Origin of the sequence: Pseudomonas sp. SWRI51, from assembly GCF_014268825.1 — a bacterium.
GTDB classification, from domain to species: Bacteria; Pseudomonadota; Gammaproteobacteria; order Pseudomonadales; family Pseudomonadaceae; genus Aquipseudomonas; species Aquipseudomonas farsensis.
Map to the genome: position 1 here is coordinate 1 of NZ_JABWRG010000017.1, position 52,512 is coordinate 52,512.

General features: G+C 59.6%; 70 protein-coding genes and 1 tRNA gene. 23 read left to right on the plus strand and 48 right to left on the minus strand.

The window, feature by feature from the left end; all coding sequences use genetic code 11:
• From HU720_RS08110 to HU720_RS08300, 39 genes are all read right to left on the minus strand, one after another.
• Positions 1 to 338: POTRA domain-containing protein (locus tag HU720_RS08110; protein WP_272969090.1), on the minus strand; the 338-nt coding region annotated here is incomplete at its 3' end.
• 268 nt (positions 339 to 606) lie between these two features.
• Positions 607 to 795, minus strand: a complete 189-nt coding sequence (locus tag HU720_RS08115) for a hypothetical protein (RefSeq protein ID WP_186519102.1) — start codon at positions 793 to 795, stop codon at positions 607 to 609.
• Positions 796 to 896: 101 nt separating this feature from the next.
• On the minus strand, positions 897 to 1,691 hold the full coding sequence (locus HU720_RS08120; RefSeq protein ID WP_186518945.1) for a DNA adenine methylase: 795 nt from the start codon (positions 1,689 to 1,691) through the stop codon (positions 897 to 899).
• A 106-nt stretch (positions 1,692 to 1,797) separates the two neighbouring features.
• Positions 1,798 to 2,304 (minus strand): DUF2514 family protein, encoded by a 507-nt coding sequence (locus HU720_RS08125; protein WP_186518947.1) that lies wholly within the window; start codon positions 2,302 to 2,304, stop codon positions 1,798 to 1,800.
• Positions 2,301 to 2,930, minus strand: a complete 630-nt coding sequence (locus HU720_RS08130; RefSeq protein WP_186518949.1) for a glycoside hydrolase family 19 protein — start codon at positions 2,928 to 2,930, stop codon at positions 2,301 to 2,303. Before HU720_RS08130 ends, HU720_RS08125 begins: the two co-directional genes overlap by 4 nt.
• 59 nt (positions 2,931 to 2,989) lie before the next feature.
• Positions 2,990 to 3,358, minus strand: coding sequence for a hypothetical protein (locus tag HU720_RS08135; RefSeq protein ID WP_186518951.1), 369 nt, complete (start codon positions 3,356 to 3,358; stop codon positions 2,990 to 2,992).
• Positions 3,355 to 5,187 (minus strand): hypothetical protein, encoded by a 1,833-nt coding sequence (locus HU720_RS08140; protein ID WP_186518954.1) that lies wholly within the window; start codon positions 5,185 to 5,187, stop codon positions 3,355 to 3,357. Before HU720_RS08140 ends, HU720_RS08135 begins: the two co-directional genes overlap by 4 nt.
• 10 nt (positions 5,188 to 5,197) lie before the next feature.
• Positions 5,198 to 6,259: a hypothetical protein gene (locus HU720_RS08145; protein ID WP_186518956.1), complete on the minus strand. Its 1,062-nt coding sequence runs from the start codon at positions 6,257 to 6,259 to the stop codon at positions 5,198 to 5,200.
• On the minus strand, positions 6,259 to 9,192 hold the full coding sequence (locus HU720_RS08150) for a DUF1983 domain-containing protein (protein ID WP_186518958.1): 2,934 nt from the start codon (positions 9,190 to 9,192) through the stop codon (positions 6,259 to 6,261). Before HU720_RS08150 ends, HU720_RS08145 begins: the two co-directional genes overlap by 1 nt.
• Positions 9,189 to 9,587, minus strand: a complete 399-nt coding sequence (locus HU720_RS08155) for a hypothetical protein (protein ID WP_186518960.1) — start codon at positions 9,585 to 9,587, stop codon at positions 9,189 to 9,191. Before HU720_RS08155 ends, HU720_RS08150 begins: the two co-directional genes overlap by 4 nt.
• 3 nt (positions 9,588 to 9,590) lie before the next feature.
• Positions 9,591 to 10,190 carry a hypothetical protein gene (locus HU720_RS08160; protein ID WP_186518962.1) on the minus strand — a complete coding sequence of 200 codons (600 nt, stop codon included), beginning with the start codon at positions 10,188 to 10,190 and terminating at the stop codon, positions 9,591 to 9,593.
• Entirely contained in the window at positions 10,190 to 10,774 is a 585-nt protein-coding gene (locus HU720_RS08165) for a hypothetical protein (protein ID WP_186518964.1), read from the minus strand. Before HU720_RS08165 ends, HU720_RS08160 begins: the two co-directional genes overlap by 1 nt.
• A 20-nt stretch (positions 10,775 to 10,794) precedes the next feature.
• Entirely contained in the window at positions 10,795 to 14,799 is a 4,005-nt protein-coding gene (locus HU720_RS08170; protein WP_186518966.1) for a phage tail tape measure protein, read from the minus strand.
• 112 nt (positions 14,800 to 14,911) lie between these two features.
• Complete coding sequence (locus tag HU720_RS08175) at positions 14,912 to 15,166, minus strand: hypothetical protein (protein WP_186518968.1); 255 nt, start codon at positions 15,164 to 15,166, stop codon at positions 14,912 to 14,914.
• A 29-nt stretch (positions 15,167 to 15,195) separates the two neighbouring features.
• Positions 15,196 to 15,534: a phage tail assembly chaperone family protein, TAC gene (locus HU720_RS08180; RefSeq protein WP_186518970.1), complete on the minus strand. Its 339-nt coding sequence runs from the start codon at positions 15,532 to 15,534 to the stop codon at positions 15,196 to 15,198.
• Between the two features lie 9 nt (positions 15,535 to 15,543).
• Entirely contained in the window at positions 15,544 to 16,035 is a 492-nt protein-coding gene (locus tag HU720_RS08185; RefSeq protein WP_186518972.1) for a phage tail tube protein, read from the minus strand.
• A 52-nt stretch (positions 16,036 to 16,087) separates the two neighbouring features.
• The gene (locus HU720_RS08190; RefSeq protein ID WP_186518974.1) at positions 16,088 to 16,456 is read right to left on the minus strand and encodes a DUF3168 domain-containing protein; all 369 of its coding nucleotides are present in this window, start codon (positions 16,454 to 16,456) and stop codon (positions 16,088 to 16,090) included.
• On the minus strand, positions 16,456 to 16,929 hold the full coding sequence (locus HU720_RS08195; RefSeq protein ID WP_186518976.1) for an HK97-gp10 family putative phage morphogenesis protein: 474 nt from the start codon (positions 16,927 to 16,929) through the stop codon (positions 16,456 to 16,458). Before HU720_RS08195 ends, HU720_RS08190 begins: the two co-directional genes overlap by 1 nt.
• Complete coding sequence (locus HU720_RS08200; protein WP_186518978.1) at positions 16,922 to 17,263, minus strand: phage head closure protein; 342 nt, start codon at positions 17,261 to 17,263, stop codon at positions 16,922 to 16,924. The genes HU720_RS08195 and HU720_RS08200 overlap by 8 nt, the downstream gene beginning before the upstream one ends.
• On the minus strand, positions 17,263 to 17,739 hold the full coding sequence (locus HU720_RS08205; protein ID WP_186518980.1) for a head-tail connector protein: 477 nt from the start codon (positions 17,737 to 17,739) through the stop codon (positions 17,263 to 17,265). Before HU720_RS08205 ends, HU720_RS08200 begins: the two co-directional genes overlap by 1 nt.
• A 4-nt stretch (positions 17,740 to 17,743) precedes the next feature.
• On the minus strand, positions 17,744 to 18,268 hold the full coding sequence (locus tag HU720_RS08210; RefSeq protein ID WP_186518982.1) for a hypothetical protein: 525 nt from the start codon (positions 18,266 to 18,268) through the stop codon (positions 17,744 to 17,746).
• Between the two features lie 48 nt (positions 18,269 to 18,316).
• Positions 18,317 to 19,501 (minus strand): phage major capsid protein, encoded by a 1,185-nt coding sequence (locus HU720_RS08215; RefSeq protein ID WP_186518984.1) that lies wholly within the window; start codon positions 19,499 to 19,501, stop codon positions 18,317 to 18,319.
• 2 nt (positions 19,502 to 19,503) lie between these two features.
• Entirely contained in the window at positions 19,504 to 20,361 is an 858-nt protein-coding gene (locus HU720_RS08220) for a head maturation protease, ClpP-related (RefSeq protein WP_186518986.1), read from the minus strand.
• 3 nt (positions 20,362 to 20,364) lie between these two features.
• On the minus strand, positions 20,365 to 21,675 hold the full coding sequence (locus HU720_RS08225; protein WP_186518988.1) for a phage portal protein: 1,311 nt from the start codon (positions 21,673 to 21,675) through the stop codon (positions 20,365 to 20,367).
• 150 nt (positions 21,676 to 21,825) lie between these two features.
• Complete coding sequence (locus HU720_RS08230; protein ID WP_186518990.1) at positions 21,826 to 23,505, minus strand: terminase large subunit; 1,680 nt, start codon at positions 23,503 to 23,505, stop codon at positions 21,826 to 21,828.
• A gap of 3 nt (positions 23,506 to 23,508) precedes the next feature.
• A complete protein-coding gene (locus tag HU720_RS08235; protein ID WP_186518992.1) occupies positions 23,509 to 24,009 on the minus strand; it encodes a terminase small subunit in 501 nt (166 codons plus the stop codon).
• Between the two features lie 177 nt (positions 24,010 to 24,186).
• Positions 24,187 to 24,522, minus strand: coding sequence for an HNH endonuclease signature motif containing protein (locus HU720_RS08240; protein ID WP_186518994.1), 336 nt, complete (start codon positions 24,520 to 24,522; stop codon positions 24,187 to 24,189).
• The gene (locus HU720_RS08245) at positions 24,522 to 24,710 is read right to left on the minus strand and encodes a hypothetical protein (RefSeq protein WP_186518996.1); all 189 of its coding nucleotides are present in this window, start codon (positions 24,708 to 24,710) and stop codon (positions 24,522 to 24,524) included. Before HU720_RS08245 ends, HU720_RS08240 begins: the two co-directional genes overlap by 1 nt.
• A gap of 60 nt (positions 24,711 to 24,770) precedes the next feature.
• On the minus strand, positions 24,771 to 24,989 hold the full coding sequence (locus HU720_RS08250; protein ID WP_186518998.1) for a hypothetical protein: 219 nt from the start codon (positions 24,987 to 24,989) through the stop codon (positions 24,771 to 24,773).
• A 2-nt stretch (positions 24,990 to 24,991) separates the two neighbouring features.
• On the minus strand, positions 24,992 to 25,315 hold the full coding sequence (locus HU720_RS08255) for a phage holin, lambda family (RefSeq protein WP_186519000.1): 324 nt from the start codon (positions 25,313 to 25,315) through the stop codon (positions 24,992 to 24,994).
• Between the two features lie 143 nt (positions 25,316 to 25,458).
• The gene (locus HU720_RS08260) at positions 25,459 to 25,800 is read right to left on the minus strand and encodes an antiterminator Q family protein (RefSeq protein ID WP_186519002.1); all 342 of its coding nucleotides are present in this window, start codon (positions 25,798 to 25,800) and stop codon (positions 25,459 to 25,461) included.
• A gap of 10 nt (positions 25,801 to 25,810) precedes the next feature.
• Entirely contained in the window at positions 25,811 to 26,131 is a 321-nt protein-coding gene (locus HU720_RS08265) for a hypothetical protein (protein WP_186519004.1), read from the minus strand.
• Positions 26,128 to 27,426 (minus strand): site-specific integrase, encoded by a 1,299-nt coding sequence (locus HU720_RS08270; protein WP_186519006.1) that lies wholly within the window; start codon positions 27,424 to 27,426, stop codon positions 26,128 to 26,130. The genes HU720_RS08265 and HU720_RS08270 overlap by 4 nt, the downstream gene beginning before the upstream one ends.
• Positions 27,423 to 27,848: a VRR-NUC domain-containing protein gene (locus HU720_RS08275; RefSeq protein ID WP_186519008.1), complete on the minus strand. Its 426-nt coding sequence runs from the start codon at positions 27,846 to 27,848 to the stop codon at positions 27,423 to 27,425. Before HU720_RS08275 ends, HU720_RS08270 begins: the two co-directional genes overlap by 4 nt.
• On the minus strand, positions 27,845 to 28,141 hold the full coding sequence (locus tag HU720_RS08280; protein WP_186519010.1) for a DUF1364 domain-containing protein: 297 nt from the start codon (positions 28,139 to 28,141) through the stop codon (positions 27,845 to 27,847). Before HU720_RS08280 ends, HU720_RS08275 begins: the two co-directional genes overlap by 4 nt.
• Complete coding sequence (locus HU720_RS08285) at positions 28,123 to 28,335, minus strand: hypothetical protein (protein WP_186519012.1); 213 nt, start codon at positions 28,333 to 28,335, stop codon at positions 28,123 to 28,125. The genes HU720_RS08280 and HU720_RS08285 overlap by 19 nt, the downstream gene beginning before the upstream one ends.
• Positions 28,332 to 28,658: a hypothetical protein gene (locus HU720_RS08290; protein ID WP_238337659.1), complete on the minus strand. Its 327-nt coding sequence runs from the start codon at positions 28,656 to 28,658 to the stop codon at positions 28,332 to 28,334. The genes HU720_RS08285 and HU720_RS08290 overlap by 4 nt, the downstream gene beginning before the upstream one ends.
• Positions 28,655 to 29,383, minus strand: a complete 729-nt coding sequence (locus HU720_RS08295; protein ID WP_186519014.1) for a DnaT-like ssDNA-binding domain-containing protein — start codon at positions 29,381 to 29,383, stop codon at positions 28,655 to 28,657. Before HU720_RS08295 ends, HU720_RS08290 begins: the two co-directional genes overlap by 4 nt.
• 221 nt (positions 29,384 to 29,604) lie before the next feature.
• Positions 29,605 to 29,877, minus strand: a complete 273-nt coding sequence (locus HU720_RS08300) for a hypothetical protein (RefSeq protein ID WP_186519016.1) — start codon at positions 29,875 to 29,877, stop codon at positions 29,605 to 29,607.
• Positions 29,878 to 29,990: 113 nt separating this feature from the next.
• On the opposite strand from HU720_RS08300, the gene HU720_RS08305 reads away from it, so the two are divergent.
• The 4 genes from HU720_RS08305 (at position 29,991) to HU720_RS08320 (ending at position 33,373) form a co-directional block, all read left to right on the plus strand.
• Positions 29,991 to 30,815, plus strand: coding sequence for a S24 family peptidase (locus HU720_RS08305; RefSeq protein ID WP_186519104.1), 825 nt, complete (start codon positions 29,991 to 29,993; stop codon positions 30,813 to 30,815).
• Between the two features lie 266 nt (positions 30,816 to 31,081).
• Positions 31,082 to 32,266: an XRE family transcriptional regulator gene (locus HU720_RS08310; protein WP_186519018.1), complete on the plus strand. Its 1,185-nt coding sequence runs from the start codon at positions 31,082 to 31,084 to the stop codon at positions 32,264 to 32,266.
• Positions 32,256 to 32,771: a DUF4411 family protein gene (locus tag HU720_RS08315; protein WP_186519020.1), complete on the plus strand. Its 516-nt coding sequence runs from the start codon at positions 32,256 to 32,258 to the stop codon at positions 32,769 to 32,771. Before HU720_RS08310 ends, HU720_RS08315 begins: the two co-directional genes overlap by 11 nt.
• A gap of 164 nt (positions 32,772 to 32,935) precedes the next feature.
• Positions 32,936 to 33,373, plus strand: coding sequence for a DUF2846 domain-containing protein (locus HU720_RS08320; RefSeq protein WP_186519022.1), 438 nt, complete (start codon positions 32,936 to 32,938; stop codon positions 33,371 to 33,373).
• A 52-nt stretch (positions 33,374 to 33,425) separates the two neighbouring features.
• On the opposite strand, the gene HU720_RS08325 is transcribed toward HU720_RS08320, so the two are convergent.
• Positions 33,426 to 33,749: a DUF1654 domain-containing protein gene (locus HU720_RS08325; RefSeq protein WP_186519025.1), complete on the minus strand. Its 324-nt coding sequence runs from the start codon at positions 33,747 to 33,749 to the stop codon at positions 33,426 to 33,428.
• Positions 33,750 to 34,412: 663 nt separating this feature from the next.
• On the opposite strand from HU720_RS08325, the gene HU720_RS08330 reads away from it, so the two are divergent.
• From HU720_RS08330 to yejK, 8 genes are all read left to right on the plus strand, one after another.
• Positions 34,413 to 34,739 carry a hypothetical protein gene (locus HU720_RS08330; protein ID WP_238337660.1) on the plus strand — a complete coding sequence of 109 codons (327 nt, stop codon included), beginning with the start codon at positions 34,413 to 34,415 and terminating at the stop codon, positions 34,737 to 34,739.
• A gap of 47 nt (positions 34,740 to 34,786) precedes the next feature.
• Positions 34,787 to 35,059, plus strand: a complete 273-nt coding sequence (locus HU720_RS08335) for a hypothetical protein (RefSeq protein ID WP_186519027.1) — start codon at positions 34,787 to 34,789, stop codon at positions 35,057 to 35,059.
• Between the two features lie 158 nt (positions 35,060 to 35,217).
• The gene (locus tag HU720_RS08340; RefSeq protein ID WP_186519029.1) at positions 35,218 to 36,069 is read left to right on the plus strand and encodes a ParB N-terminal domain-containing protein; all 852 of its coding nucleotides are present in this window, start codon (positions 35,218 to 35,220) and stop codon (positions 36,067 to 36,069) included.
• A gap of 6 nt (positions 36,070 to 36,075) precedes the next feature.
• Entirely contained in the window at positions 36,076 to 36,459 is a 384-nt protein-coding gene (locus HU720_RS08345) for a helix-turn-helix transcriptional regulator (protein ID WP_186519031.1), read from the plus strand.
• A gap of 19 nt (positions 36,460 to 36,478) precedes the next feature.
• Positions 36,479 to 36,748, plus strand: a complete 270-nt coding sequence (locus HU720_RS08350) for a hypothetical protein (protein ID WP_186519033.1) — start codon at positions 36,479 to 36,481, stop codon at positions 36,746 to 36,748.
• Positions 36,745 to 37,272: a hypothetical protein gene (locus tag HU720_RS08355; protein ID WP_186519035.1), complete on the plus strand. Its 528-nt coding sequence runs from the start codon at positions 36,745 to 36,747 to the stop codon at positions 37,270 to 37,272. The genes HU720_RS08350 and HU720_RS08355 overlap by 4 nt, the downstream gene beginning before the upstream one ends.
• A gap of 81 nt (positions 37,273 to 37,353) precedes the next feature.
• Entirely contained in the window at positions 37,354 to 37,905 is a 552-nt protein-coding gene (locus HU720_RS08360) for a hypothetical protein (RefSeq protein ID WP_186519037.1), read from the plus strand.
• 348 nt (positions 37,906 to 38,253) lie between these two features.
• Positions 38,254 to 39,264: a nucleoid-associated protein YejK gene (yejK, locus tag HU720_RS08365; protein ID WP_186519039.1), complete on the plus strand. Its 1,011-nt coding sequence runs from the start codon at positions 38,254 to 38,256 to the stop codon at positions 39,262 to 39,264.
• A 107-nt stretch (positions 39,265 to 39,371) separates the two neighbouring features.
• Here the strand turns inward: yejK and HU720_RS08370 are convergent, their stop codons facing one another.
• Entirely contained in the window at positions 39,372 to 40,244 is an 873-nt protein-coding gene (locus HU720_RS08370; RefSeq protein ID WP_186519041.1) for a hypothetical protein, read from the minus strand.
• A gap of 102 nt (positions 40,245 to 40,346) precedes the next feature.
• Here HU720_RS08370 and HU720_RS08375 point away from each other — a divergent pair, with 102 nt between their 5' ends.
• Together HU720_RS08375 and HU720_RS08380 are read left to right on the plus strand one after the other, a co-directional pair.
• Positions 40,347 to 41,108: a hypothetical protein gene (locus HU720_RS08375; protein WP_186519043.1), complete on the plus strand. Its 762-nt coding sequence runs from the start codon at positions 40,347 to 40,349 to the stop codon at positions 41,106 to 41,108.
• A 14-nt stretch (positions 41,109 to 41,122) separates the two neighbouring features.
• Positions 41,123 to 41,536 (plus strand): hypothetical protein, encoded by a 414-nt coding sequence (locus HU720_RS08380; RefSeq protein WP_186519046.1) that lies wholly within the window; start codon positions 41,123 to 41,125, stop codon positions 41,534 to 41,536.
• Between the two features lie 243 nt (positions 41,537 to 41,779).
• Here HU720_RS08380 and HU720_RS08385 read toward each other — a convergent pair whose 3' ends face one another.
• The gene (locus HU720_RS08385; RefSeq protein ID WP_186519048.1) at positions 41,780 to 41,965 is read right to left on the minus strand and encodes a hypothetical protein; all 186 of its coding nucleotides are present in this window, start codon (positions 41,963 to 41,965) and stop codon (positions 41,780 to 41,782) included.
• A gap of 79 nt (positions 41,966 to 42,044) precedes the next feature.
• Between HU720_RS08385 and HU720_RS08390 the strand changes: the two genes are divergently transcribed.
• From HU720_RS08390 to HU720_RS08425, 9 genes are all read left to right on the plus strand, one after another.
• On the plus strand, positions 42,045 to 43,862 hold the full coding sequence (locus HU720_RS08390) for a DNA cytosine methyltransferase (protein ID WP_186519108.1): 1,818 nt from the start codon (positions 42,045 to 42,047) through the stop codon (positions 43,860 to 43,862).
• An 85-nt stretch (positions 43,863 to 43,947) separates the two neighbouring features.
• Positions 43,948 to 44,538, plus strand: coding sequence for a hypothetical protein (locus HU720_RS08395; protein ID WP_186519050.1), 591 nt, complete (start codon positions 43,948 to 43,950; stop codon positions 44,536 to 44,538).
• Positions 44,535 to 44,807 (plus strand): hypothetical protein, encoded by a 273-nt coding sequence (locus HU720_RS08400; protein ID WP_186519052.1) that lies wholly within the window; start codon positions 44,535 to 44,537, stop codon positions 44,805 to 44,807. Before HU720_RS08395 ends, HU720_RS08400 begins: the two co-directional genes overlap by 4 nt.
• Complete coding sequence (locus HU720_RS08405; protein WP_186519054.1) at positions 44,804 to 45,160, plus strand: hypothetical protein; 357 nt, start codon at positions 44,804 to 44,806, stop codon at positions 45,158 to 45,160. The genes HU720_RS08400 and HU720_RS08405 overlap by 4 nt, the downstream gene beginning before the upstream one ends.
• Positions 45,157 to 45,561: a phage protein NinX family protein gene (locus tag HU720_RS08410; RefSeq protein ID WP_186519056.1), complete on the plus strand. Its 405-nt coding sequence runs from the start codon at positions 45,157 to 45,159 to the stop codon at positions 45,559 to 45,561. Before HU720_RS08405 ends, HU720_RS08410 begins: the two co-directional genes overlap by 4 nt.
• A 43-nt stretch (positions 45,562 to 45,604) precedes the next feature.
• Positions 45,605 to 45,835, plus strand: a complete 231-nt coding sequence (locus HU720_RS08415; protein ID WP_186519058.1) for a hypothetical protein — start codon at positions 45,605 to 45,607, stop codon at positions 45,833 to 45,835.
• Positions 45,836 to 45,892: 57 nt separating this feature from the next.
• Positions 45,893 to 46,216 carry a hypothetical protein gene (locus tag HU720_RS08420; RefSeq protein ID WP_186519060.1) on the plus strand — a complete coding sequence of 108 codons (324 nt, stop codon included), beginning with the start codon at positions 45,893 to 45,895 and terminating at the stop codon, positions 46,214 to 46,216.
• 37 nt (positions 46,217 to 46,253) lie between these two features.
• Entirely contained in the window at positions 46,254 to 46,658 is a 405-nt protein-coding gene (locus HU720_RS24605; RefSeq protein WP_346656566.1) for a hypothetical protein, read from the plus strand.
• Entirely contained in the window at positions 46,544 to 47,707 is a 1,164-nt protein-coding gene (locus HU720_RS08425; RefSeq protein WP_346656567.1) for a tyrosine-type recombinase/integrase, read from the plus strand. Before HU720_RS24605 ends, HU720_RS08425 begins: the two co-directional genes overlap by 115 nt.
• A gap of 79 nt (positions 47,708 to 47,786) precedes the next feature.
• Here HU720_RS08425 and HU720_RS08430 read toward each other — a convergent pair.
• The 6 genes from HU720_RS08430 to rplT all read right to left on the minus strand — a co-directional run bounded on the left by HU720_RS08430 (position 47,787) and on the right by rplT (position 52,501).
• Positions 47,787 to 47,863 (minus strand) — tRNA-Pro (locus tag HU720_RS08430).
• A 99-nt stretch (positions 47,864 to 47,962) separates the two neighbouring features.
• A complete protein-coding gene (locus tag HU720_RS08435; protein ID WP_186519064.1) occupies positions 47,963 to 48,319 on the minus strand; it encodes a MerR family transcriptional regulator in 357 nt (118 codons plus the stop codon).
• Positions 48,300 to 48,602 carry an integration host factor subunit alpha gene (ihfA, locus tag HU720_RS08440; RefSeq protein WP_009394049.1) on the minus strand — a complete coding sequence of 101 codons (303 nt, stop codon included), beginning with the start codon at positions 48,600 to 48,602 and terminating at the stop codon, positions 48,300 to 48,302. The genes HU720_RS08435 and ihfA overlap by 20 nt, the downstream gene beginning before the upstream one ends.
• Before the next feature lie 4 nt (positions 48,603 to 48,606).
• Positions 48,607 to 50,988, minus strand: a complete 2,382-nt coding sequence (pheT, locus tag HU720_RS08445; protein WP_186519066.1) for a phenylalanine--tRNA ligase subunit beta — start codon at positions 50,986 to 50,988, stop codon at positions 48,607 to 48,609.
• A gap of 30 nt (positions 50,989 to 51,018) precedes the next feature.
• The gene (gene pheS, locus HU720_RS08450) at positions 51,019 to 52,035 is read right to left on the minus strand and encodes a phenylalanine--tRNA ligase subunit alpha (RefSeq protein WP_186519068.1); all 1,017 of its coding nucleotides are present in this window, start codon (positions 52,033 to 52,035) and stop codon (positions 51,019 to 51,021) included.
• A gap of 109 nt (positions 52,036 to 52,144) precedes the next feature.
• Positions 52,145 to 52,501, minus strand: a complete 357-nt coding sequence (gene rplT / locus HU720_RS08455) for a 50S ribosomal protein L20 (protein ID WP_009394046.1) — start codon at positions 52,499 to 52,501, stop codon at positions 52,145 to 52,147.
• Positions 52,502 to 52,512 lie beyond the last annotated feature (11 nt).

The window sequence follows — 52,512 nt, forward strand, 5'->3', positions numbered from 1 at the left end:
AATGCGTTGAGTTGCGAAACACCGAGGCATTGATTGATGTATGGCCTCAACAGTCGGTCGCGCTCAGGCTCCGATAGGTTGTCGGCGCTTTTGATCTCAATTTCCTGAACAGGGAAACACCTGGCGTCAGCGGGAGCCTTGCGGTCTGGAGACTGAGACGGAGAACCCGGCAGTTCCTTGAGGTCTTCCAGGCGTCGGCGTTGGTCTTCAAGCAGACGCTCCTGGCGATCACGAATCAGATCCGTTTCACCGGGCGTTGGCGCACCGACTGCAATACGCAGTGGGGTGAGGCTCAACAGGATACCGAGCAACGACGCTTTGCAGAGAAAGGAGGACATTTACAGTAAAGAGACGAGTAGTGGCCAAATAGTGGCGCGCAATGTACATCGTCGTCATTCTGACGTCAAAAAACAAATACGAGTTAAGGATGGTCGCCGCTCTGGACGAAGGGGAAGCGTCCCGCCCGGATCGGTGCTCGGGCCGCAGCGTTGGTCAAAGCACATCAAGGCATTGAGCCAGATGATCTGGAACCGGTGACCGGTCAAGGCGGCTGCCGACATCTGCTTTAAGCAGGCAGCCAGCTTTCCAGGCCCGCAACAATAAACTTCAATGTTTGATAAGGGGTTGATGCCCAAGTGCATAGAGCTGATAGTCCGTCACCGCTTGGTAGGCCGATTCAGCGATCAGTCGCAGGCGTTCCACCTGGTCCGGCGCCTCGCCGGCGGCCTGGGCCTCGTGGTAACGGCGAAGCGCCGCTATCGCCTCTTGAATCAGGGGTTCGCCCGCCTCGATCATCCCTTCGATTGTCCGCTTCACAGCCCTTTCCTGGTGGTTTTCTCAACGCATTATAGGCAAAGGCAGCCTCACGCCTTCCACGCTTCCCGTACACCGTCAGATCAGAACAACTGACCCAGCTCGGCAGGCTCCCAGTTCATGATCACCAACTCGCCAGTTACCTCCGCTTTTCCAACTCGTTGGTTGGCCGTTGTGTAGCGAATATCCAGGCACTCGAAGTGGAAGCCATCGAACGCTCGCCGGATATCGGGGTGGTCATTGATGCTGACCATCACCCTGCCCTTACAGCGCCGCATGAACTTGGCCATGCGTTCGTACTCCTCGAACGGGAAGTCGACGCCATAGCCGGCAGTCTGCCAGTAGGGAGGATCCATGTAGAAGAACGTGTGCGCACGGTCGTAGCGTTCGGCGCAGTCGAGCCAGGATAGGTTCTCGACGTAGGTGCCCGCGAGCCGTTGCCAGGCGGCTGAAAGGTTCTCCTCGATGCGCAGCAGATTGATGGCAGGTCCGGTGGTTGCGGTGCCAAACGTCTGACCGCTGACCTTTCCGCCGAAGGCATGCTGCTGAAGGTAGAAGAAACGGGCGGCGCGCTGAATGTCCGTCAGCGTCTCGGGGCGGGTCATCTTCTGCCACTCGAAGATCTGGCGGGAGCTGAGTGCCCACTTGAACTGGCGAACAAACTCTTCCAAGTGGTTTTGCACCACCCGATAGAGATTCACCAAGTCGCCATTCAGGTCGTTCAACACCTCTACCTGCGCGGGCTGGGGCCGCATGAAATAGAGGGCGGCTCCGCCCGCGAAAACCTCTACATAGCATTCATGCGATGGGAACAGTGGAATCAAGCGGTCTGCCAGGCGGCGCTTGCCGCCCATCCAAGGAATAATAGGGGATGTCATCTGAGCTCTCGTTGCTTGGGGTCCGGGTCCTGTTGGCTATCGAGTCGCTCAAGGGTGGGCCATGTAATTTAATGGGTGTGGTTAACTACCAGGCTCGCTTGTGGGCTTACTGGCTCGTTTGACGCATCAGGTCGTATTCGCTGGAGCACTGTAGCCCGGCTATTCGGGCGCGGTCATACGCTGCCGCCAGCTCTCCCGCTCGAGCATCAGCCCGTGCGAGCAGGTCGGAGAGCACCATGGCGGCGCGGGTGGCTGCCTGGCTTCTGGCGATAGCGCCGGAATCCGTGCCGGAGCAACTGACGGTGGCGGCGAGTTTTCCGGCTTCGTCACGCAGCCGCTGGCCAGCAGCATCAGCGCCAACAGCGGCAGTATCAGCAATCGTGCGTTGTTCATGTGCATCTGCCCTCACCTCCTCCTGCGCCCTCGCGCGCCTCTTTTCTTCTTCTCGTGTGGCAGCCTCTTCAACTGCCCAAGCCTGTTTGTCAGCCGCATCTCGTACCGCCCAGCGCGTCTGCCACTCGGCATCCTTGACCGCACAGCCGTGGCTGTAGGCGCCCCAATAGGACGCCACGACGAGCAACAGCACGATCGCGCGCAGCCCCCAGCCGCTCACGCCAGCACCCGCAGTGCCAAGTCATACAACGCTTTGCGTTCAGCGGTGCCATGTGGCACGCGGCCGGGCCGCCCGGTGTTGATCACACTGCCGATATCCTGGATGTGGCCGGCATCGGCCAGTTCGTTCAGGCCGTGCTCCGCCCACCACCAGGCGGCGGACTGGGCAGCGTGCTCGGCCTGCTCGAGCAGCTCGGGTTGATCCTCCAGCGGCAAGCCCAGGGTCAGGCCGGCGGCGCGGTAGTTGTCGCGGCCGGTGAGCTGGATCAGCCCACGGCCCCGGAACCGCCAGCCGTCGCCCGAGGATTCGGGGCCATTGCCCATGCGGCCGCCGTACACGCGGTTCGCGATCTTTTCCGGCTGGCGGGCGTATGCGCCGGCGGTCTGCGAAGTGAACCGGCTTGGCCAGGTGCGCACCAGCGCATCGGCGCTGTAGTTCAGGTTCTCCCCCAGATTGCGCAGCTGGCCTGATTCGTGGCCGACCTGGGCCAGGAACGCGGCCATGCGCACCCGGCTATCGATCTTCCAGCGCAGGGCTGCGCGGTTGAGCGCGGGCAAAAAAATACCCGCAACGGGGCGGGCTTTCGGGAGGATCTGCAGCAACTGCTGCTCAGTAATGGGCGTCATGCGTTTCTCCAGGCAAAAAAATACCGGCTCATGGCCGGCTGGGAGTTCGTTGGTGCTGATCAAGCGGGCCGCGCGGGGCGCAGCTCAATCTGCGGATAGCCGGCGGCGCCGTCCTTCCAAGCGCGCAAAGCAATTCGATAATCGCGCCACTGCCGGGCGGTACCAGGCAGCGCAGCGGGGTCTTCGTCTTCGAGCATGATCAACTGCTCAGCGGCCACTGGCATTTCCTCCTCCACCCAAGCCACCTCACGTTCTGCGCCGATGCGAGCCAGGGTTTCGTCGGAGATCACCCACTCGCCGGCCTGGGTGGCTGTATACAGCAGTGTGTCTTCATCATCTGGCCGCTGGCCGGACATTTCGACCCATCCATCTGGACACGTGCCACCAACCTGCTGGAAATTTCCACCAATCTCGGCGTAAACACTCATGCTCTTGCTCTCCATACTTTCACCCGGCACGGAGCTGAAGTGAGGGTGGTGTTTGTCTGCCCAAACGGATCTCCTATCAAGTTCGAGTTGTAACCCAAACGTGCATTGCCCGTTTGCACAACGATAGTGTTCAAGTCGAGTTGAGAACCCCTTGTGCCGTAGCCGCTCGGTGAAGAGTAGAACCAGCCGGCATCGCCCCATTTCCCGCCGATCTGGATTTCCGCCAAGACGATTACTTCATGCCCTGGAAACGGATTCGCCATTTCGTAGCGTGAGTTCACTGCGACGTTTGCCGGCGTAGCTTCGGTACCGCCATTGGGATATAGGTAAGCGAAACCGAATGAGCTCTCCAGCGCAGTCAATCCAGCGGAGAGGTTCGCATAGCTGGTGGCCAGCGCAGCGGCGTCAGCGGCGCCTGGATTGCTCACTTCACCAAAAAGAACTACACCCCAGACGCCCGCCACATGAGTGGGAAATGTGCTGTTACCGGTTCGCGGGGCACCATTCAAGCCGTTGTCCGACGGCGTGGCCTTCGTGCGCAATCGGGTTGCACCGTTCCCTGCGGCGGCGATTGTCACCATCGGGCCGTTACCCGCAGGCCCTGTGCCAAGCGTTGCATGACCCAGCGTTCCATCGGTACCGGTGCCGCCAGCCAGATCGAATAGGTGGCCCTGGAACTGGTCCTGTCTGATCTTGCCCGGCGCGATCCAGCCCTGCGCCAACCTGCCATCGTCACCCCGGAAGAACACGGGGCCGGCTGAATCGCCGCGAACCCCGTTAAGGTCGGGAATGTAAAGGGTGTCAGTTGCAGCATCGTAAGCCCATGCACCTCGAGCGTACTTATCTGCGAGCCAAGCGGCGGCTGGAACAACCGGCACACTCGGCGTCGAACTCTGAAGGTTCGAAACGGCAATCGGATACTGCGCGGCGGCATTACTGATTGCCTGTCCATCGGCGTATATCACGCCGTTCGGCTGGCTCATACGCCCCGGAAGACTGACCAATTCACCAAAGAATCGCCCCGCTCCCCCTGGCCCCCACTCCCCGTTTGCCAGCAGCACACGGTTAGGCTCGCCAGGGCCTGGTGCCGGCGCCAACCCTTTTTCTCCCGCCGTCGTCTGCGTGGCCCCTTTCATGGTCGGTACACCGGTCTTATAGCCGGTACCGCCCTGCTCCAGCGACAGAGGGGTAGTAAGCCCAGACAGCGAGGTAATATCGCTGTTAGCCCCACTGTTCGCCTTGTGCGACACGTTGTGCTCCGATTGGGCGGCTGCCTCAGCAGATACGCGTGCAGCCTCTGCTGACTCCTCAGCGCGGTCGGCCAAAGCTCCAGTGGAGTCGCGATAGCTCAGCGCTTCTGCAGCGGCCTGCTCCGCTGCTTCCTCGTGCTGACTCGCCTTGATGCGAGAGGCCTGAGCGCCCTCTGCTGCGCTCTCAGCCGCAGCGCGGTCGTCACTGGCCTTGTCAGCCGAATCGCTTGCCGCAGCAGCTGACGCTTCTGCCGCCTCGGCCGACTTACTGGCAGCCTCCACGTCCTGAGTGATCTCACCCAAACCGTCCGTCACCGCTCGCAAGCGGTCGGCCGATTCTTTTACATAGCCCTGCACCGGGGTGATGGCGTAGGTGCCGCTGGCCACGTTCTCGCCCAGGTAGGCTGGAAGGATGCTCAGCACCGTGGAACTGGCGATGTTGGCCACCTCATACCAGCGCCCGTCAGGCCCAAGAAAGGCATCACCCACGCGGGCGTTAAGTGCGAAGTTGGTCCCGGTACCGGCGACCGTCGTCTGGCCGGCAGCAATCGCCACCGTGCCCTGTCTGTACCACGGCATGTGTTGTTCCTCAGAGTGGTTTCATTGGACGCGAAGCGAACAGCGTCCGGCCATTCGGGCTCAGGGGGTTCGCTCCTGAATTGTTCTCGCAGTAAATCTGCAGCACGGACCGATTGCCTGGCAGGAAGCCGCCGAAATTTGGCCTGATCGGGTTGGTGGTGCCGATCACGTCGGTACACGAGAACAGCGCATTGGCAAGCACGTAATCGTCATAACTGCCGGTCCAGGCCATCCGATTGCTGGATGCGTAATAACTCACCCCCTCAATGGGAGTGCCCGCACGATAGAAACCCGACGCAGACGGCTGACCGTTGAGCAAGGCCAAGTTCGCAGTGGTTACGAACGTCCGATTTCCCTCGGCATCACGCACCGAAGCACCGTATTCCCCAGCGGGAGAGTTCGGCGTCATGTAGCTCGCGCAGAACCAGCGGATCTGCATATAGTCGTTTGCTGCACCACCATGGTGCTTGCTGTTTGCAAACTGTTTGAGGCGGAAGCCCGTCCAGTTCCCAGGGCCGCCCGTTACATAGAATCTGCCGACCATCATGTAATTGACCGCATTCAGGAAAATCAGCGGCCTCTCGTATGTCTTGATCGGACTGGAGAAGGCCACAGTAGCCCAATCCCGGACGATTACCTCCATACCTGGACGCCAGTAAAGGCCGATCTGAAACGCACCGCTGTGACGGATCGTCAACACTCGGTTGACCGAGTCGATCTGCGTGCGGACATCGTTGTTCCGGGTCCGGATGCCGTAGGTTCCAGGCGCCTCAAATGGCTCTCCGCCCTGAGACAAGATCATCACCTGCCACGGCTCGGTTTGCGGCTGCCGCAGGTGCAGCCGGCCCGGCGAATACCAGGCCTGCGGTGAAGACGTGTACTCATTGCGATTGGTCAAGGCATCGACCACCACAAAAGATTCGGCCTTGATCTCCGGAATCGAGATGTACTGATCGAATGCCCCATTGCCTCTCACCGTCATCATTTTTATGGACCGGATCGGCGTGACTGTGGTGTCGAGCGTAATCCGGCTCAGTTCATCTCGTGTGCGCAATCCATAAAGGGCCGCCATCAGGTGAGCCTCCCGATAGCGGCGCGCTCAACGTCGTTCACGTCATAAACGTAGACGCCGCCATTGTTGAGCAACGTAGAGCCGTCGCCATCATGGCCGCGCACTGCAAAGGTGCCATTGACCATGTCGATCTCGATCAAGGGCCTGCCTTGTGGGTCAACGGCCTGGGACTTGAGCGACATGCTCAAGACCAGTTCCTGGATAAACGCCTTGTTGATGAGAGCGGTGTTAATGAACATCTGTCCGCCCTCAACCACGACCGGAGTGGTCATTACTCCCGACACCTCGTCCACAATTGCCCAGCGCTGAGCAAAGTTAAGGATTTGGCTGGTTTCCCCGTCGCTCCCGAGCAGCAGGCCGGCCTGGACCGTCTGCCCGCCCACTGTGGTCTCGGCCTTGATAGTCACCTGTGCCCCGACTTTGCCATCGAGCCGGACAACTGCCTCGCTAACTATTCCCACGGCGGCGCTGGTGTCCCCGATCGAGACATTTAGCTCCTCAGCCCTGCGAGCGAGCGCCTCCGTTTCGCTTGCCCTGACCCGTTCCTCAACCTTGATCCGGGCCTTCGTCTCCCAGCCGGCCAGCGCGTCGGCAAGGTCGCCGTCAGCGCTATCCGGGCGCCAGGCCGCTTGGAGGAGGCTAAGCTGATCAGCCGATGCAGTAACGCGACCGTCAACCTCTTCGGTTCGGGCGGTAATGAGCTGCACCTGCTGGGCCAGGCCGTTGGCAGTCTCCAGTGTCTGACCAACGTCCGCCCAAAGGCTGTTGTTGGGCGGCGTGTTCCCCCCCTCAGGATCGGCGGCCACCTCATGCAAGGCCTGATAGATCCGACCATCAACGACTACCAGTTGACCCTGCTCATATACCTGATCAGGGTCATACGCCTTCAGCCCGTCCAATGCAGCAATCTGGTCTTGGAGGTCGTCGATCTCCTTCCCAAGCTCAGGGCCGAGCTGGCTGCGCTCGATCTTGTCCTTGAGCGCCTCCAGCATGGTTGTCACGTTGGTGGATGTGGAGGCAGGCACTCGCAGGAAACTGCTTACCCCATAGGCGTTGCGCGAGCGTATGAAGTAGTAATAGTTAGTGAAAAATGCCAAGCCGGTGTGTGTCAGGCTTAAGCCCTGCCCGAGGTATTCAGCCTGTTCGACAGTCGCCTGAGGATCCAGGCTGTAGAAATACTCGTAGGTCCCACCATTGAGGCCGTGCTGCACATTACGCGGCAACAGGGTGATGCTCTCGACGGTCGACTGCACCGTGCACGTCTCGGGCGCCGCTGGCCCGTCGATGTTCACCGTGATGCTCGCCTCCCCGGAACGGGTGAGAGGACCGAGGGCAGCTACGGCAATGGTGTAGCGACCGGACGGAAGTCCGCCGATAGGTAACTGGAGCGTGGTGTCGGGAACTTGCTGCGCCTGAACCGCAGTGCCGCTCTGGCGCACCGTGACTGCGTATCCGGTGACGACCCCGAATGGTGGAACCCAGCTCAGCAGCCCCTGGACAACCTCAGCAGATTCGTCCCGAGCCCACACCAAATCTGTAGGTGACCCGAGCCCTCCCGATGGTAGATCGATGATACCGATAGGGTCGTACGGCTCACCCACCGCGTCGTCGAAAAGATCCTCGCTGTACTGGGTGACAGTCACCGTACATCCGTCGTCGGCAGCCATCCCCCAGTCAGTTACGATGAACTCGCCGACGATATTCAACGAAGGCAGGTTGACCCATACCACACGCCCGGGACGACAGTTGTAACCCATAAAGTTCATCGGGAACTGCAGGGAGCCGCCGGCCCGTGTGCGGCGTAACTTGATGTTGGCCAGACGCTGAGCCTGGTAGGCATTGGTGACGTAGCTCAGCGTCATGGAATCGGAGGACTCGCCTCCATCCTCGTCCACCCACTGCTGAATGCGCACCTCTGGGAAGTCAGTCTCGGCCCATGTCTGAGAGGGGTCGACAAAGGTGCCGGTCACGACGTTGATCGCGGCGTCATTGTTCACCTCGGTAGATCCAGACACCGTGCCGATAATCATGTCTTCGGTGATTTCAAAGTCATGCGGCCCATAGTAGGCGCCCGCTTGCAGCATCCATTTCCCGCCCACGCGGATCAGTTGCCCAGCGCAAGACTCCTCCAGCTTCTGCAGCACCTGGGTCCGCTGTTCGTCGGCGCCAATCACGCAGCCGGTTTGATAACGCACACCGGCAGTATCATCGGCGTTGGTGACCGCCTCGTCACACACGTTTGCCGCGCTAGCGAATGACTGAAACAAAATCTCGTCATCCGGCACCTTGCACCGCACGCGCAGGTACCACAGCAGGTGCAGGGCTGTGTTACCGCTGTAGCCGGTCAAGCCGCTGCGCGGGTCGTACATGTCCTTTCGGCCACGCACCACGAATCGGACATCTGGGATGCCCGACGGGAATTTCTCGGCACTGTGCTTTAGCGAAAGACGCACAAAGGACAGGCCGCGACCGATCTGCACGTCCCTCCAATCCCGGCAGTTGGCTTTGAGGAAGGCGTTCACCTTGGTCGGATCGACCACCAGCTCATAACTGGCATAGCCGCCGTAGGTCTTGATGTCCTCCTCGCCCAGGTAGATCGCCTCCAGCGCATCAACAGCGCCTTCGCTGAGCACATACACCAGATGCACCCACTCACCATCGGTCTGGCTTCCGGACTGCTCCTGCGCCCACACCAAGACGCCGCCAGTGCTGACCCGACCGAGGATGAACCGCACTGGTGCTTTTGATGACCGAACAGTTTGTGCCGACGGGCCGCTGCTGGACGCAACATCGCTTTTCAACGCCGCAGTTTGCTGCGACCCGATAAACAGCCCAACCGCCCCGCCGAGAATGGCAAAGCCGACACCGCCAGTGACAAATCCGAGCGCGGCACCGGCGGCCACCAATGCAATTTTCTTGACCGCCTTGCTCATTCGATCCTCCAGACAACCAGCGGCGCGCAATCGATACGCCCCACGCCCTCCTCCGACGCAGACCAGAAGTCACCGGCCCAGTACACGGCGACACCTCGGCCATTCGGGCCGTCATAGAGCGCCACGTCGCCACGCTGGGTAAAGGCCGGCTCAACCCGAGAAAAACACGCGTCCCACGCGCCTTCGAGTGACCCGTGGTTCCTCTTGAGCAGGCGCTTGGCCCCCGTCTCTGTGGTGTAGCGCCCCCGGTATGACGCCGCCGGGTCTACGCCGCAAATCGCCATTGAGCAATCAGCAGCGAACAGGCAGCAATCAAACTCGCCCCATGAAAAAGGCCGCTCAGTGGCGGCCTTGATCGTGTGAGCGAGCTGCGTGGTCCAGTTTCGATTTCTCATGGTCTACTCGTAGCTGAAGGAGGGGGCGTCCTTGCTCGCGCCCCAGTAGATCGGCCAATCCGCCATCTGGGCGACCGCGTAGAAGAATCGGTCATCCTGGTGCCGAGCGCGGTGATTCTCATCGGTCCAGCGCTCGGTCGCCGTGCGGCTCCACTCCGCCATCCGGTCGACGATAGGCACCTTGATGTGGTTGCCATTATCGCCGTTGCCGCTGTATGAGAACTGCGCCGCATCCATTCGACCGCTGAACAAGATGTCGGCGGCAGATTCGCCCGACTGGCTGAACACCACGAACATGAGCTTGGCGTTCCGCCCCCGACAGCCCTTGAGACTGGTTTCAGTGATGATGGTGGTGTCCAGCCCGCTGAGGGTAAGTTCGACACTCATCGGCGAGCTGGAGCTGCTGCTCTCCTGCGCCTGGCTGATTTCGCCGAAACTACCGACACCAAGGTAGGTGATTCCGTCGATTACCAAATCACCGGTGCCGGTATGCGCGAACACCATGCCGCCAGGGAAGTCCAGCTCGCATGCATAAACCGCCATGAAGTTGCCCTGAGTGATGATGTCGACTACTCGCTGACTAAATGGGAATGCCCCTGCCATTAGAACGCCTCCCGGAATTCAAGCGAGCCGTTCGACACCACCGGCCGGATAGTCACCGTGTGCGAATCGCTGGTACGCCGCATCTCCGCATACGGCGCTCGATACTCAATCGCGGCGCCGGCTCGAATGGTCTTTCGGATGGGCTTGTTGACGAGCACCTGCACCTGGCCCTCTGCGTCCGCAACAGCGTCATCAATGACCTCGAACATGACACCCTCGATGCTAATGTAATCGCCCATTGAGAACACTTTCGCGTCCGGCGTAACCCCTCCCAGTCTCATGGCAGAAGCCTGGGCGAGCGCACTAACCACGACCGGCGCCCCGATGGAGTCAGTGCGCGTGCGAGTGAACGCCGGAAGGTGGAAAGTACCAAACATGCCCTGTAAGCGCCCGATGAAGGACGTGAGAACACGCTCCTCGGCCCGCGACAGTGCGCCGAAGGTCACCTGGCACTGCCAATATGCCCCCGGATAGCCGACGATTTGCTGGGCGTTAGACAGCGTCGAGGTAAATGCCCGGTTGTTGTAAACGACGCCCCAGGTCATTTCAGTCGGGCACAACCCCTCCGGCCAAGCGATTGCCATGTGTCACTCCTGGTAGTCGATTAAGCCTTGCGCAGTTGCTGACGCGCAGGACCATTGGTGCGGAAGTCCCGAAGGACCATTTGATAGCCCATCTGAGCCCCCTGTTTGGCGGCCTCCTGGATGCGAGACAAGGTCGCCTCATCGGCAGACCCTTGCACGCTGATGTGCTGCTGTATGGGCGGCATGGAGTTCCATTGCCCCTTATCACCGCCCTGGGACTGGATGCTTTCGAGGGTCTTGTCGAGCTTCGCACTGGTACCGGCTGTGGTTACCCGTTCACCTTTTTGCAACAACCAGGTACCTTCTCGCGGAATGCTGTCGATACCATCATGCGCCATGCCCACCAGTGCCAGGCTCGAGGCCAAGCCTGTGGTAGTGGTCAGGGCGGCAGAGGCCGGCGCAGCGTTGGCACCAAACGACGCCAGAGACGCGAGCGCCGCAGCGGGGGCGTAGGCCGTGGCCATTGCTGTACCAGTCGCGACTGCAAGCGCCGAGGAAGCGGCGGCGGCTGTATTACCGATTGCCGCGTTAACAGCCATTTGCAGGCCGATTCTTACCAGCATGCGCAGTAGATCCTCGGCAATGCCTGCGGCGAATTCTTCGAAGTTGAATTTGCCGGTCTTCACGAAGTTGACCAGCTCGTCCTCCAGGCTACTCAAGGCATTGCTGGTCACGTCGTACATCTGCGAAGACAAGTCGCGAGCATGATCCGAATAGTCCTGCCAGGCATCCTTGGCACCATCGAGCCAGTTGCTCTGCATTTCATCTTTCTTGTCGTAGTAATCCTGCTGTATCGCCAGGCGCTCAGCCAAAGCCTCGTCCAACATCTGTGTTTCTTTTTTATAGTTGGCTTCAGCGTCTGGGTCGTTCGCGAGCACAGCCTCCTTGTATTCCTTGTACATCTCGCGACGTTGCTTGTTGAAATCCTGCTCAATGGATAGCTTCTCCCGAAGCTGCGCTCGGTATTTTTCACCCCTGCCGGCGCCGGCAAGTTCCTGCTCAAACCCATCCTGCGTGGTGCGGTTATCCTCGGCGAGGTTGAATTTCAGCGCAGCGAGCTTCTTGGCATCTTGGTCGGCCTTCAACAGCGCCTTTTTTGCATCGAGTTCGGCAGCGAGCCCCTCTAGCACTTTGCGCTGCTTGGCATTCACGCCTTCAAGCTTCCCGCTCGCCAGCTCGAAGGCCAGCTTCTCGACCTCGGTGGCATTCTTGCGCTTGTCGGTCGAGGTGTTGATCAGCTCGATCTGACGCTTGTACCCCTCCTCCATGGTCTCGAAGCGCTTTTTGAGCGCATTGGCGGCTTTGTCACCCGCGGTCTTGTTCCTGTCGGTGGTTGCCTCAATCTGCGCGAGACGCTCAGCCGCGAGCTGCTGGGGACTTTTGCGCGGCGGAACGCCAACAGACGGCGTTGGGGAGCCCGGTGCCACCATTGATCTTCCGGTAATGCTCTGCTGCTCAGGTGACGCCAGGAGCATGTTCCGCCCTGTGAGAAAGCTGGATTTGGCTGAGAAACCAGCAGCGGCGTTGAACACCTTGTTCGCCGCCTCCAGCACACGCTGCATTTCCGAAATCTTCTTGTTCGCTGACTCTTCTGCCGCCTTGTTCGCAGCGTCCTGCAGCTTTTTCTCGGCAGCAGCTGCATCAGCAAGCGCTTGCTGCCGGGCGTAAATGGCCTCCAGCTCTTTGCGCAGCGACTGCTGTTTCGCCTTATCACCAGCTTTTACAGCGTCTTTGTACTTGTCCATCACATCGATCTGCGACGCGACAAGCCTGGCCTCCTCACGCTGCTTATCGTTGAGCCCCATCTTGCTGGCTTCGAACTCTGCCTGAGCTTTCTTGTTCGCCCCGAACAGGTCACGGGTCTCGCGTAGCTTGCCGATGTACTCTTCCCATTTGGCCACCTGCCCCTTGGTCTGTTCCTGACTGGCATTCAGGGCAGCTCGCATCTGCTCAGAGCTTTGTGAAACCTTTTTCGTCTCGCCATCCAGCCCACGGAGCACAGCCTTGAGCTCGTCGGCCTTCTGCACGTTGTTGTCATAGTCCCTCGTCAGCCCCGCAATTTCCTTGCGGAACTCGGGATACAGGCTCGCCTGCGACTCGATCCAGGTCGTTACGCTATCGAGAGTCCTTTGCCCGCGCTCGACTTCTTCGATCATCGTGCGGAACTGTTTGGTCTGAGGCCCCAGGTCAATGCCGCGTTCAATCTTGAACGCGTAGTTATCCAGTGCGGAGCTGGCGGTGCTCAGTGCCTGTTGCTGCTCATCGATCCATTCCAGGCGCTTCACGCGCTGCTGGGCGCCGCTGAGCTTCTCGTACTTCTCCCGGACTTCATCAACTGTCGCCCCGTGAGCGCTCAGCGCCTGTGTCGCCTCGTCGGCACTGGTGCGCATCGAAAAGAAGCTGGCCGCAACGAGACCAGTTGCGACGATGAGGCCGACTGGGCCGGTGAGCAGCGCGAGCAGACCCCGGCCTGCCGCGGCGGTGAGCAGGATGGCCTTGCTGGCGTTAGATGCAGCAGCAGTTGCAGCATCGGAAGTGCGAACCGCAGCATTCACGGCGAGCGTTGTTTCCCCATACGCCGCAACCGCTGCGGTTCTGACGGCGTAAGCCGCCTGCATCTCAGCGGATGTTGCAGCTGTCGTTGCAGCAAGCTGCGCTTCGGCGGCCTGGATCTGCCTGATGATGGCCACTTCGTCCAGTCGGGCCGCAGCCATTCGCGCGATGGCCAGTGCCCGCCCCTGCTCGTTGATTTGCGCCTTGAGCCGCTGTCCTTCAAGGTTCCTTTCGGCGGCCAACGTGGCCTGAACCGACTTGAGATTGTTGATCTCCGACGTCTGCCGCATGCGATCAGCCGCGATCTTCTGTTCTGCCGTGACGACTTCAAGCCTGGCTCGCTCCATCAGCGCCAGTGCATCGGCCTGTCGAGATTTCGCTGTTTCCAGCGCCTGCCGAGAGGCCGCGGAATCAGCATTGACCGCGCCCCATTGGGCCGCTGTGGTCGCGACCAATGCAGCCGCCTGCTGGATCGAGGCTTTCGTTGCCAGCGCAAAGCTGCTGGCAGCCTGGGCGCCGGATAGCGCCAGTCGAGCCCCGAACACATAAGCCAGAGTTTCTGCCGCGCTCGAAAAACTCTGGATCGTCTTCGCGGTCGTTGTCGCATTGGATGTGAAGCCGTCAAGTGCCTTGGATGCGCTCACGATGCTCGAGGAGATCGTTGCGCTGACACCAGACGCCTGATCCAGCCTACCCACGACCTGAGTGAACGAGTTTTCCAGCGCCGTGAGGCTGTTGCCGATCGTGACGGCAGTTTTGCCGAAAAGCTCATCGACAGCCTGCTGCTGCGCCTGAAGTGCTTTTACCACTGCGTCGGCGGTAAGTAGGCCAGCGGCGCCGAGGGTGCGCAGCTCGCCGACAGTCTTGCCCATGCCTGCCGCAATAGCCTGCGCCAGGGCCGGCGCCTGCTCCATGACCGAGTTCAGTTCCTCGCCACGCAGCGTGCCAGAGGCAAATGCCTGACCCAGCTGGATCAAAGCGGCGTTTGCCGATGCCGCGTTAGCGCCAGAAATGGCCATCGTCTTACTGATGGTGCCCACGATGCCGGCGACGCCCTCACCAGAGAGCTTCAGTTCCTTTTGGTTGGTCGCAATGCGCTGATAAAGCTCCGCCGTAGCGGTCAGCGGCTGATACGAGCTCTGCGCGATCGAGAACACCGCTTTCTGGGCAGCAGCAAGCTGAGCAGAACCCTCGGTCACCAGCAACATGCGGCTGGTGAGCGTGGTGTAGGCCTCCGATGCCGCATAAACGGCCTGGAGGCTAAAGGCGGACGCCAATGACGCTGAAACCGTAGCCGCAACCCCGGAAAGGGACGTAAAACTGCCTTGCATCGCGGAGACCCGCGCCGCAGCAGAGTCTGCCGCACTGCCGGTTCGGGACAGGGACCGCGAAGCCTGGTCCATGCCCTGTTGAAACCCACCAATCCTGGCAATTAGGTCCAGAGTCAGGGTGCCAAGCGAGCGGCTCGCCATTGCTTTTCTCCATGTCGCAAAAGACCCGCCGAAGCGGGCCTTATGGTTTGTCTAGCAGTGCTAAGCCACTGGAAAATGGACGGTATCGCTGCTGACCAGGACAGCCTGCAGATCACGCCCACTCGGCCATCGCCTGCTCAAGCGCAGTCCCCGGCTGAACTCGATGTGGCATGAAATCTTGAACATCGGCCTTGCCGCCCGCGCCTCGATTGACCTGCTGCGCAACGATTGCTGCGGCCAGCTCCCCTCGATACGCCAAGTTGAGCGATCCATGCTTGTCGCGGTAAGCCACCCAAGCCAGCACCTCCACGTAGGAAAGTGCTGCTTTGGCCTCAGCAATTGATTTGCCGCCGATCCCGTTCAGCACCAGTTCATGCCACAGCTCGTCGGCCGAGGTTAGCTCTTTGCTTCGGGGTTATTCACTTCATTGACGGCTTTGAGCAACAGCAGGCCAAGCGCTTGGTCGAGGTTGACAGCGTCTTCATAGGGCAGCGGCTCGTCACCATCCTTACCCAGCATGATCGAATCAGCCAGGTAACGAGCGTTCCTGGACGCCTTCGACTCGTCGGCGGCATACATCTGCTCCATTGCGCCAAAGGAGTGTCGGCGGACGTGCACGGTGAACTCGTCGGTAACTTCCTTGCCCGCCACGTCGAGATGCTTCCACTCGATCTTTTTGGCCACCAGCGCATCAACGATGACGCCCCCTTTCTTTTTCAGTTGCGCGAGATTCATGGAGCCCCCTTAGGCGGTTTTCTTGATCCAGGCAGAACCGCCTGAGCGTTGGATGGATACCGCAGTGCTGACCACGGCGTTGGCGGCGAAGTCGAACGGGAAGTCAGCGACATAGCCCTCGAACACGAACCAGGTGCGGCTGTCCGGCAGTTCGAAGTCATCGCCTTCGGCGTTCAGCGTCGGCGCTGCGGTGCCATCGGACCAGCCCACAGCCCACTTAACCGTGGTATCGCCGTCGGCCTCTGACATCTGGTGCAAGCGAATGTGGCTCGCGTTGTTCGGGTCGGCGTTAATGGTCAGGGACGCCTGGCCCGGCGTGCGCAGCCCTGGTTTGTAGGTGCGTTCCTTGGAACTGAGGCAGGTGTCCTCGATCTGCTCCTTCGGAGAACCGCCAGGGTTGAACGCAGTAGCACATTCCACTTCCATCACGGAGCTTGGGCCTGTGCCAGTGGGAGGCGGAACCAGGGAATAGACCTGGGTGCCTTGGGTCAAAATCGACATGGTTGTCTCCTGTCGGACAAAGAAAAGCCCGCACTGGGCGGGCTGGGTTGTTTTATCGGCGGACTATCCAATCCACATCAAAGCTTCGGTGGCAGTCCTTCGTCTTGGGGTCGCGATCGGTCGCACCCCAGCGCACGACATAGGCGATCGGCTCAATGGCGTCACACAGCGCTTTGGTCACTGCCTGCACCGGGTCGGCAGTGGCCGCGTACACGTCGAGTTGCAAGGTGAACCTGTCTGAGTCGGGTCGCCCCGCCAGGTAGTTCTCAGGGCTGCCGTTGATTACGCTCCAGACGACGTACGGCTTCACGGATTTTTCCGGCGCTTCGCCGAACGAGTAGAGTCGGCAGTCGACACCGGCGCCGATCAGCGCCGCTACACCGGGAGCAGCAGAGCAGACTGCGAAAATTGGCGCTTCCATCAAGACCCTCTCAATGCCGCGTCGACTTCTTGACCGAGCACTTGAATGAAGCGATCGGTTACCGCTGTGAAGTTGTTCGAAAATGCCGGCCGCATGAACGGCGCTGGCGGCGTGTGCTGGGTACCGAACTCGAGGTAGCGCCAGTGCCGGGTGTCGCCACCAGGATTGCCGCCTGCATCCTTGCTGTGCTGGTTCGAGCCAGCGCCGCCGCGAATACCCACTTTCATCACCACCCCGCCCTCACTGCGGCCCTGCCGACCTGATTCTTGGGTGACGATGTTCTTCCAGATCTTCTCGGCGGTTTCAGGATCGTCGATTGCCTTCGCGCGGGCCCTGGCATCGTCCCGGACGACGTTCATTGCCTGGCGGGCAGCCTTACGCAACCCCTTTCTACGCAGCTTTGGCGCTAGACCGAGCATCGTCTCGATGATTGGTTTCGCGCCCTGCAGACGTGCTGAGATCTCATCAGCCATCCTTCACCCCCTTCGAGACGAGAATCGTCAGATACTCCAGGCCGGACTTCGGATCTTCGAGAGGTGGGCCTTCGAAGCTGTACACCTCGCCGCGGTAGATCGCCCGCATGGTCGGGAGCACTCCGGCGCGGTACCGTATGACCATTCGCGCGGTGGCCTCGGATTGCGCGGCCTGAGCCGCAACCAGATCGCGAGCTGAAAGCGGCTCTACGCGAGCGGGGCACTTGGGCCAGCGCACAGTCCATTGCGGCTCGCCGAACGCACCGGTTTTCGGGTCTCGAGGAGTGGTCTTCTCCTCGATGTCGATACGATGCCGGAGCTTGCCGGCCTGCATCACACACCCATCCGGATGCGATGCGGCATCAGCAGGTGCTGAGACGCCAACGGAAGCTCGACCGCAGTCGCTCCGGTGACAACCTCCTCGCGATTGGCGAACAGATGGCCAAGCTTGAGCAGACAGGCGGCCTGGATCGAAGGGTTAATAACCATGCCATAGGCGATGGCGTCGGCCTGGTCGTAGGCGGCGGCCAGCGCCTTTCTGGCGTGCTCAAGCAGACGGCAGCGTATGGTGTGATCCTGCTCCGCGTCAGCAGCATCTACAGCCGCAGCGTTCGCTTCCTTGGCTTCCTGCATCATTTCCTGCACGCCAGCGCGAGCAGCATCGAGGGCAACCTGATCCAGGTAGAAGCGGCGGTTTAGAAAATTCATCGCCGCATCCTCCGCAGCACCAAGCTGTGCTTCGACTAGTGCCTGATCTTCTGGCTCTGCCAACAGGTGATGCATGGCCAGGTCGATTGCAATTACTGGCATGCCGTCACTCCTTCAGAGGATGTAGGGACGCCAGCTTTCGCTCCATCAGCTCTTCAGCATGGCGACGAGGAACCGAATAGGCCGGACCACCGCGACGACGCAACTCACCTTCATCCATGTAGGACCGCATCGGGTAAATCTGGAGCGCCACAGGATTGAGGTTGTCCAGCACCCGCTCCTCGACTACCGACTCATCGAGGCCATCCCCGGCAATGCCCTCCACTGGTTCGTCCCGGACGGATTCAGCAGGATCGCCCGCTACCACGGCAGAAGGATTGGAGGAGGCGACCAGACCCTCTGCCCCAACATTTGGCTCACGCCCCGCAATTTCCTGCTGCTGCGGAGCTAAGTTCGCTGCAAGGGCTGGAGCCGCTACGGAAGCGCCGTCCTCGCCAGTGCCCGGTGAAAGCGCGACCTCAGTCAGAAGCGGCAAAACACCACCCTCAGACTTGCCGGTGACGGGTTGAGAGGCTGAAGCAGCGTCTTGCACCTCAACCGCGGCCTCTGGTTTTTCCTGTTTACGTGCCATAGGAATACTCCAGTCAGGCGCCATTGCTGACGCCGTTGTGCGTGAAAGTTAAGGCGTGCCGGTCAGTTGGCCGGTGACGAAGGCCTCGTCGCGGTAGATGGCGAAGGCAAGGCGCTCCTCGGCGCGGATAGTCGCCATGTTGTTCTCGAAATCCTTGTCGTTCTCGGTGGAGATCAACACTTCAATTTCCATGCGATCGAAGATCTGCGCGCCGAGCTTGAACGCACCGACAAGGAAGTCGTCTTGAGTCATGGCCTGAGTGGAAACCACCGGGCGATTCCAGAGCTTTGCACTGGTTCCTTCCTGAGGCTGGCCAATGATGTAACGCCCCTCCCCGTCTTTGGTCAGCTCGATGGCCGCCCAGTCGATTGGGTTGAGGACGATACCGTCCGAGGGGAACTCCGCCAGTTCGGCTTGCAAGAGCGCCAGGCGCAGTCGGTCGATACGCTGCTCACCCACAACGGATACGCCAGCGGGCTGGGCGTACAGCTGGGCAACAGTCATGAGGCCCTGCAAATTCGCACCGGCGCCGTTGCCGTAAAGCAGTTGAGCTTCTTCTGCCATGTTCAGGCCATAGCGGGCACGCGCGTCGATGTAGCTCTGCAGTGCTTTGGCGTCATCAAGCATCTGGCGGCTCGCCTTGAACAGGTGAGCAATAGTGCGGACGTTCGCGGTCGCCAGGGCGAAGGTGATGTCGGAGTAAGGCTTGGCGGTTCCTTCCGCGACCGTACGCGCATTGTTGGTGTAGCCAGTCTCACGGATGTACTCGATGGAGTTCGACTCCGTCTCGCCAGGCGCGACCAGGTCGCGAATCGTCAATCGACGCTGTGGCGGCGCCACGACACCGGCCAGGCGCTGGGCAGGAACCAGATCACCGCCGGTAGCAGTGGTGATGGCGGCGCGCGGCACGGAAACGCGTCGCGAACCACGGAATGAGGCGCTCATGTCCTTCATTTCTTCGCTTTCGATCACCAGAGCGCCGACCGACTTTTGGGGCTCCTCTTGGTGATTGCGGTCGCGATTGGCGTTGACGAGCTTTTGCTCGGCTTCGCCCAGGCGAGCGTTGAGTTCACCTTGTTTGGTCAGCAGCTCGTCGACCTTGGCGCGGGTTTCGGTGTTCATATCACCGGACGCCTTGATCTGCTTCTCGACCGCCTCGGCCTGGCTTTTGATCTGGTCGCCAATGCCCTTGAGGCTGGCGTTGAGTTCCTTGACTTGGGCTTCGAAGTCCATGGTCATTGTCCTTTCAGAGAATTGAGTAGATTGGTTGCCGCGCTCAGAGAGGCGGAGAGGTCTGGCGCGACAGCGCGGGGCTTATCGGTCGAGGCAGCGTTATGCGTGCCCCCGCCGGCAGCGCGAGGCATACCGGACTTGAAACTGGCGAACAGTTCACGGCGCTCAGAACGAGGCATGCCGCCCTTGGCCAAGGCAACATCCATGGCCTTGAGCGCATTGGCCTGGGCTGCGTCTTCGGTCTCACGCTCGGTGACTTCGCTGGACGACAGCAGCCCGGTGGCTAGGCCAAGCTCCACGGCACGCTTGCCGCGAATGTAGGTTTCGTCGTCCATCAGCTCGGCCATGTCTTCAGCCGGCTGCCCGCTGGCCTCGGCGTAGAGGTCGGCCATGGCGGCATCGAACTCTTCCATGTCATCGGCGATGTCGCGAATGTAGTGACGATTGCCGGCGAGCCAGGTCCAGCAGTTGTGGATCATCAGGAAGGCACTGCTGGCCACCTCTCGTTTCTTGCCTGCAAGGAAGACGATCGAAGCAGCGCTGGCCGCCATGCCGAGCACCTTGGTGGTGACCTGGTGACTGTGCTCCTGAAGGCGGTGGTAAATGGCGATGCCTTCAAACATGTCGCCGCCTGGCGAGTTGATATAGACGGTGACATCGCGCTCACCGATAGCGCGCAGCGCTGCATCGATCCGCTTGAGCGTGACGCCCTCGCCGTACCAGTCTTCGCCGATCACGCCATACACCGTGATGGTGTCTGAGGTGTTCTCAACGGCCGCTTGGATGGCGGGGTTCCATTTATCGAGCGCGCGCGGGCTCATCTCGCTGCGCAGGCCGCGAGACTGAATTTTGTGTTTCATGGGTTACTCCGGTGAGGTGCTGTCCGGCTCTTGCAGCCAGTTCATCAGTGCGGCCCGAACGGCCTGCCCATCGTTTTGCTTGCCCAGCTGCTCCAGCGGCACCAGGTTGGACTGAACCGTGAGCACGTCCCCTCCAGGCATATGGGGCATGTTGTCTTTGCGCCGCCCTTCGTTGCGAGTGATGAAACCGTTCTGAGCCATGGTACTGAGGTACGCCGCGCGTCCGGTGCTGTCTGCCCTCAAGAACGCCTCAAGCGAGAATTCCGAATAGAAGTTGATGCGGTCTACCGCCGTCATGCACCACTTGTTTACGCACTGCTCGATCGGCGATGTGAAAGACATGATGCAGTAGGTGAGGAACGCGATCTGCTGCTGTTCCAGGCCGGTTCCCCAGTTGCTGCCCTTGTCCGTCTTCATCACCATCCAGGGCGGAACACCGAACCAACGGCAGATTTCCTCGACACTGTGTCCTCTGGACTCCAGCAACTGGGCGTCAGCAGGATTGATGCCGATCATCTCAGGCTTTACGCCTTGCTCGAGCACGGGGCTTTTCCCGGCGTTGAGCGCCCCTGAGATGGTCTTGACATACTCGCGGAACTCGACGCGCTGAGCAGGATTCAGCGTCTTATCCACCGAAAACGCCACCGTTGGCATCATGCCGTTACGGAAGGTGCTATTCGCCGCGTCGTCGGCTGACATCGCCGAACCGAACACATCCGCGCCGTAACGAATGGCGGAAAGCCCTACCCGGCCATCCAGCGTGAATGCCGGGATGTGCAGCATGTTCTGCCGAACAATCTCTCGACGTGCGCCCCTTCTGGGCCTGAAGAAGTACCTCAGCCGACCATCATCATCGAACTCAAGGTCGACTCTGGACGGCATCAAAAAGTCCAGCGCGATGACGCGGCCTGCGGATCGGTGGATTTCGCAGTAGGCGTTGCCCCAAAGCAACATCGAGGCAACGACTGCCTGCCAGAAATGGAAGGCGGCCATGTCTTCGTTCGGGCTGGTGTGCACCACGTCATAAAGCGGGAAATCCCGCGCACTCTCCCGGCTACCATCTGGCATCCGCCTGTAAATACTCAACGGCAGGCCAGCCACCGAGGTCGAGATGATGCGGACACATGCCCAAACCGTGGAAAGACGCATCGCCTTGTCCACGCTGACCGATTTTCCACTGCTGGACTGAGCACCAGAGAAGGCGCTCCAGAACCCGCCATCCGACAGCTTGATGGTCCGGCCCAGCAACTCTCCCACACTGGCTGACGGCTTGGTGGCTGCAGCGCCCAATGCCTGGGATAAGGTTTTAATCACTAGTCAGCCCTCGGCGAAGGAAGCCGGCGATGCAGAAGAAACTCACCGACCCTGCCAGCAAGGCCCAGCCTGTACCGGCCAGTACCCATACCCCGGAACATGCCAGGCAGAAAGCCACCAGAGCGCAAGCGATGTAAATATGAAGTGCGTTCATGCGATCAGTGGGTCCCGAATGCCAGCCATGAAGTTGTCCATTCCTCCGCGACCTTCAGGATTGAGGCTGATCAGAGAAACGGCGTTGAAAGTAGCCATAAGCGGGTCGATCTTGGCTGTGCCGGAGGCCTGCTTGGTGATCAAGAAAGCGTTGGCCGATGGCACGCCTTTGGCGTTACCACATGACCAGGCCATAAGCGGCTGCCCGCAATGAAGCAGCGCGCCTTCCGCAAGCTTGCGCTCAGTGGTCTTGATTGCGCCGGTGAGCTTCCAGCCCTGAGAAATGCCAACGACCTTGTCCTCCTCTACACCGGCATCAGCCAGCGCATCGAGAACAGAGCCAATTCCCGCCGGGTCGAGGCCGACCTTGTCCAGCAAGCCCGTCTCGTTGATGCGTTTGACGATGGCAGCGAATTGCTCAACGTCGTCGCCAATCCGCTTGACGATGGTCAAGTCACCAATCGCTTCAAGGTCTTTAAGGCGTGGTGCCTCGGACTTGCGTCGTTCAAGTACTGATGGGTGTGCCCAAGCATGGGCCCAGTGGAACCAGCGGCGGGTTCCGGATTCACGGCCAATGACTGCAAGGCCAAGCAAATCGTCCAAGCCGCCGCCGTCACCACCAACATCAATGACCTCGCAGCGCACCAGAATCTCATCGAGATTGAGCCAGGTGGCCGCCTGGGCTTCCCAGAACTCGGCGCCGACCCAGGCATCCGACATGAGCGCCAAACCGATCTCGATATTGAGGTGCTTGGCCAGGAATCCTCGTAACTCTGCTTCCCCGTCGATTTCCGCCTGCATGAACAAGCGTTCAAGCGTCGGCCGATCGACCGAGAATCCCATGTTGGGGTTCACCAAGTGGAAGTTCTCGGGCTTGCGGGCATCGCCGCTGTCGATCATCTCCTTGGGGAACTCGTAGATGACCGGCAAGAAGCGATTGTCGTTGATGCGCCCATCGCGCACGCCGCGGGCATAGCTGAGCTTTGACCTGAACACACCAGCAGGTGGCTCGTTCGACTGCGTGGTGAGCCAAATGACAAAGCCTTCGGGCCTGGACAGCAAGCCGCCAGTGGCCTCCCTTATCATGTCAGCTGCTTTCGGGTTCTTACCGAACAGCCACGCCTCGTCGATCAGCACGCCGACTGCTTTCTTGCCGCCGACCACGTCGCTGTCTGCCGCGACAACCTTCAGCGTGGCCCCCGTTTCTCGGTGGGTGATCAGCCGAAGGTGCGGCTGCACATGCAGCAGATCTTTCAGCTCCTCGTCTTTGCTGACCATGTCCTTGGCTGGAACGAAGGCGTTGTCGGCAATCTCTTTGGTCGGTGCCAGGATGATGAACTCGGCCGACAGTCGCCAGTTGCGCACCAAAGCTGTCAGCATGATCGCGGCAGCGATGGTCGATTTACTGTTCTTCTTTGGGATGCACAGCATGAACTCCCGAATGAGTCGCTCACCGGTTTCGCTGTTGTAGCTGCCAAATACGGCCCCTGCGAAAGCGAGCACCCATGGGGCACATGCGGTTTCGATGGTTGGGCTGCCTGGGGCGTCAACGATGCGAAGCCCCTTGAACACCTCAAGGCTTTCTTCGGCTTCCTGGGGGAATAGCGGCTCAGGGATGATGGATCCACTGGCAGCCAAGCGCCGCCACCAGTCTGGGCAGGCAGTGGTCCAAAGCATTTGTTACCCCTTGACGACAGTGAGGGGCGGCTTGCTCTGGGAGTATTTGCCCTTGCCCGCCTCTTTCGCGGCCTCCGCCTTCTGCTCTTTCTTGCCCGCCTCGGCCTTCTTCCCATGGATGTAGGGCACGGCGGTCTGTGCGGCGTTACGCCGGTCGAACACCTTGGCTCTGGGCTCGTTCATCAGTGCGAGCAACCAAACGAGCGGATCATCGGTCGATGGCAGGCAACTGAGAAACTCGCCGTCCGCCTCGCTGATCTCTGCGGCGTCTTCAGTGGCCTCCTCAGCCTTAACATTTCCTCGGCGTTTTTTAGGCCCAGGGTTAACACTGAGTTCTGCTCTTCTAGCCAGGATCGCGGATGCGATCTTCGGGTCATTTGCCCAGCGCGAACCTGCGGCAGCAGCGGTCGAAGGCTTGCTGCCCGCGGCTTCGGCCGCTTCCTTGTTGGACGCTCCTCGGGCCTTAGCGTCAACAAACTGTCGCTGTTTGTCTGTTAACACCATTAACAAAAACCTTGAGGGGGGAGAAAAATGTCTGCGTGGGGTCGGTGGTGGTCTAGAAGCGCGGAGACTTCAGACTTTCACACCCCCTACCCTTGAGGCACGCTGATAGCGTGCTACTAACTAATTTGAAGCACGCAGTTGACGTGCTTGAGGCGAGAACCAGCCAGCCGGCAGCTATCACGACGCGCCTACCGCCTCCTCCGCCTGCTTCACAGAGCTATGGCATGGTCCGCATAGCGACTGCCAGTTGCCCTCATCCCAGAACAGAGCCTGATCACCGCGGTGAGGGATGATGTGGTCGACCACGCTGGCCGCAGCAGTCTTACCAACCTTGGCGCAGTAGACGCAAAGCGGGTTGGCTCGCAGATGTCGGTCGCGCGCCTTCTGCCATCGATAGTCGTAGCCCCGCTGGGTGCTGGTCATCCCGCTCCGCCAGCTTCCTGGTGTCACAACCTTCAGCCGCAACCCTGCGCCTTCTTTGATGCGAGGACTGAGCGTCTTGAGTCGAGCCATCACCGGCCACCGAGGACGGGCGCACCGCTCAGGTAGGTCCGAGGGGCTGCGTCAGGCTCCAGGCCCTGGTCATCCGCCAGCGCCTCGATCAGCGCCAGGTTCTGGGTTGCGATCTGCTCGAGCAGGTCGGTCTGTTTCTGTTGCTGTTCCAGGATCTGCTGGAGCAAAGAGATTGCTTGCTCGCTCACGGGCCACCTTCATCCATTTGTTGATCCATTCGCGCCGGGCGGCGCACCCACTGCAAGCCATCACTCACCATCCAGTCGGACATGAGTGCCATCGCAGTTGAACTCAACCACCAGTCGGGTCACCTGATTGGGCTCCTGGATCAGCTGGACCTTGGTCTGCCCAGCTAGAACCTCGCCGCTAAATGCGTCATGCAGGCAAACATGGATCCCGTTGCGCTTGACCACCAAGGGCCGCGAGGACACCAGGTAGCTCAGCCGGGATTGGTTTTCTTTCTTCATGGTCAGCCCTGTGCCTTGCGCGACAAAAACAGGTCGGAGTAGCCGCGCAGCTTCTCCACACCCATGAAGCCGACAGCGCCGCCGGCGAAGGTGGCCATGCCCTGCGGCAAGCCCATCCATTCAAGCAGCGGCACCAGGGCCAGAGTGATGAGACCGCAGAGCGCTCCCTCCAAGATCATCTGTCGACGCGTACCGCCGCCGTACACCACCCGCAGAGCAGCGATAGCAACCGACAAGCCAGCGGCATACAGCTGAGGCTGATGAGCGAGCACCCAGGCGAGCACAGCGGCCCAGAGGCCAGGATCCTTCTCGGGCATGTTTGCCATCTCGATTCCTCCCGTTCCGGGGAGCACAAACGAAAAAGCCCCGGCAAATGCCGAGGCTCAATGATGGTTTCCGGTGATGGCGAGTTTGCTCCCGCGCACCTACCGCAAAGTAACACGAAATATACGAGTGAGGACCGGGGATGTCAAGCGGCCTCACGCCGAACGTCCAGTGCACCATCAACCCATGCGACGCCAGCCTTCCACAACTGGCGGGTCTTCTCCTCGCCGAACCCCAGCTTCTTACCCACATCACGCAGAGAGGTATCCCGCGAGGTGTAGTACTTCATGATCACGGCCCCGCATTCGGCATAGCGCTGCAGCAGCCGGCCGACCAATCGATCAACAAACAGCGCCTCGTCGTCTGTGATTATCGGATCAAGAACCGCGTTCTCGCGCGATGCGCAGCACGAAACGCCCGATCCCAGAACTACCCACCTACCCCAATGTTCCAGCAGTTCTTCGGCACTTCTTTCCAAATGGCTCATGTCCTTCCCCTCAATCCCCGGTGTAGTTGGTGCCGCCAGCGCCGCGCTGGTTGCTTCCCTGATATCCCGCCTCAGGCCCGCCGGCATGAGGTCTTTTCAGTTGCTCGATCTGCCCGAGGGCGGCTCGCAAGTTCATGCCGAGCTGAGCCACCAACTCCCCCAACGGCATGGCCTGATTGGTCCAGCGATCAATCCAGCCGGAGGCGCTGCAGGCATCACAGGACAGCTCGTGAAATACACCTTGAACTACCCCACGGCCTTGGCACGTCGGGCACTCAGCGAGCTTGATCATGTGTTTCTTGAAGGACGGCCCATGGCTCTTCCCTGTCATTTCGAATCCTCGCTAGTAACAAATTCGGTAAGGTCGTTCGAAGCCACGCCATTAGCGGGCTGCGCGCGATTGTGTGAAATTTCGGATAAGGCCTCTGTAAGGCCGTGGATCGCACCAAAGCCGATGCCGTCGAGCCAGGCGTGCCACTTTTCCAGGGCCGCTCTGCGCTGCTGCATCGCTTGGGTGTGGATGTAGGTGCTGGCGATCTTGCCCAGCGAGTGGTTGAGCAGCATCTCGCCGATGTGCCCGTCGATACCGAGGTCGGTCCAGGTGCTGCGGGATACCTTGCGCAGATCGTGGCTGGTCCAGGCGCCCTGCCCCAATCGGGTGAATACCTTGCTGGCCTGCGCTTCGCTCAGTGGTAACCCGCGACGACTCGGGAACAGGTAGGCACCTTCGTAGCCCTGACCCTGCTGAATCGCTCGGTAGCGCACCAGCAGCGCCTTGAGCTGGTCGGTCAGCGGCAGGCGATGCTCGGTGCGGGTCTTGGCGTTCGCTGCCGGGATGAACCACTCGGCGCCGGCCAGCGAGATATCGGCCCACCGCGCCATGCGGGTCTCGCCGATCCGGGTGCCATGAGCCAACATCATCAGGGCCAGCATCCCGTCGCTCGGGGTCTCCGCGAAGGCCTTGGCCAGCTGCTGCATCAGGTCGGGCAGTTGCACACCACGCAGGCGCGCTGCCTTGGGCAGAATCTTGGCCTTGGTGAAGTCGTTGAAGCGCATCCCGGCCATGGGATTGCGGTCGATCAGGCCCAGCTGCAGGGCCTGGCGGAAAGCGGTCAGCAGCAGCGCGAACATCTGCCGCAGGTACGACAGCGACACCTCGGCCTGGCACGGCCACATCAGGTGCTTGTCCAGGGCGTCGGCCGTCACGTCGGCAACGGCCAGTTCATCCAGCCGCGGCTTGAGGTGCTGGGCGAAAGCCGAGCGGGCGCCGGCCTTGCGCTTGGCCGATAGCGAGCGGTCTCGCGCCATCCGGTCGCCGTACCAGTCGAGCAGCTGGCCCACGGAGACCATGCCGGACACCACGGGTGCTGTCGCCGGACTACGCAGCAGCCGCTGACGCAGCGCAGGAAGCTCAGCCAGCACAGCCGATACGCCCAGCTCCGGCCAGCGTGCGACCGGTACCCATTTCTTGCCGCGCACCAGGTGCCAGGTGGCGCGCTCGCGGTTGCTCCAGAAACGCAGGTACAGGCCAGGGTGGCGCGGGTCGCGCAGATCCCGCACGGACTTGTCGGCGGCCTGCCGGCGGACCTCGGCCTCGCTGAACTTCACCTCCCGCGTAGCGCTCATGCAGCCACCGTCGCTGGCAGCATCAGATAGGCCCGCAACTGCTCCATGGCGTCGAAGTGTCCCCGGCACACGATGGCCAGATAGCCCTGCTCGTTCAGGCGTCGCAGGCAGTCGCGCTGGCTGACCGAGACGGGCGCCGGCTCTACCGTTGCCTTGAATTCGATGTACAGCCCGAAGTAGCCGCCGCGCGCCATCGGCAGCACCAAGTCGGGAATGCCGGCCTTGACGCCCTGGGCCTTGAGCTTGGCGGCAACGGCTTTGACCCGGTGCCCGCCGTTCGGGACGTGGTAGATCAGTTCGTGCACATCGGGATGCTTCAGGCGGATTTCGGTCATCAGCGCGGCCTGCTCCTGGCCTTCGCGATCGACGGGCTTGGCGCGTGGCGCGCGCGGCTTAACTGAGCGAATACCGAGCGGCTTCATGCGACCAGCACCCCTTCGTTGAGCAGTGCGGTCTGGGTGCGCATCACGCCCTCGGCGTGGTACTGGCGGGCGGTGTCGCGGTCGATGACTCGGCTGCGGCCATCGCAAGCATCGTGGCAGGCGCTGCAGCACCAGGCACCTTGCATGTCGTGCGGTTTCTTACCGACACCGCATGTGCCAGCCAGGCGGTAATGCGCCAGCACGGTGGTTTCCGGGTTGCCGTTGCACACATCAGGAATGCGCACTTGGCACTCCCGACCGCGCGCGGCCTTGGTCAGCTTCGATTGCCGCATGGGCTGTCTTCTCCGTGAAGATCGATAACGGTGTAGGCGCTCGGCCACATGAGTTGGCCATGGGCGATGGCCGAAGCCTCATCCCGGTAAAGCGCGACGGGTGGGTGCTCCGCAACTGCGAGGCCGAACAGATCGCCACGGCAGTACAGGGCCCAGCGGTACTCGACGAAGTCGGGCGCTGGAAGCTTGATCATTGGCCTGCCATCCGGGCGCGGAGGGAGGCCAGGGCGGCGCGGCCAACTTCTGGCGTGCTTCGGGCGGCAGCCTCGGCCGGGAGTGCCAGCGGCATCTTTTGCAGCGGCTCGCCTGCCATCAGCCGGCGGACAGCGATGGTGTAGTTCCGCTCGAACAATTTGCTGCTCAGGTTCTCGTCGAGCTTGTTCAGGCTTTCGAAGCCGCACTCCTTCGCCGCATGCCATACCGCGTCATGGCTCCACTTGCCCTTTCCTGCCATGGCGGGATGCCCGGCCTGCACCTTGGCCCACAAACCGTGCGTCACAACGGCAACTGGATTCATCGCGCAACTCCCGTGTCGTTCCACGACGTGTCGCTATCATCCAGCGGCGAACCACCCGCGCCAGCACGCAACGGAACCACCTTTGCGGCATTTGCGAGATCGCGTTTTCTCCAGGCGATCAGATCCGCAATCCACTGGCTCTCGGTCTTAGCCAAGCCCTTGGCGTCGTGATGAACGACGAAGCCCGCAATGGCGCCTATCGAGAGCTCCGAGAGAGGAACCCCGGATCGCATGGCATATGCCTGGAGCTGTACCGGATCAGGGGTCCAATCCAAGTGCATCGCGAACGGCTCGCGCGAAGAGTGTGTATTACTTCCCTTCCCTTCCCTTCCGGGGGTGAGGCCTCGATCATGGCTAGGCGAGCCTTCGTCGATGCATCGGCGATCACTCGGCGATGGCTCCACGAATTCAGGGTGCTTGTAAGTCGGGCGATCGATCTTCTGGTGGTGCCAGCCGTTGACGTGCAGATACTGCTTCGACGCAGACTCGTAGAGTGCGATCAGGCGGTTCTCCACCAGTTCGGCGAGCAAAGCCTCGACCGCCAGTGCAGTGATGTCGTCACCAGGGAAAACGAGCGCCTTAATGGTCTTTGGAGACATCGGGTGGTTGCCTGCGTCGTCGCAGAAGTTCCAGATGCCGATGAAGAGGAGTCGAGCCATCGCCGAGCACTCCATGACTTGCTCGCTCGTCCAGAACTCGGGCTTGATGGTGCGGATTCGAGCCATTACAGGCGCCCTCCCTGACGGAAATCCTGACGCGCCAGTTTTAGCGAGAAACCGGAAACTGACGCCGAGTGCGCGGTGTTGCCTGCATCGACTTGGCGGTGCATAATCGACCTCGTTATGTTGTTGAAGAAGCCGCCCTGCCAGGCGGTTTTTTTTCGTCTGCGATTCAGGTACTGGATGGATCAGCAGGTGTTTCAGTCATCTACTGGCGCAAGGCCAGGTCACGCAGAATTCACTACAGCGATTTCTTCGAACGCTAGGTAAGAACCCTTGAGCGCTTTGCGGGCGAATGGAATTAGATCGGGGCGCAGCCCAGCGATGGTGATCTCGCCACCCGAAGCGTCCTGCAGTCGCTCTGCCAACACGGCAGAGGCTTTTCGATGACCGCCTGCGAGCTGCCAGAGATGGCCGACCGTCGTTTTCGCCGCAGCCGCAACTTCACGCCGGTGTTCGTTGGTGGCATTGGCCAACCATTCACGAAGGTGAACATTCATGTGGGTTCTCCTTACACATGACGCGAAATTTAGCTCACGGCTAACTTATGAGCAAGATTAATTTAGCTTTAAGCACATTTAGCAGCAGGCTAAACACTGGCATTCTTCGCGCCATGGATATCTACGAGATTCGCAAGCACAATCTGGTCAATCTGATAGGCAGCCAGAGAAAGGGATCCTGCGCAGAGCGCTGGGGGATGGCGCCTGCGCACCTGAGCCAGATCCTTTCGGACAAGACAGCTAAGAACTTGGGGGATGACGTAGCCCGGAGAATCGAGGAAATTGAGGGGCTTCCTCGGGGCTGGTTCGACTCTATCCACCCGGGAGAGGCTCCGATCCAGGAGAGCGAGCCCACTGAAAGCAAGCTTTCAGCTACCGACCTGGTTAAGCAGATGCTTGCTAAAAGCGGTAAAGGCATTCCTGAAGAAACTCGCTTACGACTTCTTAGCGCCGCGCAGGAGCCGGAAGCATCAAACCTGCTTGGGGCGGACTTCATCCGCAAGGGCCAGGTTGGCGACGAGGTATGGATTGCCCACTACGACGTGCGAGCAGCAATGGGCGGCGGTCAGATTCCGCATGAGTACCCTGAAATGCTTCAGGACATCCGGGTCAGTCCAAAGCATTTGCGCGAGATGGGCGTGACATTCAAAGAGCACTTCCATCTCAAGATGATCACTGGCTGGGGGCAGTCAATGGCCCCGACGATCAAGGATCGCGACCCTCTGCTGGTTGACGTCACGATTCGGGAATTCACCGGGGATGGCATCTACCTCTTCTCCCACGATGAGATGCTCTACGTGAAGCGTCTGCAGAAGAAAGGCAAGGATCGCTTCAAGATGATCTCGGACAATAAGCATCATGACCCTGAGGAGATCCGCGTGGAGGATACTCACATCCTGGCTCGGGTTCTGTACGTTTGGAATGGCCAGCCAGTGTAATCCCTGATCCTGACCACCAACGAAGGCCTATGACGCGATATGCTGGTCTTGCCTCCGACCTGGATGGTCAACGCTCGACCTGCTGCGCACAGTAGCTCGACTGGTCAAGGCCCGAATCGAGCTTTGAGCCCAGCGCCCGCGAAGGTCGGGGCACAGCGCAGTCAATAAGAGTTGCGATGGACGGTAGAGAAGCTCAGTATCTTGGAAAACCCGCTACTGTGATAATGGATGATACGCAGATGAAGACGGAGCTGAAGCGGTGATGTATGCCGGGAATTAACCCAGAAGTGCTTGTGTGGGCACGAGAGACTGCCGGCCTTAGCAGAGAAAAGGCCGCCAAGGCGCTAGCTATTGGCGGCACCAAGGTTTCTGGGGCTGAAATGCTCCGGCGCTATGAAGAAGGCGAAAAAGAAGCTTCCCGACCACTCATCGTGAAGATGGCTGGCGTGTATCGTCGCCCACTTCTGGTTTTTTATCTTCCATCCCCACCAGCTAAAGCTGAGCGCGGAGAGGATTTTCGTACTCTTCCGGAGGAGCTACGAATCGAGAGCAAAGGGCCTCTCGATGCGCTAGTGCGTGATATCTATGTGAGACAAGATCTCGTAAAAAACGTCCTGCAAGATGTCGAGGAGGCCTTCCCTCGCGATTATGTAAGTAGCGTTAGCATGGATTTAGAGCCTGTCGTCGCCTCTGAACATCTTGGCAAGCTGATCGGGTTTGACATAAATGAATTTCGGCGCTACGGGAAATCTGAAGAGGCTTTCGCATATCTCCGGAAGCTGATCGAAGACATGGGGACATTTGTTCTCCTCATGGGTAATCTAGGAAGCCATCACACAAATATTCCTGTCGAAGCTTTTAGAGGCTTCGCACTTTCTGACAAGATTGCTCCATTCATAGTTATTAACGATCAAGATGCACCGCCAGCCAGATCCTTCACACTTCTGCATGAGTTCGCGCACATATTGATCGGCGCTACCGGGTTGAGCGGAAGTAGCACTGAACAGAAAATAGAGCGCTACTGCAACGATATAGCCAGCCTATTGCTACTCCCAGCCACTGACTTGAGCAAGCAGAACTGGCGAATAGGAAACATTGACTCATTAATTCAAGAAATCTCTGGATTTGCACAAAACATAAACGTTAGTAGCTCCTTGGTTGCTTATAGACTTTTGACATCCGGAGTGATCGATCAGGAAACGTGGACCACCCTTTCCCAGAAATTCAGAGAGTTATGGGCTGCCCAAAAAGCAGCTGCGAAAGAAGGCCGTGACGGCTCTAGCGGACCAAGCTATTACGTGGTTCGACGACACAAGCTGGGCGGGGCTATTGTAAATCTGGTTCAGCGAACCATGCGCGAAGGCGCATTAACAGCAACGAAAGCCGGAAGAGTACTGGGCGTAAAGCCCGCCAATGTCTATAATTTGGTTGGCACATATAATGGCGCTTGACAGGAAGCTTTACCTGCTGGATGCAAACACGCTAATCACCTCGAATGGTGTGTATTACCCTCAGACAATGGTGCCTGAACTTTGGTCTTGGCTCCTACACCAGAGCCAAAATGGGCGTATAAAAATGCCCATTGAAATTTATGAAGAAATTCTTGCCGGCAAAGAAGACATCTTAACTGCATGGCTGAAAAAGCCAGAAATTAAAGACAGTCTAGTGCTTCAGGAAGGCGCCGATCCCGCGAGCGTTGCTCATGTTACATTCAATGGCTACGCCGTTGATTTGAACGAGAATGAACTGGCCTACATTGGGCGAGATCCCTTCTTAATTTCCTACGCACTTTCTAGCCCCGCAGACAGATGCGTAGTCTCTTTAGAGACCTCTAAGCCTTCAGCGCAACGGCAAAATAAAAAAGTTCCGGACGTATGCAAAGCGCTAGGTGCACAGTGTTGCGATGTATTCAGCATGATGCGAGCGCTTGACTTCAAAACTGGTTGGGACAGGTAATTCAGGTTCGTCAGCGCTAAATGCCGCAGAGTGCCAAACCTACCGCTTCAAATCCGCGCAAGCCCGCCTCGGCGGGCTTTTTCATGCCTCCGTGATGGGACGCATAGGTGATGTTCAGGGCATTTTGATATCATCGTCATCCACCCACCGAATGGATTCTACTGATGCGCTCTCTCGCTGCAACCGCCCTGCTCTGCCTGTCACTTGTCGGCTGTGCATCTGTCCCCATGGCCAACACCCAGGATGACCGTGACGCCAAGCGCTTTTCACCTGGCCCGGATATGTCTGCCATCTACATCTATCGAAATGAGTTCGTCGGCGCCGCCATCAAGATGCCGGTTGTGCTCGATGGTCGACAGCTTGGGAAAACAGTCGCCCACAGCTACCTGTACAAGGAAGTCCCTCCGGGCAAGCACATCATCACCGCCGACGGCGAGAACACCGACCTTCTGAAGATTGAGACTCGTGCCGGCCAAACCATTTTCATCCATCAGGAAGTGAAGATGGGGTTCGCAGTTGCCCGCAGCGGTATGAGGGTCGTGGATGCTGCCGAGGGCAAGGCAGGCGTGCTTGAGTGCAAGCTGATCGAGTCGCAGTACTAAAATCGTTAAGCCATCATGAGGCCCGCCATATGGCGGGCTTTTTTAATGGCCGTCAGAAAGGCGCCTCCTCCTCAACCTCCACCTCACTGTCCTCCTCCAGGATGAAGTCGTCGCGATCTTGAGCGGCACTCTGCTCCCACCGGACCGTAACGCTATTGTCGTCATTGAACGTCAGATCAAGCTCCGGCATTTCTACTAACAACCCCATCACCTCCTCCCATTCAGCCTCGCCGTCAGTGTCGAGACGATGGATCGTCACCCAGCGCTGCGTCTGCGCAAGAGGATGATTGATCATCGACGAGACCCGCAGGCTCAGGCGTTCTAGCCCGGTGATTTCCTGACGCTTTTTTGGTGCACCCTGATTTTGCTTGGACATAGCTCCCTCTAAAATTACTGTATATGCGTACAGTTATTTAGAATCATAGCGCAATGCTAAATCGCAGGTAAAGAGCGGAACCCGGAAAGCCTCAACGGTAGCTGTTTATCGTGCAGCGAAAATAATTTAGCTCAAAGCTATTGACCAAACTTTAGCGCAAGGCTAAATTTTACCTCGACAGCCGCAATCTACGGACTGCCGAAGCCGACACAGGCAACCGCTCTTTACACAACCAGACGTGACCCAACGACGTACCGGCAATCCCGGTGGTGAGAAAGCTAAATCGTCGTCCATGCAGCCTCTGGATAGCTGCCGTGCCTCCCCATGTAGGCACGCGAAACCACGCACACAAACTGGCAATGCATCGAACACGAAATGTGCGGCGCCGGTGAGAGATGACTCGTACCGATGCGTGGTGGAGAACAAACACCCACAGGAGGAACCAGCCCTTGAAGTAGCAAGCCCAGCCGGAACACGGACCGGCACCCCACGACGAACTGCCCCACACAAAGGGCCACAGAGCTGCAGTTGGCAGTCGTGTAGCGAACACCTGACCCCATGACCGCCCCGCCGAGGCCGATCGACGCGAGGTGATAGGGAAGCTCAAGGCCAACCGTATTGAGAGCAAGGCCGTCGGCGGCTGAGCTCGAGCGATCACCGCTGATGCAATACCCCGGCCTGTCGCCAGTAGCGAGGCTGGGATTTCACCAGATGCCATTCCATGAGCGGCATCTGGGAAATCAACCGGAGGAATCCAGGATGTTCAACATGGCAACCATGGCGGCTGATGAATGCCGCGAAGACGCAAAAGAACGCGCCTATTACCGCTGGACCGACAAGGCATCCAAATTGCTCGGTCGCCGAGTCGCTTTGGGCTCGCAGGAAGAAAGCGACCTGCATGACTTCTACGCCGATGGCTGCACGCCCGACGAGGCTGTGACTGAGCTGCTGGCACAGGCGGAGCTGGCTCGCGCTGCCTGGTTTCACTAGCTGGCCTTGGCGACAGGGCCAGACGGGAAATCAACCGAGGAACCAGCATGCAGATCAACCAACAGAAAACGGTTCAGGTCGACGTGACCGAGCTTCGCCTTCACATCAAAGTGCGCGACGGCTTTACCGCAGGATTGCAGGACGCGCAGGGCGACGAGGTGGGTAGCTACGAGGGGTACGTGCCCGACTTCTTCCCCGGTGATCACTACGGCGACTACTTGATGCTGAACATCGACTTGGAAACCGGCCAGATCAAAAACTGGAAGAAGCCGGTCGCAGCCGACATCGAGAAGATGCTGACTCAAGGCGATGACGACTGAACAACCAGCGCCACGTCAGCCTGACGTTAACTGCCCGATACACCTGGTACTCCCCAGCACCAGGCTGCATCGGTCGTGACGTTCGCCCTCCCCTTGGTCCGGGAGGTCTACGGCAGCGAGCGTCACGACCAATGCAGCCCCAACGGAAGTGAATTGCGATGACCAAGTCATTCAAGCAAATGATCAAGGATGGCGATGTGCGCCGCGCAGACGCCATGCGAGTGAAGTTGGAAGACCTCTACGAGGAACCCGGCTTTAACTTGCGCATTGAGGGTGATGCCCTCGAAGCAAGCATTGAGCTTTTGGCGGAGTTCATTGCGAACGGCGGCCAGATCCCACCGCTCGAAGTGCGACCTCGGCCTGCGGGCGGCGTTTGGATTGTAGATGGGCACCGCCGACGCCGCGCAATGCTCAAGCTGGACAAAGCCGGTCGCCTGCCCAGGACGCCGAACAGGGACAACCCAGAAGTGCTTGAAGCTTGGGTGCCAGTCGTCGCTTTCGAAGGCAGCGATGCTGACCGCGTTGCTCGGATCATCTCAAGCCAGGAGAACGAAAAGCTCTCCCCGCTTGAGCTGGCAGAGGGCTACAAGCGGTTGCGGGCCTTCGGTTGGATGCCCGAACAGATCGCGAAGAAGGTCGGCAAGACGCGGCAGCACGTCGAGCAGGTGCTCACCGTAGGTAACGCCAACACCGACGTGCAGAACCTGGTCGCAGCTGGCCATGTATCCGCCACGACCGCCGCACAGGTGGTCCGCGAACACGGCGATGGCGCCGGAAAGGTGCTGGGCGCCGAGCTGGAGAAAGCCCAGGCCAGCGGCAAGAAGAAGGTAACGGCGGGCACGATGAAAGGCCCGACGATCCCTAAGCCACGACTCGAAGCCGTGCACACCGCCTCTCGCAATTTGATTGCATCGCTCGGTGCAGTCGACGAAGACAGCAGATCCCTCACCTTACCCACCGCGCTTGTCCTTGAGCTGCGCAAAGCCTTGGACGGCGCCCTACCGAGATAGCTGATCATGGGAACGATCACTCGCGGCAAATGGATGGGCCATCTCGGGATGCTTTTGGCTCCGCGTGAGCTGGAAGCACTGCTTTGGGTTGCCCAAGATCTCACAACCAAAGAAATCGCGCGTCTCATGCAAGTATCGCCAGGCACTGTCGCAAACGGCATCGAGCGAGCGATTTTCAAGCTTAGAGCCAAGCGTCGAATGGACGCCGTGATGAAGGCCTGGGATAAAAAAATAATAAGCCCGCTATGCATCGCCCTCGCCGGGCTGATCGCCATGCATTCCGCCATCAGCGACAGCGACCCGATGCGCCGAGATCGCCGCGCGCCAGAACGCCGTGAAGCGGTGTTCCGCATAGCCCGCAAAGCCGAATCCTTCGACCACTACGCCTGACACCCAAGAGGAGCACACCATGCACCCACGCCTTCAAGAACGCGCGGCCGTTTTGGCTGATATGCGTGCTCGTACCTTCATGGCTACCACCGAGTTCTACGAGAAGATCGGGCGCCCTGCTCCACCGCAAGGGCCTCGCTTCCAAGCAGTCGCCAAAGGCAAAGCTTGGCATGTCATCGAGATTTCCACAGGCCTGACCAAGGGCTTCTGCTTCAGTCATCGCGCCGCAATGCGCTTCGTGGATGCGATGGAAGCTGGAGTGGCCAGCAAGCGAGGCGCACTGCAATGACCGGCGCACCCACTCACGACCCGCGCGAGGCGGTGCTGGCCCAGCTCAATGCGAGCATCGACAACTTCTTCGGCAGTGGTGGCAGCGTCCAGGAGCTGCGAGGCTTTGAGCCGGTACCACGCCGCCCTCATCACGCTTCCGATCTGGCTGCAGGTGATCATTCAATTACTGAGCGCCTACGTGCTGAGCGCGAGCAGCTCCAGCGGGCCAAGGAAGCGGCCAAGACGATGACCCTTGGTGAGGCCGTCCGCGAGCTGGGCATCGGCAGGACAGAGCTCCACCGCATGTCGAAGGCCCACGGTTTCCTGTTTAGATCGAACAACAAAGAGCGCCAGCAGCGCGAGATTGCTCGCCAGGCGAGAGCCGCTGAAAAGGCGCGGATTGTCGACCTGGTGCGGGCCAACAGCGGCAAAGGCTTGAGCCGCCACTTCGTTGCTGGCCGTCTTGGCATCAGCGACGGATACCTCAAAAAGATCATCGAGGAGAACGGCCTCGACTTTCCGCTATACGGGGATCGACCTTGAAACGCATTACCGCGCGCGTCCGGCATGGCCGGCGCCAGCAACACATCAATCTGCCGCCCAGCGGCTTGGGAGGTATTGGCCATGGCAATGGATCAGTCGGAGCGCGACAAGCGTCGGCGCGAGAAGGCAGCCAAGGTTAAGGAAGAGGATCTGCGCCTAAAGGTTCGACCAGGAACCAAACAGGCCCTGCTGGAGCTTATGGAGTGGGCTGGGATCGAGGAACAGGGCGAGGCGATGACACTGATGATTCATCACATCGAAGCGCTCGGGCATCACGCGCTGTTCCGGATCGCGCGCCACGAAATCGAGGGTCACCGATCTGTGGCGCGGACTGAGCCGCTACGGCTATCAGCCAGGAAGCGAACCGGCCAGCACCTACGGGCAATATGCGGTTGGGCTGACGCCACATACAGCCAGATGATCGAGGCACTGATCCACGGCATTCACGCCCTGGGCAGGGTGCACGCGTCGAAGTTTCTCACCCCGCCGCGACATCAGATCAGCATCTCGCCGCGCATGGCCCTGGCCTTCGACCGGAAGAGCATGATGATGATTCAGCAGGATCCGGGGGACGAGGTGATCCAACCTAAGGCAATGAGGGGTCTGGCTGATATGGCCCAAGAACTTTGTTGATGTTCGGCCAGACTAGGTAGGCCTTCCAGTTCTCATTGTCGTTTGAGCAGTAAACCAGGAATTCGCTACTGCTATCCCTGCTGACTCTGTATCTCATGATGCCGCAGCCCTTTACCTTGGCTTGAGCCAGCGACGAGGAGATTGCGGTGTTGTATTCCCAGTTCCAATCGCCTGGATACTTGTCCTCTACAGATTCAGCTTGAGTTCCAAACGGAAGCAGCAGCGCTGCCAATACCAGAAACCTCTTCAATCCAGCACCTCCATGGCCCGGCCTATGCCGGTCACCCGTAATACCCCATCCCAAACCAAATTGCCACCATGCCGCCAGGCGGCCACGGAGGATCACCCATGCCAATTCGCCACGCAGTGATGCACTTCATCGACAAGAAGCCGGACGGCAGCCCCGCAGTGCTGCACAAGGCCAATGCAACGCTTGCGCCCACCGAAGCCATCGACAACCTGCTGCTCGACCTCAACGACGCCTACAACGCGAAACAGGGCAAGGCCTGGGGCTTCTTCCACGACGAGTCCGGTGCCTACCCGTTCAGCGGCTGGCTCCGCTCGTTCGTAGACGGCAAAACCGACTTCGTGGAATTCACCCGCGAGTCAGTCGAGCACCTGACCAAGCTGATGGAAGAGTCGAACCTCACCGCCGGTGGCCACGTCCTGTTTGCCCACTACCAGCAAGGCATGACCGATTACTTGGCCATCGCCCTGCTGCAGCACTGCGACAGCGTATCGGTGAGCGCGGACCTGGAAGTGAAGCCATCCCGCCATCTGGACCTGTCCCAGTTGAACCTGGCCGCTCGCATCAACCTCTCGGAATGGCGCAACAACACCGCGTCAAAGCAGTACGTGTCGTTCATCAAGGGCAAGGGTGGCCGCAAGATCTCGGACTACTTCCGGGATTTCATCGGCTGCCAGGAAGGCGTCGACGGCCCCGGCGAAACCCGGACGCTGCTCAAGGCGTTCAGCGACTACGTTGAGCGTGAGGATCTGCCGGAAGAGGTGGCGCGCGAGAAGACTGCGGCCCTGGTCGACTACGCCACCGCACAGACGAAGCTGGGCGAGCCGGTCACCCTGCAAGAGCTGTCAGAGCTGCTCGACGAGGATCGCCCGCTGAACTTCGCAGAGTTCATCCAAGGCGCTGACTACGGGCTGTTGAACGAGATTCCGGCCGACAAGCGCACCATCAACCAGTTCCGGCGGTTCACCGGGCGCGCTGAAGGGCTATCGATCAGCTTCGAGGCGCATCTGCTGGGCAACAAGATTGAATTCGACCAGGAGGCCGGCACGCTGATGATCAAGGGCGTGCCGACTCAGCTCATCACTCAACTCAAGCGCACCGCATCTGCTTAGTGTTCGAATCCGCATCGAAACACAATTTGGGGCGGCCGATGCCTGGAGAGTTTTGGCGCGCAGCATTGCTCTCCATGGATGCCTTGAGGCTGCTTATTCTCGTAGGCTTAACGGTCGATGAATGGAAAAAGGCGCTCATCGCCCTTTAGAAGTTCTGACTCAACCATGTCGCACTGCAATTGATAGACATTAAATACCGCGCGAACAGCTTTAGCGTATGAAGTATCGACGTAGGGCGAAACATAAACACTCTCAATCAACTCGCCTAACGAAATTTCGATCTGATGCGGCTTTGCGTCAAAAGAATCGATCGCTTCATAAGATATATTCGATACAAAAAACGCTCTTATTTCATGTTCGTGAGCATACTGAACTCGTTTGAGCAGTGGGGAGATGAGCCCGTTCACGACGCAGTCTTTGGCGCTCAGGGTTGAGTCAGCGTAATCAAGGTACTTGACCTTCCCTATAAAAATTTTCTTTGGCCAAGAAATTTCTTGCGCCGCCTCTAAAGCCGACTTTAACCTACCGACTGTAGAGCGTATAGCTATTCCCTTGCTTGACTCCCCATACAGCTTCCACATCGCTTCAGACTCGCCCGCGCTACCGCACCAGCAGCTCACAAGGGTGCTACCTGTTGTTTTGGCGAAGATATCCATGAAAAGCGAAGGCTGTGCCTCAACCTTATCTTTCATAGACTGCAGTGATTCTAGAAATTTTGGGTTGTCATGCTGGGATGGGACAAACTGTTCCCAGTACGAGATCTGAGCTCTGGCTCTATCGTTAAAACTTTTTGAAATCGAATATAACGCCTCCATTGCGACTCTAGGCGGGTATCCTTCAAACGGATCGCTTTTCTTATAAAAAGAAAGCGGGGTAAAAAACAACCCAGAATCCGCTAGCAAGTTAATAAACTTGTCTATCCCCATGTATCGCCAAATCACGGTATCTTCTGATAAGCCACCGACAACCTCTACTTCCATTCTTCATCGCCTCACGCTGGCTCCCTACATCGCTCGAAACAAATACCCTACTTCAACGAAAAGCGCCACCCCTGAAAGGGAAGAACACCCATGGAGATAGCCATGAACGACGAACAACGCCACCAGGAATGGATCGCTAAGCGCAAAGCCGAAGAAGCGAAGCGCAGAGAACGCGCAGCCGAGTGCCTGAAGGACCACGAATACACCGTGCTGGCTGATACCGATCAGCTGAAAGCCTGGCGGTGTAAAGCGCCACGCACCACCTGCTACGCCTTCGACATTCTGATCACCCGCTTCGGCATCGCCACTGTCGGTGACATCGACGGTCTGACCTTCAGCGTAGGGCTCTCCTACGGCATCGAGTTCTTGGCCGGGGATGACATCGGCTACTACATCCATTCGAAGCTCGAAGAGCATTGCCGCGAGCGTGAGTTCGACGAGGAAGCCTTCCGCGCTGCGCTCGTGACTGGGGTCTGCAGCCAGATCTGCGATAACGCCCATGACGACGATCAGCACGCCGCCCTGCCACAGTGGATGCGGAATGACGGCGGTGTCGGTGAAGCAGGACGGTGGGATGAATTGCGCAACCTGGTCAAAGCGCAGCTCGCCGCAATCGAGTATGGCGAAGATGGCCGCGACTTCTGGGATTCCCTGAATGATCGCCTGTACGAGGCCGATCACATCGGATGCGTCGAAGAGGCCCGTCCGTTCATGAGCGAACACCACGAAGTGCTGGGCTTAGGCTGCGACTATTGGGAGATCACCATCGACAAGCCACGGAACAGCCTGATCAATCGGCTGTATCTGATCAACCATGCCGCCAAGGCGATCGTCGCTCAGCAGGCCGAAGCCCAGGCTGCCTGATCAAGGACCGACCCATGAGCAACTACAACTGCGACTACGTTCGCCGTCACTACGGCGTTCCAGCCGAGATCGGGCGCCGCGTCATCGCCAACGGTGAGCCTGGCATCATCATGGCCGACCGCGGGCATTACATCGGCGTCATACTCGACAGCGACCCGAAGAAGCGCATCCGCAACTACCACCCCACCTGGGAAATGCAGTACGGCGAGATGGCCGAGACGCTTCCGCTTAAGGAGTGGGAGGTGCTCACCAACGGCATGTACGACTGGGATGACGTTCGATACTTCATGAGCGATGCGCGCCACTACGTGCTTCGGATTTGGGCAGCCACCCGCAGCCAGGCCAAGTATCGGGCCTATCAAGAGCTGGCGGAGTGCTTCAACGATGACGCTACGGCCATGCTGACCTTCAAAGTGCGTGCAGCCTGACCCTCCGGCCCGGCCAGTCAGCGCTACACAGCAAGCCCAGACTTAAGCATTAGCGCCAGCAGCGGCGTAACGTTTTTGATGACGACCGACAGCTTCACAAGAAGGTCGGCGACAGAGTGAAGTCGTTCCATAAGATGCTCCAGAAAGCGAGAGCAAACCGTTGCCCTCTTCATAGTCTGCATCTTTAAAAATCCGCCTCCCCCGATCGCCATTCCTCTGGGGCTTTTTCCACGCCTCCCCACTTTAACGAATCACGCCACCCGGCTCAGCGCAAAGGCCTGCCCTGTACCGCGCAATCGCAATGATCTGGCGCAGGCAGATGACCATCTCTTTTTGCAGTTGATCATCTGGTAGCCCGATCTTCTTCAACATCGCCTGTGCCTCTTCTTCAATCGAAGCAAGGGCCTGGGTATCGCTTTTAAGTGTCATGGCGACCTCCGCAAGGTCGTTCCGGACACCAATTGATAGCTCACCCACATCAATCACGCCACCCCGGCTAGGACCGCCCATGTCTGCGTTTCAGAAAAAGAACCCTCTCGACTTCAAAACCCAGTACGGCCTCGGCTTCGATCCTCAAGACGATGAGATCGTGGTCGACTTCTTCTGCGGTGGCGGCGGCGCCGGTACCGGGCTGGAAATGGGCCTTGGTCGGCCAGTGGCCGTGGCCAAGAACCACAGCCCGGCGGCCATCAGCATGCATACCGCCAACCACCCGGCGGCGCGCCACTTCACCACCGACGTTTTCGAGGGCGACCCCGACGAGGAATGCCAGGGCCGGCCAGTGGGCTGGTTCCATATGAGCCCCGACTGCACGCACCATAGCCAAGCCGCCGGCGGCCAGCCGCGCAAACGCGAGATCCGCAACCTGTCGTGGATCGGCTTGAAGTGGGCCGGCAAGAAGATGCCTCGGGTGATCAGCCTGGAAAACGTGAAGCAGATTTTGCAGTGGGGTCCGCTGATCGCGAAGCGCGACAAGGCCACCGGCCGAGTGATGAAGCTGGACGGCACGGTGGCTGCACCTGGTGAGCGAGTGCCAGTTGGCCAGCAGTTCCTAGTGCCAGACCCCAAACGCCGCGGCACTACCTGGCGCCGATTTGTCCATCTACTGCAGGGCATGGGCTATCAGGTGGAATGGCGAGTAATCAAGGCCTGCGACTTCGGCGCCCCAACCAGTCGAGAGCGCCTGTTCATGATCGCTCGCTGCGACGGCCAACCGATCGTGTGGCCGGAACCGACCCACGCCAAGAACCCTGCCAAAGGCCAGCAGAAATGGCGCACAGCCGCTGACTGCATTGACTGGAGCGTGCCGAGCAAGAGCATCTTCGGGCGCAAGAAAGACCTCGCAGCCGCCACACTGCGCCGAGTGGCCAAGGGAATGAAAAAGTTCGTGCTGGAAAACCCGCAGCCTTTCATCGTGCCGATCGCAAACTGGTCGGGTGAGCTCGCTCAGTCGGCACAGGAGCCGCTGCGCACCGTGACGTCTTGGCCGCGCGGCGGGTCATTTGCCATGGCCAGCCCCGTCATCCTACCTGCAACCCATCAGGGCGCCGACCGGGTGAACGATCCTACCCTGCCACTGCCGACGGTCACCGCAGCTAACCGTGGCGAGCTGATGCTGGCAAGCCCTGTGATGATCGGAACCGGCGGGCCAGTCTATGCCGGGAAGCCAGCGCCAGCTGATCGACCCATTGGCACGCTGATGACGCAGAGCCATCGCGCCCTGGTGACCGCCTTTATCGAGCAGGCCAACGGTGGCTTCAATGCCACCCCAGCCAAGGGCGCAGACGATCCGCTGACCACAGTCACCAATACCGGCAGCCAGCAGCGCCTTGTAACAGCGAATCTGGCCACCCTCCGGCGCAATTGCATCGGCCGGGAGATCGACGACCCAGTGCCGACTATGACCGCCGGCGCGGAACACCACGCACTGGTCGAATACAAGCTGTCCCCAGAACACGAAGAAGGCGCTCTGCGCGTAGCGGCGTTCCTGATCAGCTACTACGGCACCGAGAACACCAGCGGCTGCAACGCACCGGCGCCAACAGTGACCACCAAGGACCGCCTGGGCCTGGTCACCGTAATCGTGAGGGGTACTCCGTACGTGATCGTCGACATCTGCCTGCGCATGCTGCAGCCGCACGAGCTGTACAGAGCGCAGGGCTTCCCGGCCAGCTATATCATCGACAAGGGCGCCGACGGCAAGCCGTTCACGAAGACCGAACAGGTGCATATGTGCGGAAACAGCGTCAGCCCGCCACCGATGGCAGCGCTCGCACGCGCTAACGATCCTTGGCGCACCTCAGAGAGCAATGCCAAAGCAGCTTGACCGAAAGAGCACATTTGTACCCCACCCAGCTTTAACTCCCTCTCCCCTCTATTCACTGCCGCGATATGGCGGCCAAGGAAACACCGTGCGCGAAGAAAAAGTCGTGATGTACGAATCCCCCGAAGCCGCCAGCATCCAGACCGTCACCGGCTGGGTCGACCCTTCTGGCCGATTCTGGGGCAAGGATGAGCACATGGCCCGCTACTGCGGGTCGACCCACCGTCAATGCGCGAACAACCCCGCGCACCCCATTCATGCCACCAACGGTTGGTGTGAGGATTGCCGCGCAGAAAACCGGGCGACAAAGTTCGACGCAATGCCGCGGCGCTTGTGGGACGGCGAGCCGATCACCCACTACGACGGCGACCAGTACTTCTTCGACGAAGAAAGCCTGCGCGACTGGATTGTCGAACACGAGATCGAGCTGGCCGACTTGAAGCTGGTCTTCTGCACACCAAACTACCCGCGCGAGATCGACCCGGACGACCATTTCATCGATGACCTGCCCGAGGACGGCGAGGTAAATGACGATCAACTGCTGGCTGCGTTCGAGCTGCTGAACGAGATGATCCGCAAGAGCCCACCATTGTCCTGGTCGCCAGGCAACGAGGCCGTTGAGCTACCACCGGCATTCATCGACACGGTTGCCTGCGAGCGGCTGGAGGCTCAGGAATGACCCGCCTCGCCATCTGCCTCCTGCTGCTGGCCACCGGCGCCAGCGCAGAACAGGTCACCCCCAATGTCGAGGTCATCCACGACGACAAGCGCGCCGTCACCTGCTGGGTCTACAGCGGCTTTTACTATAAGGGCGGCATCAGCTGCATCCCCGACAGCCAGCTGCAGGCCGGCAACGAGCGCCAGCTCTCCCCGCACGAGCAGCAGGACAATGGGCCAACCCCGGCCGGCGCACAGGCGCAATGGATCGAAGAGAGGTATTCCCTGTGAAGCTGACAGCAAATCAACAGCGTGTCCTTTGTGCGTTGCGCGAAGTATCCCGAGCCAACGCGATCCGCTACCGAGACAAAACCCCCTACCTCTACGAACTGGATTGTAAAAAACTAGCGAGCGGCGACGAAGCTTGCGCATTCGGCATGGGCGGGCTGAGCTACCAGATCGGCGCTCGTGTCGATCTGAGCGCAGGAGCGGTGCTCAGTATTTTCAAAACACTTGAGCGCAAGGGTCTAGTCCTTCGAGAGTCGAGCTACCCCGAGCATCAGAGGCCGCGCTACTGGTGGCCTGTTGGTCTAGCGGCAGAGTTGTCGGCCCAACTGACGCCTGCAAAGACGGAGGCGCCATGACAGACCTGATCGAAGTGAAGACGGCAGACCTGACCGGCCCTGCGCTCGACTGGGCTGTCGCGCAGGCCGAGGGCCTTGAGACCTTTCTTGTGGGTCCGCAGTACGGCGTGCCTTGGCGGGTGTTTTGGAAGAAGCGCGGCCAGGCGCTTGTGCAGGACGCGCTCTACAACCCGCACGAGAACTGGGCGCTGGGTGGACCGTTGGCGGATAAGCATTGCAAGGTCTTCGGCCTGAACAAGCACATTGGCGAGAATGGTGAATGGCGGGCGTTCGCCTACAAGGATTCCCCGCGGCTGATGCGACTGGCCGGTGGTGAAACGCTCCTGGTGGCGATCTGTCGCTCAATCGTCCTGCTACATATCGGCGATATCGTCCAAGTGCCGAAGGAGCTGATTCAATGATCGCCCTCGCCTACATGGCCTACCTGATTTACAGGGGGCCGCGATGAGCAAGCCGCACGCAAGAACCCAAACAGGCGCAAAGGTCACTCTCACTATCGAGCTTACGAGTCTCGGCTCCTGGGGCCCGGACTGCACGCTTGATCAGGTCTACCGCCAAGCACGCGAAGCGGCTATCGGCCGACTGAACAAAGTGTTCAAGGACCATGTCGCCACTACCCGCATCCTTGGCCCAGTAATCGTCGAAGCTGTAACTACCGACCCCGAAAAGCGCTAACCCCTCCCCCTTACAACTCAAGCCCGCCGACACGCGCGGGCATGGAGAACTATTGCCATGACAAAAGAAGAACTGGCCGGCCTGCCCGAGAAAGTGCGCGTCGCCATCGAGGCCGGGAAAGCAGCTGCGGCTGCCTGTACCAATGACGGAGGCAGCGCCAACCTCGACCGCGTCGTCATTCCTGTGCCTGGCCTGCGCGCCAGGCAGTTGCCCACCCTGCCCGGCTATTTGCAAAAGAGGAGCGGCTACCACCAACAGGGCATCCATCTCGATACGCCTTGGCCAGGCATCGGCAATCAACACAGCGCCGGCGTGCAAGCGATGCACGTATCACTCCAGGCCCAGGGCGTCGACTGCTACGTCTACTACCAGGTCGACTGACCATCAATCTGCCGCCGCTGGCGGCGTGGAGAGCTAAATGGCAACCGCCAGCGCGGCACCGGCCGCACGAATTCTGCCGCGCATCATCCGCGCCGGCGAAGCCCCGCATTACCTCGGCATGTGCCGAGCCGAATTCAACAAGACCGTCAGGCCTCATGTCAGCGAATTTCCGATCGGAGAGCGCGGCATCGGCTTTGACCGTGAAGAACTTGATGCCTGGGTGAATGACTACATCCAGGCCATGGCAATTGCTAAAGATGGCGCCCAGGGCCGACAATCGCCCGGCAGCGAGCGCCAATCAGGAGACAAAGGATGGCGCGAAAGACAATCACGGGCCTCTCGCAGAGAAACGGCATTTGGCACATCGACAAGAAAATCAACGGAGAGAGACTTTACGAAAGCACTGGAGTTGGTGACCGGGCGGAAGCAGAAAAGTACCTGATTCACCGACTGGAGCAGATCCGCCAGCGAAAGGTGTACGGCGTTCGGCAGGTGCGAACATTCCGCGAGGCTGCTACCAGGTACCTGCTTGAGCACAAGGATCAGCCCTCGATTAAGCTGACCGCGCTGTGCCTGCAGCAGCTTGATCCCTATCTGGGCGCGTTACCACTGACGTACATCGATGACCAAGCGCTGGTCCCATTCATTCGGGACCGACAAACAGACGAATACCTGCCGAATGGAAAGGTGCGGAAGGCGGTCAGCAACAGAACGGTGAATATCGCCATAGAGCGGGTAATTCGCGTGCTGTCGCTGGCTTGCCGAAAGTGGCGGGATGAAGAGCGCAGGCCCTGGCTCGACAGTATCCCGCTGCTGTCCAAGCTGGAGGAAAAGAGGTCAAGCCGAAAGCCCTACCCATTGTCATGGGATGAGCAATCGATTCTCTTCGGGGAGCTGCCGGACCATTTGCACAAGATGGCCTTGTTCAAGGTGAACACGGGCTGTCGTGAGCAAGAGGTCTGCAAGCTGAGGTGGGAATGGGAGATTTCGGTCCCCGAGCTGGGCACCAGTGTGTTTCTGATCCCTGCCGACTTTGGTGGTCGGCACGAGAACTCAGGCGTCAAGAACCGAGACGAGCGGTTGGTGGTGCTGAACAGCGTGGCCAAATCGGTCATCGACGGGCAGCGCGGGATCAGTCGGGAGTGGGTATTCCCGTACAACGGCACCGGGATGCACAGGATGAACGACTCGGCCTGGAAGAAAGCGAGGGTGCGCGCGGCAAAGCTCTGGCAGGAGCAAAACTTGCGGCCGGCACACCCTGGGTTCGCTTCAATCAGGATTCACGATCTCAAGCACACTTTCGGAAGGCGCCTCAAAGCAGCGGGTGTTACAGAGGAAGATCGGAAGTCGCTACTTGGCCACAAGAACGGAAGCGTGACCAGCCACTATTCTGGCGCGGAACTGGGACAGTTGATAGAGGCGGCAAATAAAGTTTCAGCGACGGACTCGCGTGGGCCGGTGCTGACCATTTTGAAGAGGAGGCAGGCGTAAAAACCTAAGAAGTCACGCAAAAGTCACGCACATGAAAAAGGCCACTCCTTTCGGAAATGGCCTAAGTCATTGGGATTATTGGTCGGGACGGAGTGATTCGAACACTCGACCCCTTGCACCCCATGCAAGTGCGCTACCGGGCTGCGCTACGCCCCGACACTGTTCTCGATACCGCTGAGAACGCTTGAGAATTTAACCTAACCTTTTGAATATTGGAAGCTTTTTTTCAAAAAACTTCCGCTCATCGGGTAATAGCTACTTCTTCAAAACCACCAACACATCCTCCAGCTCAGTAATCATCTGCCGCAGCATCTGCTTGTACTGACTGGACTCGTCCTTCACCTCATCGCTGGACATGCGCAAACGCGCACCGCCAATGGTGAAGCCCTGGTCGTAGAGCAAAGCGCGGATCTGGCGAATCATCAGCACATCCTGGCGCTGATAATACCGCCGGTTGCCACGGCGCTTTACCGGGTTGAGCTGCGGAAACTCCTGCTCCCAGTAACGTAGCACGTGCGGCTTGACCGCACAGAGCTCGCTGACTTCACCGATGGTGAAGTAGCGTTTGCCCGGGATGGGGGGCAGCTCGTCGTTATGGCTTGGTTCCAGCATAGGCCTCTACCCGGGCTTTCAACTTCTGCCCTGGACGAAAGGTGACGACGCGCCGTGCGGTGATCGGGATCTCTTCCCCGGTTTTGGGGTTGCGGCCCGGCCGCTGGCGTTTGTCGCGAAGGTCAAAATTGCCAAAGCCTGACAACTTGACCTGCTCGTTATCTTCAAGCGCGTGCCGAATTTCTTCGAAAAACAGCTCGACCAGCTCCTTGGCCTCTCGCTTGTTGAGCCCCAGCTCCTCGTACAGCCTTTCGGCCATCTCAGCTTTCGTCAGAGCACCCATGCCGTTATTTCCTTAACGTGGTGTTCAACCTTTGTTCGAGCGAGGTGAGGATATTTTGCAGGGTAGTGTTCACCTCATCGTCGTTAAGAGTGCGCGATGGATGCTGCCAGGTCAAGCCGACGGCCAGGCTTTTTCTATCAGGATCAATGCCTTTACCCTGGTAGACGTCAAACAGCCTGAGGTCTGTGAGCCATTCGCCAGCATTGTCACGAATTACTTCAAGCACCGCATTCGAAGCCACATCCCGGCCAGCGATCAGCGCCAGGTCACGACGGGTTTCGGGGAACTTGGACAATTCGCTGAACTTGGGCAGGCGCCCTTCCACCACGTCGCCCAACACCAGCTCGAACACATACACCGGGCGCTCCAGGCCCAAGGTCTTGGCAAGCTCTGGGTGAATGGCACCGAGGTAGCCGACTTCCTTGCCATCGCGCTCGATACGGGCGGTCTGGCCAGGGTGCAGGGCTGGGTGCTTGCCACTGGTGAAGGTGAACGCGTCCAGGGCACCTGAGTAACCGAGCAGCGCTTCAACGTCAGCTTTCACATCGAAGAAGTCGATGGCGTCACGGCCGTTGGCCCAACCTTCTGGCAGGCGGCTGCCAGTTACCACGCCAGCGATCATCGGCTGTTGCTGCAGGTTGCCCAACTGGCCGACGAAACGCAGGCCACTTTCGAACAGGCGAACGCGGTCTTGCTGGCGGTTGAGGTTGTGCTGCAACGCCTTGACCAGGCCCGGCCACAGCGAGGCGCGCATGGCGGCCATGTCGCTGGAGATAGGGTTAGCCAGCAGCAGCGGCTCGACGCCCGGGGTGAACAGTTCGAACAGCTTAGGGTCGATGAAGCTGTAGGTAATGGCTTCCTGGTAGCCGCGAGCGACCAGCAGGCGACGCAGGGTCGGCAGCTCACCACGGGTTTCAGGCTTGCCCTGCGGCGCCAGACGCGCCTGCGGGTAGCGAACCGGCAGGTTGTTGTAACCGTACAGGCGGGCCAGCTCTTCGATCAGGTCGACTTCAAGGCTGATATCGAAACGATGGCTTGGCACGCTGACGGTCCACTGCCCTGCCCCATTGGCGCTGGTTTTCAGTTCCAGGGCGTTGAGCAATTGCTCGACTTGAGCAGGGTCCATCTGCATGCCGAGCATCTGGTCGATGCGATCGGCACGCAGCGTGATCGGCGCAATGTTTGGCAGGTGTTGCTCGCTGACGGCCTCGACGACCGGGCCGGCTTCACCGCCGACGATGTCCAGCAACAGTGCTGTGGCGCGCTCGATGGCTTCGCGGGCCAGCTGCGAGTCGACGCCGCGCTCGTAGCGGTGCGAGGCATCGGTGTGCAGGCCGTAGGAACGGGCCTTGCCAGCTACAGAAATGGGCTCGAAGAAGGCGCTTTCAAGGAACAGGTCGCGGGTCTTCTCGGTGTTGACGCCACTGTGCTCGCCACCCATCACGCCAGCAATCGCCAAGGCGCGGCTATGGTCGGCAATGACCAGGGTATCTGCACGCAGGGCGACTTCCTGGCCATCAAGCAGCACGAGCTTTTCACCCTCCTCGGCCATGCGTACGCGAATGCCGCCATTGATTTCGGCAAGATCGAACGCATGCATGGGCTGGCCGAGTTCGAGCATCACGTAGTTGGTGACGTCAACGGCAGCGTCGATGCTGCGCACGTCGCTGCGGCGCAGGCGCTCTACCATCCACAACGGGGTCGGCTTGCTCAGGTCAACGTTACGGATAACGCGGCCAAGGTAACGCGGGCACGCGGCTGGGGCCGAAACTTCCACCGGGCGTACTTCGTCATGGACGGCAGGTACCGCGGGCACCACCGGGCGCGTGACCGGCACGTCGTACAGTGCGCTGACATCGCGGGCAAGGCCGGCCAGGGACAGGCAGTCACCACGGTTCGGGGTGAGGCCGATCTCGATGCTGGCGTCGTCAAGGTTCAGGTATTGCCGAATATCCTGGCCAACCGGGGCGTCGGCAGCCAGTTCAAGCAGGCCATCGTTCTCTTCGCTGATCTGCAGCTCGGCGGCCGAGCAGAGCATGCCGAACGACTCGACGCCGCGCAGCTTGGCTTTTTTGATCTTGAAGTCGCCTGGCAGCTCCGCGCCGATCATGGCGAACGGAATTTTAATGCCTGGGCGCGCATTCGGGGCACCGCACACGACCTGGAAGGTTTCCTGGCCATTGCTGACCTGGCAAACGCGCAGCTTGTCGGCGTCCGGGTGTTGCTCGGTAGCGAGAATTTCGCCTACCACGATGCCGCTGAACTGGCCGGCAGCTGGGGTTACGCTGTCGACTTCGAGGCCGGCCATGGACAGGCGGGCGACCAGTTCATCGCGGGAGACTTGCGGGTTTACCCAACCGCGCAGCCATTGTTCACTGAATTTCATGCTGTTCTCCTGAAAGTTGCGTCGATTGGCCTAGCGGAATTGGGCGAGGAACCGCAGGTCGTTGTCGAAGAACAGACGCAAATCGTTGACGCCATAGCGCAGCATGGCCAAGCGCTCGGCACCCATGCCGAATGCAAAGCCCTGGAATTCCTCAGGGTCGATGCCGGACATGCGCAGCACGCTTGGGTGGACCATGCCGCAGCCCATGACTTCGAGCCAGCCGGTCTGTTTGCAGACGCGGCAGCCTTTGCCCGAGCACATCACGCACTGGATATCGACTTCAGCGGACGGTTCGGTGAAGGGGAAGAACGACGGGCGGAAGCGCACGGCCAGTTCTTTCTCGAAGAACACCCGCAGGAATTCCTCGATGGTGCCCTTGAGGTCGGCGAAGTTGATGCCGCGGTCGATCAGCAGGCCTTCGACCTGGTGGAACATCGGCGAGTGGGTGATATCCGAGTCGCAGCGATAGACGCGCCCCGGGCAGACAATGCGAATCGGCGGCTGGCTCGATTCCATGGTGCGGACCTGTACCGGCGAGGTATGGGTGCGCAGCAGCATGTTGGCATTGAAATAGAAGGTATCGTGCATTGCCCGGGCCGGGTGGTGGCCTGGGATGTTGAGCGCTTCGAAGTTGTGGTAGTCGTCTTCCACTTCCGGGCCTTCGGCGATGCCGTAGCCAATGTGAGTGAAGAACTGTTCGATGCGTTCGAGGGTACGGGTGATCGGGTGCAGCCCGCCGGTGGTCTGGCCACGGCCTGGCAGGGTGACGTCGATGCATTCTGCGGCCAGACGAGCGTTGAGCTCGGCCTCTTCGAAGGCGGCCTTGCGTGAGTTGAGCACCTCGGTGACGCGTTCCTTGGCGTCGTTGATCAGCGCGCCAACCTTGGGGCGCTCTTCGGCTGGCAGATTGCCCAGGGTCTTCATCACCTGGGTCAGTTCGCCCTTCTTGCCGAGATACTGAACCCGGATCTGTTCCAGGGTATTGATGTCTTCAGCGCGTTCCACAGCTTCAAGGGCTTGGGAGACCAGCGCATCCAGGTTTTCCATGTACAGACTCCAGATACGAAAATAGGGGAAGAGCTTTGAAGGCTCTTCCCCTATCGATGACGTTCAATGCCCGGCGGTGCTGGCACCACCGGGTGATTGTCGCGGGTACTTAAGCCAGAACGGCTTTAGCTTTCTCGACAATCGCAGCAAACGCCGCTTTTTCGTTCACTGCCAGATCAGCCAGAACCTTACGGTCGATTTCGATCGAAGCCTTTTTCAGGCCAGCAATCAGACGGCTGTAGGACAGACCGTTGTTGCGTGCACCGGCGTTGATACGAGCGATCCACAGTGCGCGGAACTGACGTTTTTTCTGGCGACGGTCGCGGTAGGCGTATTGGCCTGCCTTGATAACAGCCTGCTTGGCTACACGGAATACGCGCGAACGAGCACCGTAGTAACCTTTAGCCAGTTTCAGAATTTTTTTGTGACGCTTACGAGCGATAACGCCGCGCTTAACACGAGCCATGAGTAACTTCC

Excerpts from the sequence above, each read along its gene's own strand:
- HU720_RS08115 (WP_186519102.1), bottom strand. The coding sequence starts at position 795 with ATGATCGAGGCGGGCGAACCCCTGATTCAAGAGGCGATAGCGGCGCTT.
- HU720_RS08120 (WP_186518945.1), bottom strand. The coding sequence starts at position 1,691 with ATGACATCCCCTATTATTCCTTGGATGGGCGGCAAGCGCCGCCTGGCA.
- HU720_RS08130 (WP_186518949.1), bottom strand. The coding sequence starts at position 2,930 with ATGACGCCCATTACTGAGCAGCAGTTGCTGCAGATCCTCCCGAAAGCC.
- HU720_RS08135 (WP_186518951.1), bottom strand. The coding sequence starts at position 3,358 with ATGAGTGTTTACGCCGAGATTGGTGGAAATTTCCAGCAGGTTGGTGGC.
- HU720_RS08140 (WP_186518954.1), bottom strand. The coding sequence starts at position 5,187 with ATGCCGTGGTACAGACAGGGCACGGTGGCGATTGCTGCCGGCCAGACG.
- HU720_RS08145 (WP_186518956.1), bottom strand. The coding sequence starts at position 6,259 with ATGGCGGCCCTTTATGGATTGCGCACACGAGATGAACTGAGCCGGATT.
- HU720_RS08150 (WP_186518958.1), bottom strand. The coding sequence starts at position 9,192 with ATGAGCAAGGCGGTCAAGAAAATTGCATTGGTGGCCGCCGGTGCCGCG.
- HU720_RS08155 (WP_186518960.1), bottom strand. The coding sequence starts at position 9,587 with ATGAGAAATCGAAACTGGACCACGCAGCTCGCTCACACGATCAAGGCC.
- HU720_RS08160 (WP_186518962.1), bottom strand. The coding sequence starts at position 10,190 with ATGGCAGGGGCATTCCCATTTAGTCAGCGAGTAGTCGACATCATCACT.
- HU720_RS08165 (WP_186518964.1), bottom strand. The coding sequence starts at position 10,774 with ATGGCAATCGCTTGGCCGGAGGGGTTGTGCCCGACTGAAATGACCTGG.
- HU720_RS08170 (WP_186518966.1), bottom strand. The coding sequence starts at position 14,799 with ATGGCGAGCCGCTCGCTTGGCACCCTGACTCTGGACCTAATTGCCAGG.
- HU720_RS08180 (WP_186518970.1), bottom strand. The coding sequence starts at position 15,534 with ATGAATCTCGCGCAACTGAAAAAGAAAGGGGGCGTCATCGTTGATGCG.
- HU720_RS08185 (WP_186518972.1), bottom strand. The coding sequence starts at position 16,035 with ATGTCGATTTTGACCCAAGGCACCCAGGTCTATTCCCTGGTTCCGCCT.
- HU720_RS08190 (WP_186518974.1), bottom strand. The coding sequence starts at position 16,456 with ATGGAAGCGCCAATTTTCGCAGTCTGCTCTGCTGCTCCCGGTGTAGCG.
- HU720_RS08195 (WP_186518976.1), bottom strand. The coding sequence starts at position 16,929 with ATGGCTGATGAGATCTCAGCACGTCTGCAGGGCGCGAAACCAATCATC.
- HU720_RS08200 (WP_186518978.1), bottom strand. The coding sequence starts at position 17,263 with ATGCAGGCCGGCAAGCTCCGGCATCGTATCGACATCGAGGAGAAGACC.
- HU720_RS08205 (WP_186518980.1), bottom strand. The coding sequence starts at position 17,739 with ATGCCAGTAATTGCAATCGACCTGGCCATGCATCACCTGTTGGCAGAG.
- HU720_RS08210 (WP_186518982.1), bottom strand. The coding sequence starts at position 18,268 with ATGGCACGTAAACAGGAAAAACCAGAGGCCGCGGTTGAGGTGCAAGAC.
- HU720_RS08215 (WP_186518984.1), bottom strand. The coding sequence starts at position 19,501 with ATGGACTTCGAAGCCCAAGTCAAGGAACTCAACGCCAGCCTCAAGGGC.
- HU720_RS08220 (WP_186518986.1), bottom strand. The coding sequence starts at position 20,361 with ATGAAACACAAAATTCAGTCTCGCGGCCTGCGCAGCGAGATGAGCCCG.
- HU720_RS08230 (WP_186518990.1), bottom strand. The coding sequence starts at position 23,505 with ATGCTTTGGACCACTGCCTGCCCAGACTGGTGGCGGCGCTTGGCTGCC.
- HU720_RS08235 (WP_186518992.1), bottom strand. The coding sequence starts at position 24,009 with ATGGTGTTAACAGACAAACAGCGACAGTTTGTTGACGCTAAGGCCCGA.
- HU720_RS08240 (WP_186518994.1), bottom strand. The coding sequence starts at position 24,522 with ATGGCTCGACTCAAGACGCTCAGTCCTCGCATCAAAGAAGGCGCAGGG.
- HU720_RS08250 (WP_186518998.1), bottom strand. The coding sequence starts at position 24,989 with ATGAAGAAAGAAAACCAATCCCGGCTGAGCTACCTGGTGTCCTCGCGG.
- HU720_RS08255 (WP_186519000.1), bottom strand. The coding sequence starts at position 25,315 with ATGGCAAACATGCCCGAGAAGGATCCTGGCCTCTGGGCCGCTGTGCTC.
- HU720_RS08260 (WP_186519002.1), bottom strand. The coding sequence starts at position 25,800 with ATGAGCCATTTGGAAAGAAGTGCCGAAGAACTGCTGGAACATTGGGGT.
- HU720_RS08265 (WP_186519004.1), bottom strand. The coding sequence starts at position 26,131 with ATGACAGGGAAGAGCCATGGGCCGTCCTTCAAGAAACACATGATCAAG.
- HU720_RS08270 (WP_186519006.1), bottom strand. The coding sequence starts at position 27,426 with ATGAGCGCTACGCGGGAGGTGAAGTTCAGCGAGGCCGAGGTCCGCCGG.
- HU720_RS08275 (WP_186519008.1), bottom strand. The coding sequence starts at position 27,848 with ATGAAGCCGCTCGGTATTCGCTCAGTTAAGCCGCGCGCGCCACGCGCC.
- HU720_RS08280 (WP_186519010.1), bottom strand. The coding sequence starts at position 28,141 with ATGCGGCAATCGAAGCTGACCAAGGCCGCGCGCGGTCGGGAGTGCCAA.
- HU720_RS08285 (WP_186519012.1), bottom strand. The coding sequence starts at position 28,335 with ATGATCAAGCTTCCAGCGCCCGACTTCGTCGAGTACCGCTGGGCCCTG.
- HU720_RS08290 (WP_238337659.1), bottom strand. The coding sequence starts at position 28,658 with ATGAATCCAGTTGCCGTTGTGACGCACGGTTTGTGGGCCAAGGTGCAG.
- HU720_RS08295 (WP_186519014.1), bottom strand. The coding sequence starts at position 29,383 with ATGGCTCGAATCCGCACCATCAAGCCCGAGTTCTGGACGAGCGAGCAA.
- HU720_RS08300 (WP_186519016.1), bottom strand. The coding sequence starts at position 29,877 with ATGAATGTTCACCTTCGTGAATGGTTGGCCAATGCCACCAACGAACAC.
- HU720_RS08305 (WP_186519104.1), top strand. The coding sequence starts at position 29,991 with ATGGATATCTACGAGATTCGCAAGCACAATCTGGTCAATCTGATAGGC.
- HU720_RS08310 (WP_186519018.1), top strand. The coding sequence starts at position 31,082 with ATGCCGGGAATTAACCCAGAAGTGCTTGTGTGGGCACGAGAGACTGCC.
- HU720_RS08315 (WP_186519020.1), top strand. The coding sequence starts at position 32,256 with ATGGCGCTTGACAGGAAGCTTTACCTGCTGGATGCAAACACGCTAATC.
- HU720_RS08320 (WP_186519022.1), top strand. The coding sequence starts at position 32,936 with ATGCGCTCTCTCGCTGCAACCGCCCTGCTCTGCCTGTCACTTGTCGGC.
- HU720_RS08325 (WP_186519025.1), bottom strand. The coding sequence starts at position 33,749 with ATGTCCAAGCAAAATCAGGGTGCACCAAAAAAGCGTCAGGAAATCACC.
- HU720_RS08330 (WP_238337660.1), top strand. The coding sequence starts at position 34,413 with ATGCAATACCCCGGCCTGTCGCCAGTAGCGAGGCTGGGATTTCACCAG.
- HU720_RS08335 (WP_186519027.1), top strand. The coding sequence starts at position 34,787 with ATGCAGATCAACCAACAGAAAACGGTTCAGGTCGACGTGACCGAGCTT.
- HU720_RS08340 (WP_186519029.1), top strand. The coding sequence starts at position 35,218 with ATGACCAAGTCATTCAAGCAAATGATCAAGGATGGCGATGTGCGCCGC.
- HU720_RS08345 (WP_186519031.1), top strand. The coding sequence starts at position 36,076 with ATGGGAACGATCACTCGCGGCAAATGGATGGGCCATCTCGGGATGCTT.
- HU720_RS08350 (WP_186519033.1), top strand. The coding sequence starts at position 36,479 with ATGCACCCACGCCTTCAAGAACGCGCGGCCGTTTTGGCTGATATGCGT.
- HU720_RS08355 (WP_186519035.1), top strand. The coding sequence starts at position 36,745 with ATGACCGGCGCACCCACTCACGACCCGCGCGAGGCGGTGCTGGCCCAG.
- HU720_RS08360 (WP_186519037.1), top strand. The coding sequence starts at position 37,354 with ATGGCAATGGATCAGTCGGAGCGCGACAAGCGTCGGCGCGAGAAGGCA.
- yejK (WP_186519039.1), top strand. The coding sequence starts at position 38,254 with ATGCCAATTCGCCACGCAGTGATGCACTTCATCGACAAGAAGCCGGAC.
- HU720_RS08370 (WP_186519041.1), bottom strand. The coding sequence starts at position 40,244 with ATGGAAGTAGAGGTTGTCGGTGGCTTATCAGAAGATACCGTGATTTGG.
- HU720_RS08375 (WP_186519043.1), top strand. The coding sequence starts at position 40,347 with ATGAACGACGAACAACGCCACCAGGAATGGATCGCTAAGCGCAAAGCC.
- HU720_RS08380 (WP_186519046.1), top strand. The coding sequence starts at position 41,123 with ATGAGCAACTACAACTGCGACTACGTTCGCCGTCACTACGGCGTTCCA.
- HU720_RS08385 (WP_186519048.1), bottom strand. The coding sequence starts at position 41,965 with ATGACACTTAAAAGCGATACCCAGGCCCTTGCTTCGATTGAAGAAGAG.
- HU720_RS08390 (WP_186519108.1), top strand. The coding sequence starts at position 42,045 with ATGTCTGCGTTTCAGAAAAAGAACCCTCTCGACTTCAAAACCCAGTAC.
- HU720_RS08400 (WP_186519052.1), top strand. The coding sequence starts at position 44,535 with ATGACCCGCCTCGCCATCTGCCTCCTGCTGCTGGCCACCGGCGCCAGC.
- HU720_RS08410 (WP_186519056.1), top strand. The coding sequence starts at position 45,157 with ATGACAGACCTGATCGAAGTGAAGACGGCAGACCTGACCGGCCCTGCG.
- HU720_RS08415 (WP_186519058.1), top strand. The coding sequence starts at position 45,605 with ATGAGCAAGCCGCACGCAAGAACCCAAACAGGCGCAAAGGTCACTCTC.
- HU720_RS08420 (WP_186519060.1), top strand. The coding sequence starts at position 45,893 with ATGACAAAAGAAGAACTGGCCGGCCTGCCCGAGAAAGTGCGCGTCGCC.
- HU720_RS24605 (WP_346656566.1), top strand. The coding sequence starts at position 46,254 with ATGGCAACCGCCAGCGCGGCACCGGCCGCACGAATTCTGCCGCGCATC.
- HU720_RS08435 (WP_186519064.1), bottom strand. The coding sequence starts at position 48,319 with ATGCTGGAACCAAGCCATAACGACGAGCTGCCCCCCATCCCGGGCAAA.
- ihfA (WP_009394049.1), bottom strand. The coding sequence starts at position 48,602 with ATGGGTGCTCTGACGAAAGCTGAGATGGCCGAAAGGCTGTACGAGGAG.
- pheT (WP_186519066.1), bottom strand. The coding sequence starts at position 50,988 with ATGAAATTCAGTGAACAATGGCTGCGCGGTTGGGTAAACCCGCAAGTC.
- pheS (WP_186519068.1), bottom strand. The coding sequence starts at position 52,035 with ATGGAAAACCTGGATGCGCTGGTCTCCCAAGCCCTTGAAGCTGTGGAA.
- rplT (WP_009394046.1), bottom strand. The coding sequence starts at position 52,501 with ATGGCTCGTGTTAAGCGCGGCGTTATCGCTCGTAAGCGTCACAAAAAA.